Genomic DNA, 57671 nt, shown 5'->3' with positions numbered 1-57671 from the left:
CTCGTTGTCATGCCATACTTCTACAGAGTGACAGTGACCAAGTTTAGCTAACTCAATGTAAGACGCTTGCATTTCCTCGTTGAGCCAAGTTTCCTCTGCAGGACGTGTTGATGAACATAGTCTAATCACTTCTTCTGTCGCGAAATTGAGCGTTACTTTATAGTTATGTTTACGCTGAAATTTTTTGAGACTTTTAGACGGTTTAAACGCTAAGGGATCAAAAACAGCGCGTGGGGAAGGGCTCCACCATAGAATCGGTTCTCCAGGACCATACCAAGGGAAAATGCCTTGATAGTAACCATTGAGGATTCTCATGGGATCTAAGTCACCGCCAAAAGCAAGCAAACCATTGGGATCGCTGAGTGCTTTATACGGAGAGGGAAAGTTGAACGTATCATCGAGTTCAGTTAAATAAATAGCCATAAGAAGTCGTTACCAACATTGGAGTCAGAGGAGTTTATGATGACCTGGTTAAGAAATATCGTAAAAGTATGGCTTGGGATCATACTGTTTTTACCACTTGTCGCCAACGCAGCCTATGAAAGAAATGTTGCCAAGCCGGTAAATGAAGTGGTGTATGGGAAGATTGACTCTGTCCGTTATATTACTCAGCAAGAGGTCGTTCAATCGAAAAATAATGGTTGGAAAACGCTACTTGGTGCCACAATAGGCGGTTTAGTCGGCAATCAATTTGGTGGTGGTACTGGACGAGAAGTTGCGACGGCAGTTGGTGCACTTGCAGGTGCAGCGGTTGCACAAAATCAAAGTAATTACCAATACACGGTTGAATATAAGTTAGTTGAGCTACTCATCAAAGTGAAGGGCGACAAGCTGATTAATGTTATCCAAGATGTTGATAAAAATATGCTATTTAGTCGAGGGGATGAAGTTCGTATCTTATATTTTGATGATGGAGTCAGGGTTGATATCGCTTATTAATCCTACGTTATTTTAACCTAAGGTAGCCTAACCAGGCATGCACAGTAGGGCTGGCTTATCGTCAAATAAAGTCGAAATAGCTTGCTGTTTCGTCGCGCCTCTTTCGCTCTTATTTACATCGCTGGCAATGCCTTTAATTCTGCATCTTTAGGCTACTTGAGTATATTCATAAATTAGCGCCGATTTGCTCTGGTTTTGTCGTGTTTTTTTGGGTAGTCTGAATTCACGAAGAATTGTTTAGCTCTCATAAAAAATCGTATGTTGAGGGCACAAAGGATTATCAACTTTTAATGGAAAGCCTAACGTTACAACCTATCAATAAAATTCAAGGGGAAGTGAATCTTCCTGGCTCTAAAAGCGTTTCTAATCGAGCTCTTTTACTTGCTGCTCTTGCTAAAGGCAGAACTCGCCTTACTAACCTCCTCGACAGTGATGATATCCGTCATATGCTGAATGCGCTGACTAAACTCGGCGTTCAATACCAACTTTCCGAAGATAAAACAGAATGTCTCGTTGAAGGCCTTGGGCGTCCGTTTTCTGTCTCAGAACCGGTAGAGTTATTTCTCGGTAATGCTGGCACTGCGATGCGACCATTAGCTGCGGCTCTTTGTCTTGGAGAAGGGGAGTATGTACTGACGGGCGAACCTCGTATGAAAGAGCGTCCAATTGGTCACCTTGTCACGGCACTGAAAGATGCTGGTGCGAACGTTGAGTACATGGAAAACGAGAACTTTCCGCCTCTCAAAATAGTCGGTACTGGCCTAAAAGCAGGTACAGTTTCTATCGATGGATCCATTTCAAGTCAGTTCTTGACCGCTTTCTTAATGTCTGCGCCATTGGCTGAAGGTGAAATTCGCATCAACATCGAAGGCGAGTTGGTTTCTAAGCCTTATATCGATATCACCCTGCATATCATGAAGCAGTTTGGGGTCGATGTGATCAACAACGACTATCAAGAGTTTGTGATTCCTGCCGGTCAGCAATACATCGCTCCAGGTGATTTCTTGGTTGAAGGTGACGCGTCTTCTGCTTCTTACTTCTTGGCGGCGGCAGCCATCAAAGGCGGAGAAGTTAAAGTCACGGGTATCGGTAAAAACAGCATTCAAGGTGATATTCAATTTGCTGATGCGCTTGAAAAAATGGGTGCAGAAATTGAATGGGGTGATGACTACGTAATTTCACGTGTTGGTCAATTGAAAGGCATCGATATGGATTACAACCATATCCCTGATGCTGCAATGACCATCGCGACAACAGCGCTATTTGCCGAAGGCACTACTGCTATTCGTAACGTTTATAACTGGCGTGTAAAAGAAACAGACCGTTTGTCAGCTATGGCGACGGAATTACGTAAAGTGGGTGCGGAAGTGGAAGAAGGGGAAGACTACATCATTGTCAAACCTGTCTCTCAGTTAAAGCATGCTGCGATTGATACTTACGATGATCATCGAATGGCGATGTGTTTTTCGCTGGTGGCACTTAGTGATACGCCTGTGACGATTAACGATCCAAAGTGTACGTCGAAAACGTTCCCTGACTACTTCGACAAACTTAAGGCTTTAAGCTGCTAAATATTCTGACCTGAAACAGGAAAGCCAGAGTGAATAACACTCTGGCTTTTTTGTTTTCCGCTACTATTTAACCAGCGTAAATTCCTTGGAAAGGTGATGCGCTAAGTATTTGAACATATTGAATACTGCAGTCGTATTTGAAGTTGGTAAACCTTTGTCATCAAGGAAGTATTCACCTTTAAAAACTAAAACACCTTCTTTTTCTTCTACGCTTGTTGCTCGCATCCCTTCGATGTAATCATCGTGTTCTTGGATGATTTGGTTAGCGATCAAAAGAAGGTCGAACTCTTCGATAAACGTTCTATCAGACATACTTTTTCTACCATTCATTTCAGTTGAGAACGCTGAGTATACCTACAACTAAAATGGGTTTGCATGATTAATTCAGTCAATCGTTCACTTAGCCTAAACAGATCAATTTTTAGAGTGTAAGTATGATTAGTTGGAGGATATGGAAGAGCCACTGAACGAAACTATTTTGTGATGGGTAACAAAATTTATTGCATTGGATTAGCGGATGCTAAGTTTGCCTGTTTAGATATGCCGCTCAATACCTTTCAGAACCCTGTCTCTTTGAAGTATAAAGACGATGAATTGTCAACCAATCGGATCTGAATTTCAAAAAAGCAGTTGATCTTCTTTTCATCTCGCACAATAGTAAAAAAAGAAGCAATGAAATAGAACATTATGCGGGTGGCCTTTAAAGAGGGTTTCTACCCGCATTATTATGAAGGACGTTAGAGTCAGTTATGGGTAAATCACTCGTTATAGTGGAGTCACCAGCCAAGGCAAAGACGATAAATAAGTATCTTGGTAAAGACTTTATTGTTAAGTCTAGTGTTGGTCATGTGCGTGATCTGCCTACGGCCGGTCAAAGCACTGGTGAGAAAAAAGCCGCAGCCATCTCAACAAAAGGGATGAGTCCGGAAGAGAAAGCGCGCGTTAAAAAAGAGAAAGACCGCAAAGCGTTGATCAAAAAAATGGGGATTAACCCATATCATGACTGGGAAGCGAATTACCAAATCCTTCCAGGCAAAGAAAAAGTTGTCAACGAACTACAAAAACTCGCCAAAGACGCAGATTGCGTTTATCTCGCAACCGACTTGGACCGCGAAGGGGAAGCAATCGCATGGCACCTTCGTGAGATCATCGGTGGCGATGAAGAGCGATACAAACGTGTAGTTTTTAACGAAATTACGAAAAACGCGATCCAACAAGCTTTCCAGACACCTGGAGAGCTGAACATGGATGGTGTTAATGCCCAACAAGCGCGTCGCTTCATGGACCGTGTCGTTGGTTTTATGGTTTCACCTTTACTTTGGAAGAAAGTGGCTCGTGGTTTATCTGCTGGTCGAGTGCAGTCTGTTGCGGTGAAACTATTAGTTGAGCGTGAGCGTGAGATTAACGCGTTTGTACCAGAAGAATTCTGGGATATTCATGCGAATACGAAAACGAAAGACAAAGCGGACTTTAAACTACTTGTTGCTCAGAAAGATGGTTCTGCGTTTAAGCCAGTTAATGAGGCAGAAACCAAAGCAGCGATGTCTGTGCTTGAGAATGCAAGTTACGAAGTATGTAAGCGTGAAGATCGCCCGACGAAGAGCAAGCCTTCAGCACCTTACATCACCTCTACGCTTCAACAGGCAGCGAGTACACGTCTTGGCTACGGCGTGAAAAAGACCATGATGCTAGCTCAGCGCCTCTATGAGGCCGGTTACATCACTTATATGCGTACGGACTCGACTAACCTAAGTGCCGAGGCTGTGGACGCTGTACGTGACTTTATTGGTTCTGAGTTTGGTGATAAGTACTTACCAGCGAAACCGCTGACGTATGGCAGTAAAGAAGGGGCACAGGAAGCGCACGAAGCGATCCGTCCTTCAAATGTGGGTGTTAAAGCGGAAGACCTGCAAGGTGTCGATGCTGATGCGCACAAACTTTACGCTTTGATTTGGAATCAGTTTGTCGCGTGTCAAATGACGCCAGCAGAATACGATTCAACAACCATCAGTGTAAAAGCGGCAGAATACACGCTTAAAGCGAAAGGCCGTATCCTTAAATTTGACGGCTGGACTCGTGTACAACGTCCAATGGGCAAAAACGAGGATACAATCCTTCCTGCGGTACAACTTGGCGATAAGCTAAGCTTAGAGTCACTTGACCCTAAACAGCACTTTACAAAGCCACCTGCGCGCTACACTGAAGCAGCACTGGTTAAAGAGCTGGAGAAACGAGGCATTGGTCGTCCGTCGACTTACGCATCGATCATTTCTACGATTCAAGATCGTGGTTACGTGAAAGTTGATCAGCGCCGTTTCTACGCTGAAAAAATGGGTGAAATTGTTACTGACCGCCTTGATGACAGCTTTAACGATTTGATGAACTACGACTTTACTGCGCGTATGGAACAGAAATTGGACCAAATCGCTGAAGGTGAAGTGAACTGGAAAGCTGTGTTAGACAGCTTCTTTGCTGATTTTACTGGCGATCTTGAAAAAGCGGAGCTGGATGAGTCAGAAGGCGGTATGAAGTTAAACCACATCGTCATGACGGATATCGAGTGTCCGACGTGTAGCCGTCCAATGGGTATCCGTACTGCTTCGACAGGTGTGTTCTTAGGCTGTTCTGGTTACGCGTTACCACCAAAAGAGCGTTGTAAGACAACCATCAACTTGGGTGACGAAGAAGGTATTATTAACGTTTTAGAAGAAGACGTTGAAACGGCCGCGCTTCGTGCTAAAAAGCGTTGTCCGATCTGTGAAACGGCGATGGATGCGTACCTGATTGATGACAAGCGTAAGATGCATGTTTGTGGTAATAACCCGAACTGTGAAGGCTACCTTGTTGAATACGGTGAGTTCAAAGTCAAAGGCTATGATGGTCCAGTTGTTGAATGTGACAAATGTGGCTCTGATATGGTGCTTAAGAACGGTCGCTTTGGTAAATACATGGACTGTACGAGTGAAACGTGTAAGAACACTCGTAAGATTCTGAAGAATGGCGAAGTCGCGCCACCGAAAGAAGATCCTGTTCATTTCCCCGAGTTGCCTTGTGAAAACTCAGATGCGTATTTCGTACTTCGTGATGGTGCTTCAGGTCTATTTATGGCGGCAAGCAACTTCCCGAAATCGCGCGAGACACGTGCTCCTTTGGTTGCTGAACTGGCACGTTTTGAAGAGCGTTTGCCTGAGAAGTTCAAATACCTAGCGACAGCGCCGCAAGAAGATCCTGATGGTCGTCCTGCAGTCGTACGCTTTAGTCGCAAAACAAAAGAGAACTACGTTCGTTCGGAAGAGAACGGCAAACCATCTGGTTGGACGGCGCTCTTTGTTGAAGGTAAGTGGGAAGTCACAGATAAGCGTAAAAAAGCGAAAGCATAAAAATTCACCATTAAAGTAATGTAAAAAGGCAGCGATATCGCTGCCTTTTTTGCGTAGGGGCCGACAGTTTTCTCCTGCGCATTCTTCCTCTAATCGACCTTTCCTCACTTTAACAAGCACCATTGTCGCTAGAAAACACCAGAGTCACGATTTATTAGTAGCGAACGTATTTTTTATGTAAAAAACATTCGTCGTAACTTTCATTTTGCGTTCATATATTTGTTATATATTAAGCTCAAAAAGTCGGTCGTGTAGTGAATCCGTTCGTAAATTGTTTTCATAATGTAATCGTTTGCTTTTGCATGTGTGATCTAGATATCGTCTTGAGTAAGCAAGAACTGTATGGAACACAGAATGGCGTATTAAAAATTGTAATTTAGAACCTGCTTAGATAATTTATTACAAAAATTAGTGCAACTGTGTGCATTTTGCGTCGAAAAATAAGAAAAGAGTGGACGTTGCATACTGGAAGTGCCGTAGCTTTTTTATCGTGTTGTAAGAGTTCAAAGAAACTCCTGATACGGTTACTAAATGTATTCGCTTGACTCCCCGAGTATGACTCATTCAAGCGAGTACCAAATCCAAGCTATAACGATATGGAGAACAACAAATGGCTGGTGTTTTGGGAATGATTCTTGCTGGCGGTGAAGGCTCTCGTTTGAGACCTTTAACAGAATCTCGTAGTAAACCTTCGGTACCGTTTGGTGGTAGCTATCGATTGATCGATTTTGCTCTAAACAATTTTGTAAATGCGGATTTAATGCGCATTTACGTCCTCACCCAATTTAAATCTCAATCTTTGTTCCATCATTTAAAAAAGGGCTGGAACATTAATGGCATCACTGACCGCTTTATCGATCCTATTCCTGCTCAAATGCGCACTGGTAAGCGTTGGTACGAAGGAACGGCAGACGCGATCTATCAAAACCTCCGTTTTATGGAACTAGAGGAACCGGATCAAGTTTGTATTTTTGGTTCTGACCATATCTATAAGATGGATATTAAACAAATGCTGAACTTCCACTCAGAGAAACAGGCTTCTCTCACGGTATCTGCATTGCGTATGCCACTAAAAGAGGCGTCGCAATTTGGTGTTATCGAAGTGGACAGTGAAGGTCGCATGATAGGTTTTGAAGAGAAACCAGCAAACCCGAAGTCGATTCCTGGCGATCCTGATTACGCTTTAGTTTCAATGGGTAACTACGTTTTTGAAGCTCAGGTGTTATTCTCTGAGTTGGTTGAAGATGCGGATAATGAAGCTTCATCACATGATTTTGGGAAGGACATTATTCCTAAGATGTTCCCTCGAGGTGACGTGTTCGTGTATGACTTCAGTACTAACAAAATCAGCGGTGAAAGAGAAGAGGTGTACTGGCGTGACGTGGGAACCATTGATGCGTACTGGGAAGCGCACATGGATCTGCTAGAAAAAGACGCACCGTTTTCACTATATAACCGTAAATGGCCGCTGCATACTTATTATCCTCCACTGCCGCCAGCGACATTTACAGACTCTGATAATGGCCGTGTTCAGATCATCGACAGTTTGGTATGTAATGGCAGTTACGTCAGAGGCTCAAGAATAGAAAAGTCGGTGCTTGGGTTCCGCAGTAATATTGCATCTGCTTGCGATATCAGCGAATGTATCCTTCTTGGTGACGTGAAAATTGGCGAAGGCTGTGTTTTACGTCGTGTGATTGTCGATAAGGATGCCGATATTGCTCCTGGTACTCAGATTGGTGTGAATCTTCAAGAAGATAAAAAACACTTCCACGTGTCTGAGGAGGGCATTGTTGTTATTCCGAAAGGAGCTCGTGTTGGCTACTAACAACTTATCTATTCTGTTTGTAGCTTCTGAGGTCGAAGGTCTCATTAAAAGTGGTGGCTTGGCAGACGTTGCCAAGGCACTACCGGAAGCCCTTCAAAACCTACAGCAAGACGTAAGAATTACCATCCCTGCGTACAGTAGTATTGATAAACTCGCTGACGCAGAAGTTGTATTAGAAACAGAACTAACATCATGGCCGCATACGGAGTATCGAGTTCTGCGGCTCATGCTAGGTCAAAATCCTGTTTATCTGATTGATTGTCAGCCGTATTTCAATCGACCATCGATGTATGCGGAGAACAACCAAGCGTATACCGATAACGGTGAGCGCTTTGCGTTTTTTAGTGCAGCATGCCTCGACATGTTACCCAAGCTCGCCTTTCAACCTAATATCATACACGCGAACGATTGGCACACAGGTCTTGTTCCATTTTTGCTCAAGCACAGGTATAGCAATGATCCGTTTTTTGCTCATACTAAAAGCGTCATTTCAATTCACAATGCGGTCTTTAAAGGCGTATTTAGTTATGAAGACGTGCAGTGCTTGCCAGAGTTTCATTGTCGAAACGTTCCCGATGCTGCGGTGAGTGCAACGCATATTACTATGCTCAAAGCTGGTGTAATGAATGCCGATAAGATAAACGCGGTCAGCCCTACGTACGCAGAGGAACTCAAAACAGAGCTTGGCAGTCATGGAATGGCTTGGGAGTTTCAGCAACGCGCGCAGGACTTAGTTGGTATTTTGAACGGTTGTGATTACAGTGCTTGGAACCCGGAAACGGATACTTACTTGCCAGTTAATTACTGCGCTGACCAACAAAGTATGACGCAAGGCAAGAAAGCGTGTAAACAAGCATTACAACTGCGGCTAAATTTGCCTGAAAAAGATGTAGCCATGTTCGGTATGGTTTGTCGGTTGACCCAGCAAAAAGGTGTGCATTACTTGTTGCCTGCTTTGGCCGATTTTTTGAAGCACGATGTTCAACTAGTTGTCGTTGGGACCGGAGACCCTGTACTAGCCGCTCAGCTAGAAGAGGTTGCTGCACAGTTTTCTAGTAAATTTGTCTTCGTAGAAGCTTATGATAATGAACTTGCGCATATCGTTGAAGCGGGTTCTGATTTCTTTCTGATGCCTTCTGAGTTTGAGCCGTGTGGTTTGAATCAAATCTATAGTATGGCTTACGGTACATTGCCGATAGTACGTGGTGTCGGTGGTCTAAAAGACAGCGTCAACGATTATGATGTGAACCCTTCTGAAGCGACGGGGTTTGTTTTTTTCGAACCGACACCGCAGGCATTGTTGTTAACGATGCTAAGGGCACTGTTGCTCTATGCTCAAAACGAACCTGAAGTGAATAAAGTACAGTTGCACGCGATGCAACAAGATTTTTGTTGGCAAAAGGCCGCAGAAGCTTATTTGCAACTTTACAATTCGGCGTTAAATTGACTTAAAATTGTAACGAAAGGCACCGAATGAGGTGCCTTTATTATCTTGAGTAAGGGGAGTGTGGTAGGATGGCTTTTTACTCAATAGCACGACCTTTTTGATACTTGAATATGACCCAGCCGCTACTTTTTCATAAAACCTATTTGCACCCTACTAGTCATGAGTGGGTTGTATTTGTGCATGGTGCTGGCGGTAGCTCTTCTATCTGGTTCAAGCAAATCAAAGCTTACAAGCAACATTTTAACTTATTGCTGATCGATTTAAGAGGTCATGGAAAGTCAAATCAGTTACTTAAAGAGCTCATTGCCAGCCGTTATACCTTTACGGAAGTTACCCAAGATATTTTGAAAGTATTGGACCATTTAAAGATCCAATCCGCTCATTTTGTCGGTATGTCACTTGGTACCATTATTGTTCGAAACCTTGCTGAATTATCAGCAGAGCGCGTGCGTTCAATGGTACTCGGTGGTGCTGTCACAAGGCTCAATACTCGTTCTCAAATATTGGTTAAATTAGGTAATTTTTGTAAGCACATTCTGCCGTACATGTGGCTCTACAAACTTTTTGCGTACATTGTTATGCCACAGAGAAGCCAGCGAGAGTCTCGCCATCTTTTTATTCGTGAGGCCAAGAAGCTTTGCCAAAAAGAATTTAAACGTTGGTTTATTCTTGCTGCTGATGTAAATCCTTTAATGAAGTATTTTAAAGATCGAGAGTTACCCATTCCCACACTCTATTTAATGGGCGACAGAGATTACATGTTTATTAAGCCTGTTAAAGAAATGGTTGCGGCGCATAAGCTTAGTGTTTTACGAGAGATCCCCAACTGTGGTCATGTCTGTAATGTTGAGCGGCCTGAAGATTTCAATCAACATTCCATCGAATTTATTAAGCAGCAAACGGTTTCTGCTTAGCGCTGAATAAATCGATTGAGTAGGAGTAGGGGAGTTATTAAGGCTCCCCTATTTGATGTCCACATTGCCAACAAGCACCAAACTGCCCCTCGTTTACCTCATGGCACTTCGGGCACTGCCAATCTTGATACTCATTTCCATCGGATTGTTTGCGGTAGGCTTGTACTATTCCTTCTGCTTTTACTTGTTGTTTGGCGTCAAAAAGCCAGACATAAGGATCGGTATCATCACTAAACGGCAGCTCTCCTTTTAAACCGAAAATACCTTCTCCGCGGACTTCACAGTAGACTTGCTCGGTTTTCAATAATTCGCACACGATATGCGCTTCTGCTGGGTTTTTAGCAATGAATATTTTCATTAAACACGTCCACTTACTAATTATGAGTTTTGCTGACTCGGTGTTGGCCTTACTTTATTCATAACCCATTTAGTGATGATTGGAAACAGCCCCAGTAACGCAAAAGAGGCCAATACCGCAGGTGAAATAATGCCTGACAGGCTTTCAATTGTTGCTAACTGAGTACCGGCGTTTAAGTAAACTGCAGTGCCTGGCAACATACCTACTTGGCTAGTAAGGTAAAATCGACCTACAGACATTGGCGTTAAGCCCATCAACAAGTTGATAAGAAAGAAAGGGAATACCGGAATGAGACGCAAGGAAAATAGATAAAATGCACCGTCTTTTTCGACACCTTGGTTAATTGCGATTAACTTATTGCCAAACTTGTTTTGTACCCAGTCACGCAGCAAATATCGGCTGCTTAAAAATGCTAGTGTTGCACCCATAGTACTGGCGAAAGAAACCAGTAATAAGCTCGTCCAAAAACCAAATAGAGCCGCACCAAGTAATGTAACCACAGCTGCCCCAGGAATAGAAAAAGCGGTAATTGCAATGTAGGCAAAAAAGTAAATAGCTGCCGAAAAAACAAAGTTCTGATCGATGTATGTGGTCAGCGCTTCTTGTTGTGCTTTTGCATTTTCCAACGTTAAATACTGACTAAAGTTAACGCCTAAAAAGATAATGATCGCGACCAGGATTAGGCCTAATATCAGTTTCTTATTCATATTTATGATTCCAATTTGGGATATATGTAATAAGACAGAAGGAAAGTCGAAAAAATTTCACAAAAAAACCGCAGATTAGACTGCGGTTTTACAAGATAGTTTTTAAGGCCGACTTTTATTGGAGGCCATTCATCAACTCATCTCGGCGAGCTTGAGGTACAACGCTCCAATGAGTACCGTTAATAGCCCCTTCTAGTGCCCATAACAGTTCAATGTTGACGGTTGCAGAGTGCGTATCTCTTATCGCTTTATAAGCGTTAAGTGCACCTTCCTCTTCCAGTTTTTCTACTGACTCAATGCCTGCTTTTTTCAGCATGCGTTCAGTCGCCAGTCGTAAGTTAGGCAAATCTTTCAAGCGATTAGGCTTTGTAGTTGCTTGCTGTTCTTTTTCAAGCTTTGCCTTTTTCAACGATTGGTTAGCTACTTCGATTAAGCGTTCGCTAGACTCCCATAAATCGTTGGAAATTGCGTAGTACTTAGTAACGACTGGGAAGCCACGTTTCTTATAAACGTAAGGCTTTAGCCCTTGTTTCTCGAAGTCAGATGAAGTTTGTTGGTCTGCTCTTATATGAAGCTGATTATTTACAACTAGTGCAAACATTGTTTCATCAGCGAATAGTCCGAAGCCACCAAACATTGAGCGCGACTTGATATTACCAAGTGCCTCAAATAGCTTCATAGAGTCTTTGAGTATCGGTTTATCCATGTTTTGTTATCTCGGTGTAATTAATATTACGCCACCAAAAGTCAGGTCCGAGAGAGTAGCAAACATGCGCAAAAGCAATGTCATTACAGGGTAAAGTCATCGCTTGCACACTTGCCATCGGTAACCCCGCTACCTTCCATATAGTACTATGGTTCAGGCCGGAGGCTTTGCGTCCCACCCTTTCGAATGGTTTGCCCTGTGCGTGACAGAATGAGCATACTTCGTATATTGAATTAACATCACGTTTTACCCGTAAAAGTGTGATTCTGGTTCAATAAAAAGTGTCGACAAGCGCATATTTGTGCATATTTAAGAATAAGGCGGGATGATCTCGAGGTTGTGAAGGTGTGTGATTTACCTACATATAAAACAGAGACTTAGAGATTCGAGATTTTTTGTCTAACAAACCTAAGTCAGGGGAAAGTTATTTAGAGATAAAAAATAAGCGCCCTTTTAGAGCGCTTATTTGACATCGTTATATTTGGCGAATTTTAGTTCATTTTCTTCACGGTGTTTCGAATTACAAGCTCAGGTTGCATTTCGAAAATTCGCTTTTCGTGTTCTTTATCTTTGATTCGCTCAAGTAGGATCTCGAACGCATTTTTACCCACACGACGTTTAGGTTGGTGGATAGTTGTTAACGGTGGAGAGAAGTATTCCGCAAGCTCGATGTTGTCGTAGCCGATCACTGAAATATCATCAGGAACTTTGATACCGTTTTGTTGTAGGCGGCTCATTAGGCCCAGAGCCATTGTGTCGTTAAAACAGAATACCGCTGTCGGACGTTTGTCCATTGCTGTAATTTTATCTGCGACTAATACGGCCGTATCACATTCAAAGTTACCTTCAAGGATCCAGTCTTCATTTACAGCTAGGTTTGCTTCGCTCATCGCGCGACGGAAACCTGCAATGCGCTCTTGGCAAGCAAGTTTTTCAAAATGACCGCTTAGACAAGCAATATCAGTATGGCCATTGTCGATCAGATGTTTGGTTGCGATGTAGCCACCTTCTTCTGAGTTATCCATGATCTTGTCCGCTTGTGAGCTTTCTGGACCCCAATCCATGACCACTTTAGGAATGTCGGCATGACGGTCAAGCATCTCTTTAAGCTCTTCGGTTAAGTCAGAACACATCACTAGGATGCCATCAACACGTTTTTCAGCCAGCATACGGATGTAATCGCGTTGTTTTTCGTAAATCCCACCGGTATTACACAGAATCAGAGTGTAGCCTTGGCGGTAACAGTAGCTCTCAACCCCGTCAATCACTTCTGAGAAGAATAGGTTGGTTGACTGCGTTACTAACATGCCAATCGTACGAGTTGAGTTGCACTTTAGGCTGCGTGCAACCGCACTTGGCGCGTAATTCAACTCGTCCACGGCTTTCATTACTTTTTCTTGCGTTGCTTCTGCAACGAAACGCGTTTTATTGATAACGTGCGAAACTGTCGTAGTGGAAACGCCGGCTAAGCGAGCAACGTCTTTTATAGTGGCCATAAATGGTGTCCTGTATCGAGCTACTGAAATATGTCGTGTGGATGTACCTGATGCTCTAATGGTTTACACCCAGCAATCTAAGGTTGGCGCTAAGTGTTTCGGCAGCGGTTGGTCCAAGTACGACAAAAGGGTACGTAGCAGCATCGGTCGATGAATTTTATCTTTTTTCTATCTGATGAGAAATTGCCATCAACCTGTTAAAAAACACAAAAACCGCTATATTTCAGCGGTTTACAGATAAATCATATTTAATCGTTTGCGCTCACATTTTAGCCCTATGTGGACTGACTAGCAATGTTTTCAGCAAGAGATTTGTGTATTTGAAGTCACATTTTGACTGCTAAATAACCAAGCGTCTTTGAGCTAAGTTAAGGCAAACGAATAATATACCCAACTTACTTACATTCAGTTATTTCAGGTATACAGGAAGCCCGATAGGCGGGCTCCTTAAAAAATAGGCGGCAATTATTCCCCAAGAAGGTAAGCGCTGTCTAGTTTACAAAATGCAACTAATAGTTTCGCGACGCTCGAGTAGAACCCAAATTCGTCAAATTGTTTACATTTGTCTGCAAACTGAGGTAGCCAAGACATCAACTGTTGCTGGATAAAGTCGTTTTGTTTAACGAAGGCTTCTTCCATGTGTTTTTCTTGCTCAAGTTCGTTTGAGCGGATAATCATGTTGCCGAGAAAGTCGAGTTCAACGGCTAAGTGGTCCGCAGGCTCTTTTAGATTTTCATCTACTTGAACGCCAAATTCTGCCATCAACTTTTCCATTTCCTCGGCTGGCTTGTCATTCAGCAAACCTGATTCACCGATGTACATCGATGCGTAAGGAAGAGCGCCGTATTTTTCTGTCTTCAAAAACAGTTCACAAAAGTCAGCAGCAAGCTCCAATTGAGCGTCTTCACGATCTTGCAATCGGTTTAGTGCATCAACGAGGCTATCAACGGCTGGTTTCAGCGACTCATTTTCACCTAAACCTGCTAGAAAACTGCGAATTTCAACACTGTGGTAGGCTTCCAGCTCTTTCTCTGTTAGCTCTTTTGCGAACAAGCTCGAAAACCACCAGTAAATTTCAGCGCGTTTTTCATTAAAAGCTTTCACTTCTTGCATTTTGGGCTCCTGAATGATGCTTCAAGTTGTGCATCACAAAGTCAATTAGGGATATCCCCTAAGTGTAATCAATTAAAATGAATAGCAGTAACTATAATTATTATGTTTTATGGTCAAAAATTAACGTTTATTAATAGCGATGGGTAAGCTTGTTTTGAATCAATAAAAACGCTAAATCTTGCTTTTTAATGTATCTATGACTAGAAATGTTACTAGTTATGAATAGAATACGTCTTGGATAATAAGAAGACAGAAAAGTGGTGTAAATGAGCTATCACGTATTAGTCGTAGAAGATGATGTTGTAACTCGTAGTAAGCTTGCGGGATATTTCCAAAATGAGGGTTACCAAGTCAGCGAAGCAGAGAGTGGCGCAGAAATGCGTGAGGTCCTGCAAGCGGGTGATGTAGACCTAATAATGCTGGATATCAACCTGCCGGGTGAAGACGGCCTGATGCTTACTCGTGAATTACGTAGCCAATCGGATATTGGTATCATATTAGTAACAGGACGCACGGATAGCATTGATAAAATCGTAGGCCTAGAAATGGGCGCTGACGATTATGTGACAAAACCTTTTGAACTGAGGGAGTTGTTGGTTCGCGTAAAAAACTTGCTGTGGCGTATTTCAGCAGCGCGTAGCGGTAGCGCGAAAGCGAACGAAACCAGTGAAGAACATATTGTACGTTTTGGAGAGTGGACATTCGACATTCAACGTCGTGCGCTGAGCCGTAACGGCGAACCCGTAAAATTGACCAAAGCAGAATACGAACTTTTGGTGGCGTTATCGTCTTACCCTAACCAGGTGTTAAGTCGCGAGCGTATTTTGAATATGATCAGCCACCGAGTTGATGCACCCAATGATCGTACTATTGATGTTCTTATTCGACGTATGCGCGCAAAAATGGAGTTTGATCCAAAGAACCCGCAAATTTTTGTGACGGTGCACGGCGAAGGCTATATGTTTGCTGGTGATTAAACTGAACAAACCTAAGTCTTAAAAAGAAAAAGGAGAGCTTCGGCTCTCCTTTTTTGTGGTTTCAAGATAGTACTACTTTGCTTCAACCATTGGTGTTTGGCCGACAGTATCACGCAATCTTTGCCAAATGCTGCCCAAGTACTCATGCCAATAAAGCTCTGTTTGTTCTAAGTAACGCGCTTTAGGTGAGTATTTATCCCAAGGTTGACTGATTTCGCTAATAGCTAAGAAGTTGGTCGGGGCTGGGATTGGTTTAATGCCTGCTGCGTTGAACTCATACAATGCACGGCTCATGTGACTCGCAGAAGTGACTAACACAATCTCCTTTTGTTGAACGAATGCAGCCGCTTGACGCGCCTCTTCCCACGTATCTTTCGCATCTTCTAATAAAATGATATCGGATTTCGCGACTCCCAACGCAAGGGCAACGTTCGCCATCATTCTCGCATGGCTAATTTCAGAACCGCCAGCATAGCCAGACAAAATTAATTTAGCACCTGGATACATTCTTAAAATACGAATGCCTTCAGTTAAGCGCATTAATGCTGCACGGCTTAACTGCGAGGTGGGTGGAATTTCGTCATCGATAACATGACCATTCCCTAAAACCATCACGTAGTCGATGGTGCCAGAAACTGGCAAAAAGGCTTTATGCTCTCGCTCTAATGGCATAAGCAGCTTGGTTGAAACAGGTTGGAAGGCAACAAGAAAAATGCCAACAAAAGAGAATAGAACAACGAAGCAGCCAGTTTTACGTTTTGTGGTAAAACTAATGAGAGCAAGACCCAACAAGCCTATCAGCAGCAATGCCGGAAGTGGCATAAGCAAGGCTGACACTACTTTTTTCAGCTCAAACATACATAAATAGTCCGAAAAAACATCAATTGATAATAAAAATGAGGGTACCCCTCTTTATTCCTGCTTTCCTTGTGCCAGAATAGCGGCACAATCCGTTATGATAACTCAGCAGAAGTGACAGAAGACCGCAATTTCGACGATATCGCCCACAAATTTGCAAAAAATATTTACGGCTCCGACAAAGGGGAGATCCGCCAAATCATTGTGTGGGAAGATTTTCTACAGATTCTAAGTGAATTAGATGCTGACCAGCAACCCCTAGAGGTGTTGGATGCTGGTGGTGGTTTGGCACAAATGTCGCAAAAGCTTGCTAAGCTCGGACATCGAATCGCTTTATGTGATCTATCTTCGGAAATGCTGCAGTTGGCTAAGCAGGATATTGAAAAAAACGGTTTGCTTGAGCAGTATCGCTTGATTCATTCGCCTGTCCAATCCATTGGTGAGCATATGGGTGAACAGGTGGATCTTGTTATGTTTCACGCCGTCATGGAGTGGTTGGTCGATCCTAAGGCCGCACTTGAAACGGTACTAGAACAAGTAAAACCGGGAGGCATTGCATCAGTGATGTTCTATAACCACCATGGTTTAGTCTATAAAAACGTGGTTTGTGGCAACATTCCTCATATATTAGACGGCATGCCCCACCGAAAAAGATTTAAACTACAGCCGCAAAAAGGCTTAAAACCTGAAGAAGTCTACCAATGGATAGAAGATTCAGGCTTTAGTATTTGTGGCAAATCTGGTCTCCGCTCATTTAGTGATTACATAGGTAATATGCAATACATGGGCGATTACGAGTTTGAAGATGTGTTGGCGCTAGAAAAACAACTTTGTCGACAAGAGCCATACCTCTCATTAGGCCGCTACATTCATGTGTGGGCTAAAAAGAACGATAAACAGGAATAACAATGAGTGAGATGACTCTCAATGCTGCAGAGCAACCAATCGATGAGTTGGTTGGCTGGGTTAAGCAGCACGATTTCTCGTTGAACCTGACCACAGAGCGATTGGCATTCTTAATAGCCATTGCCGTACTGAGTAATGAAAGGTTCGATGAAGAATTGGGTGAAGGTGAATTGCATGATGCGTTTGCCATCGTCACTCGATTATTTGATGAGACTGGCGAAGCATCCGCTTTTCGTGCTAACAACGCCATCAACGAGATGGTAAAGCAGCGCCTTATTAGCCGTTTTGTCAGTGAGATTACTGATGGAGCGAGCATTTACCGCTTGTCGCCTTTAGCGATAGGAATTACCGATTACTACGTGCGTCATCGTGAGTTCTCGAAACTGCGCCTTTCTATTCAACTGTCTATGGTGGCAGATGAAATGGCGAAAGCGATTGAGGCAGCACAAAAAGGTGGCACACCGGGCCACTGGAAGAAAAACGTATACGGAGTTTTAAAATATTCTGTAGGCGAAATCTTCGATCAAATCGATCTTAACCAACGTGTGATGGATGAGCAGCAGCAATCTGTAAAACAACAAATTGCCGATCTGCTAAATAAAGACTGGCGCGAAGCGATCAACAACTGTGAAGCGCTCCTATCAGAAACATCAAGCACGTTGCGTGAACTTCAAGATACGCTGCAAGCCGCCAGTGATGAACTGCAAACTCAGATCCTAGATATTCAAGAAATTGTGTACGGCGATCCTGAGCTAGAGTTCATCGAAGAAGCGTTGTTTGGTCTGCAAATGAAGCTGGATCGAATCACAAGCTGGGGCCAGCAAGCGATCGACCTTTGGATTGGTTACGACCGACATGTGCACAAGTTCATCCGTACTGCAATTGATATGGATAAGAACCGTGCGTTTAGCTCGCGTCTACGTCAATCCGTCAAAGATTACTTCGATGCGCCTTGGTATCTGACTTATGCAGATGCGGAAAGGCTTTCTGACCTTCGTGATGAGGCCCTAGTCCTGCGTGATGACGAGGTAACGGGTCAAGTTCCGATGGAAGTAGAATACGAAGAGTTTCAACAAGTCAATGATGAGTTGTCTGAACGAATTGGTGACATGCTAAAAGCGCATAAAGATCAAGGCACGCCAATCGACTTGAGTGTGGTATTGCGAGATTACCTTGCACAGCATCCTTACACTCATCATTTTGATTTAGCTCGCATTATCGTTGATCAAGCCGTACGTCTGGGGTATTCAGAATCGGATTACCAAGCGATTCAACCGGACTGGAAAGCAATCAACGAATTTGGGGCAAAGGTACAAGCGAATGTCATCGACCGATACTAATGAATACATGTCAGAGAATCTGGCAAAAGCAATCTCTAACCCTCTGTTCCCAGCGCTAGACAGCATGCTACGAGCAGGGCGTCATATCTCAAGTGAAGATCTGGATAACCACGCGTTGTTATCGGACTTCGAACTTGAGCTTTCTTCTTTCTACCAGCGCTACAATACCGAATTGGTGAAAGCGCCAGAAGGTTTCTTCTACCTTCGTCCTCGTTCAACTTCTTTGATTGGCCGCAGTGTGCTTTCTGAGCTGGATATGCTGGTGGGTAAGGTACTGTGTTTCCTTTACCTAAGCCCAGAGCGTCTTGCGCACGAAGGCATCTTCACTAACCAAGAGTTGTACGACGAGCTACTTGCTCTGGCTGATGAAAACAAGCTGATGAAGCTAGTGACGAACCGTGCTACCGGTTCTGACCTTGATAAAGAAAAGCTGTTTGAAAAAGTACGTACGTCACTTCGTCGTCTACGCCGCCTAGGCATGATCATCAACATCGGTGAGACCGGTAAATTCAGCATCAGTGAAGCGGTATTCCGCTTTGGTGCCGATGTACGTATTGGCGATGATATGCGTGAAGCGCAGCTACGTCTGATCCGTGATGGTGAAGCGGTAGTGCACACCAAAGAGCCAAGCCAAGGCAGCCTATTGTCTGAAGAAGATCAAGACGACCAAGCCCAAGAAGAAACAACAGAAGAGGGTGAAGCATGAGCATGATTGAACGCGGTAAATACCAATCGCTGACCATGGTCAACTGGAACGGCTTCTTTGCCCGTACTTTTGACATCGATGGTCTGGTCACCACGCTATCAGGTGGTAACGGTGCAGGTAAATCAACCACAATGGCGGCGTTCATCACCGCATTGATTCCTGACCAAACGCTACTGCACTTCCGTAACACAACCGAAGCGGGCAGCAGCCAATCGTCTCGCGATAAAGGTTTATACGGTAAGCTGCAGCCGGGCGCATGTTATGCGGCGCTAGATGTGGTGAACTCACGTAACCAACGCCTACTGTTTGCAGTAAAACTGCAGCAAGTTGCGGGTCGTGATAAGAAAGTAGACATCAAACCGTTTGTTATCCAAGGTCTTCCTAGCCATGTGAAACCAACGGATATCTTGGTTGAAAGCGTATCTGCGACTCAAGCTCGTGTACGTCAAATCAACGAAGTAAAAGAATCGATCGCGGAATTTGAAGGCGTTCAGTTCAAAGCGTTCTCTTCTATCGTGGATTACCACGCACAAATGTTTGAATTCGGTGTGATTCCGAAGAAACTGCGCAACTCTGGTGACCGCTCTAAATTCTACCGCCTGATCGAAGCATCGCTTTACGGTGGTATTTCAAGTGCGATTACGCGCTCGCTACGTGACTACCTTCTGCCACAAAACGGCGGCGTGAAGAAAGCGTTCCAAGATATGGAATCGGCGCTGCGTGAAAACCGCATGACGCTAGAAGCGATCAAAACTACGCAAGCAGACCGTGACTTGTTCAAACACTTGATTACAGAGTCGACCAACTACGTGGCAGCAGACTATATGCGCCATGCCAACGAGCGTCGTAAAAAACTAGAACAGACACTGTCTTTGCGTTCAGAGTTATTTGGTTCTCGCGAGACCTTGATTGAGCAAAACAACCTGCTTAACCGCGTTCAAGAAGAGCTGGAACTGCTGATCGAGTCAGAATCTTCTTTAGAGCAAGACTACCAAGCGGCTTCGGATCACTTGCAACTGGTGCAAAACGCGCTGCGTCAGCAAGAGAAGATCGAACGCTACCAAGAAGATCTTGAAGAGCTGAGCGAGCGTCTTGAAGAACAAATGATGGTAGTGGAAGAAGCGCAAGAACGCGTGATGATGGCTGAAGAGCAAGCGACCGTTGCAGAAGAAGAGGTGGACAGCCTTAAGACGCAACTTGCTGATTACCAGCAAGCTCTTGACGTTCAGCAAACTCGCGCGCTTCAATACCAACAAGCCGTTCAAGCGCTGGAGAAAGCGAAGCAGCTACTTGGCGATGACAGCCTAACGGCAGAATCCGCACAAGCGTTAGTGGCGGAGCTTAAAAACAAAGAGTCAGAAAATACCAATACGTTGTTGTCTGTGAAACATAAGCTCGATATGTCATCAGCTGCGGCAGAGCAGTTTGATACTGCATTGAAGCTTGTACAGAGCATCGTTGGCCCTGTTGAGCGCAAAGAAGCCTCTGAGCACGCAAAATCGGCAATCGCTAAAGCTCGAGAATCACAGCAAATTGCACAAAACGAACAGCAATGGCGAGCACAACACCGTGATCTCGAACGCAGCCTTAACCAGCAGCGTCAAGCACGTGAACTGGTTGCTGAATACAAAAAGCAATATCACGTCGAGCTAACCGATGAAGTTACGTTTGAACAAGAACGTGAACGTCATGCGATGCAAATCGAATCACTAGAGATAGCTCAAGAGGAAGTTCGTGATCAGCGTGGTGAACAGCGCCGTCTAGAGCAAAACGCGGCGGCAGAAATCAGTAAGTTTGAAGCGATAGCGCCAGCTTGGATTGCGGCGAACGATGCGCTAGAGAAACTGAGAGAGCAGAGCGGGGCAGACCTTGAGGATCGCCATGCGGTAATGAACCACATGCAGGTTGTTCTTGAGCAAGAAAGGGAGCTGTCCTTAGCTAAAGATAAACTTGCTGAGCGTCGCAGTCAGCTTGACACTGAGATTGAACGTCTTGCTTCTCCTGGTGGTTCAAACGACCCTCGCCTGAAAGGTTTGGCTGATACTTTAGGCGGTGTATTACTGTCTGAGATCTACGATGACATCACGATTGATGACGCGCCTTACTTCAGTGCGATGTACGGTCCGGCTCGTCACGCTATCGTTGTTTCTGATCTGTCAGGTATCGAAGAGAAACTGGTAGAGCTAGACGACTGTCCAGAAGACTTGTACATCATTGAAGGTGACATCGATGCCTTTGATGACAGCTCGTTCGATGCAGAAGAGCTAGAAGGCGCGGTTTGTGTTCGCATGAACGACCGCCAAATGCGTTACTCTCGCTTGCCTGAGATCCCATTGTTTGGTCGTGCAGCACGTGAGCAGCGTCTTGAGTTGCTGCGTAACGAACGAGAAGAAGTGGTAGAGAAGCACGCAAAAGCGGCGTTTGACTCTCAGAAAATGCAGCGTTTGTACCAAGCATTTAACCAATTTGTGTCTAACCATATTCAAGTTGCTTTTGACGCCGATCCAGAACAAGCACTCGCAACCATTCGTGATAAGCGTAACCAAATCGCTCGCGTGCTGGCGGATCTGGATGCGAAAGAGCAACAACAACGTTCTCAGCTTCAAACTAGCAAGCAAGCGTTGTCTTCTCTGGACAAGCTAGCGTCACACATGGTGCTTGTTGAAGATGAGTCATTGCAAGCACGTTTTGATGAGCTAGAAGAGAAAATCGCTCAGCTTGCAGAGGCAAAAAACTTCTTAAACAACTATGCAAAAGCCATCACGCAATTAGAGAATATTGCGTCTGCGCTTGATGCTGACCCAGAGCAATTTGATGCACTAGAAGCAGAATACAAAGCGGCAGATGAACAGTTACAAGATCTTAAGAAGCAAATCTTTGCACTCTCGGATCTGGTTGAACGTCGTCACTACTTCGCTTACTCAGACTCGGTTGATCTTCTGAACAAAAGTAGCGAACTGAGTGAGCAGCTAAAAGCGAAGTTGGTTCAAGCTGAACAGACTCGTACTCGTTCTCGTGAAGAGTTGAAGCAAGCACAAGGACAAATGAACCAATACAACCAAGTATTGGCGTCTTTGAAGAGTTCGCATCAAGCGAAGCAAGAAACCGTACAAGAGTTCAAACAAGAGCTGCAAGAGTATGGCGTAAATGCCGATGAAGGCGCGGAAGAGCGTGCAATGCGCCGTCGTGACGAGCTGCAAGAACGCTTACATACTTCACGTAGCCGTAAGAGTGAATACGAGCGCACGATAACGTCGACCGAGCTTGAGATGAAAGGCTTGGCGAAACGTCTGAAGAAAGTGCAGAAAGAATACGCAGAGCTGCGCAAATTTGTCGTTGCAGCGAAAGCGGGTTGGTGTTCAGTACTTCGCTTAGCGCGTGAAAACGATGTTGAGCGTCGTCTACACAAACGTGAACTGGCGTATATGTCGGCAGATGAATTGCGTTCCATGTCGGATAAATCATTGGGTGCGCTGCGTCTTGCTGTTGCAAACAATGATGACTTGCGTGATGCACTCCGTTTGTCTGAAGACAACGCTCGCCCAGAGCGTAAAGTTCTGTTCTACATTGCTGTTTACCAACACCTTCGTGAGCGTATTCGTCAGGACATCATCCGCACCGATGACCCAGTAGAAGCGATCGAAGAGATGGAAGTGGAACTGGCGCGTCTAACGGAAGAGCTAACGCAACGTGAAAACCGCCTAGCGATCAGCTCTGAGTCGGTAGCGAGCATCATCAAGAAGACGATTCAGCGTGAGCAAAACCGTATTCGTATGCTGAACCAAGGCTTGTCGAACATCTCGTTCGGTCAGGTCAAGGGCGTACGTCTAAACGTGAAAATTCGTGAAAGTCACGAAGTGTTACTGAACGGTCTAGCGACACAACAAGAGCAGCATAAAGATCTGTTCGAATCGACTCGCTTTACCTTCTCTGAAGCAATGGCGAAACTGTTCCAACGTGTGAACCCACATATCGATATGGGTCAACGTTCTCCTCAGGTTCTGGGTGAAGAGCTACTGGATTACCGTAACTACCTAGAGCTAAGTGTAGAAGTGAACCGTGGTACAGATGGTTGGCTACAGGCTGAGTCTGGCGCGCTATCAACAGGTGAAGCGATCGGTACTGGTCAGTCAATCCTTCTGATGGTTGTTCAAAGCTGGGAAGAAGAATCTCGTCGTCTACGCAGCAAAGACATTGTGCCTTGTCGTCTGCTCTTCTTGGATGAAGCTGCGCGTCTGGATGCGAAATCGATCGCGACATTGTTCGAATTGTGTGACCGTCTGGATATGCAGCTTCTTATCGCGGCACCAGAAAACATCAGCCCAGAGAAAGGGACTACCTACAAGTTGGTGCGTAAGGTGTTTAAAGACCATGAGCACGTACACGTAGTTGGTCTACGTGGTTTTGGTCAAACGGATAAGCCTAAGACCGAAGCGCAAGAGATGATCGAAGAGTTTGAATCGTAAACTCTGAATCTAGCAAAACGCCCGCAATGAACGCGGGCGTTTTTGTATTTGTTAGTTGGAGGCTTCAAAGCGTATAAAATAAGCCGAGACTGTAGGACGACAGTCTCGGCTTATTAATAGAACTTAGCGGGGAGGCTAAGTTCTATTCCTCTGAAATATCGTCTCTGATATCGATCATTTCAGCAAGCTCTTCAAGTGCTTGGACAGAAAGCTCAGACAAGCGTTGTAAATGCTGGTCTAAGCTCTCTTGTTCTTCAAGCTCTGGTTCATCGTTATCTGTTTCTTTTGTTAGCATTTCTCAACCTCTCAAGTTGAGTAAGGGGAGACCTCATCATACTCAAAAGTTAAAGGAGAAAAGAAACGATCTATGTTGATTCTGTTAGCTCGATCATTGATTCAAGTTATAGGTGAGATGGGTTTGTTTAATAAGATTAGTAGGTAGACGGTTTTGGAAACGGAAATAAAAACGCCAGCAATCCGAACAATTACTGGCGAATGGTATTGCGATTGGCGATTAGAACTGTGGTTTTACCCCAAACTGCTCTGCTGCGTAGGCGACACGTTCAATCGGCTTTGGGTACTCGGCAGGTGTGCCGAGGCTCTCTATGTGTTTCAAACGAGGAAGCAAGCCTGCACCATTAGCGATTTGGATTGCCAAGCCAGGACGAGCGTTGAGCTCTAAAACCATAGGTCCTTCCTCTTTATCCAGCACCATATCCGTACCCATGTATCCCAACCCTGTCATCTCCCACGCACTAGACGCAAGCTCAAGCAAGCGCTCCCAGTGCGGGACTTGGAGGGTAGAAAGGTCTTTGCCTGTATCCGGATGGTGGGTGACTGGATGGTCGAATTGCACCGCTCGGATTGCTTTACCTGTGGCGATATCAATGCCCACGCCCACAGCGCCTTGGTGAAGGTTTGCTTTACCGTCCGACGCCGCCGTAGAACAGCGCATCATTGCCATAACAGGGTAGCCTTTAAATACGATGATTCGAACATCAGGCACACCTTCATAACTGAAGCCATCGAAACAATCATCAAACTTAATCAGGTTCTCAACGACTGCGACGTCGTTTTTACCACCAAGAGAGAAAAGGCCTGCAAGCGCATTACTGATATGACGTTCAACTTCGTCCTTACCAATTGTAGAGCCGGAAGGTTTGGTATAGACCCCATCTTTATGCGAGGTAATAACCAAAATACCCTTACCACCACTACCTTGAGCGGGCTTGATAACAAAACCAGGCCAATCTTGCACCATTCTATGGATTGTCTTTACTTCTGCTTGGTTATGAATAACGCCGATCAGGGCAGGGACTGTCGCCCCTGCTGCCTGCGCAATGATTTTAGTCTTGAGCTTGTCATCAACTAATGGGTACTTAGAACGATCATTGTAACGGCCGATATAACTGTGGTTACGTTTGTTCATCCCCATAATGCCTTTATGGCGAAGCTTAGCTGGCGAAGTAAAACTTTCGAACATCGTTTAGTCCTCCGCTAGTGGTTTGAAACGACGTAACTCAGTTAGACGGTAACCTGTGTAAGTACCTAGCAATAGAATACCGGCCAGAACAATCAACTGTAGACCTATGAAATTAAAGGTTAGGTGCTGAATGTATGAGTTCGTCATTGCTAAGTAAACCAATACTGCGGTGAGCAGTGAGCCCCCACCTTGCAAAGCGACTTCTTTCGCACCTTCTTCTTCCCATAGGATAGACATACGTTCAATTGTCCAAGACAAGATGATCATCGGGAAGAACGTAATTGTTAAGCCTTCCGTTAAGCCCATCTTAAATGCGACTACTGTGAACACCGAAATGATCATAATAACGGTAATAATGACCGCTGATATCCGTGCTACAAGTAGTAAGTTCAACCTCGATAAGTAACTTCGAATAATCAAGCCTGTGCCAACGATCAGTAAGAAACCGACAATACCCGTTAATAGCTGGGTTTGAACAAACGCAACAGCAATCAGTACTGGCATGAAAGTACCGGATGTTTTTAGACCGATAATCACACGCAAGAACACCACGATAAGGGCACCGATAGGGATCAGCATGATAGTCTTAAACATCGCTTGTTCTTCAAGAGGCAAGCTATGAATTGAAATATTCAGCAGCCCATCAGCTTCTATCTTGTTGTTCGTCGCTTGCTGTGGAGTCATTTCTTGCTTGATCATTGAGAAATGAACTTGGCTATTTTTACCACCAACAAGATCAAGCAGGGATACATTCGACTCATCCCAAACTAATAAGTTTGGTTTCACAGCTTTCTGTTCGGAATTTGGTGAGAACAGCACCCAATCTTTACCCGACCAAACCTGAACCATTGGTTGAATGGTTTGGCGTCGACGTCCATCTTCTAGTTCGATAACACCGACTGTTTTACTCTGTATACCTGCGGTAAGCAAAATATTATGTAGTGCATCAGTACGGCTGAAGTCATTCAGTAGTAGCGATGAGTTTTGACTGTCTGGGTCATTAAGCGCTTTGATGAGCTCACGAGTAAAGGTCACATTGTCGGCAGAGCGACTCATCGCACGCTCTACAAGGGCATTTGCCGCCGCGGCTTGTGGCGCTGATAGAGTTGGTGGCGTAATGTCTTCAGTTGGTGGTAGAGGCGTAACTTTAGCCTGAGGGTCCACTAAGAACTGCGCTTTGTAGTAAATGGTTTGAGGACCTTTGGCCTGACGAATTGACCACTCGGCACGACGTCCAGAATCAGAATTAATGTAGGAAACGCCATAACCAGAAGAGGAAGCGGATTCACCGATAAGCGTATAACCACTTTGTGTATGAGGTGCTGCGAGTGAAGCTTTGACTTCATTGCCGTTAGCATTGAACTCAATACGTGCCTCTACATCCCATACCTGACGAGTTTCGCCTGGTGTCCAAGGCACGCCGTAGTTTTCATGTCTGAAAACACTCAAAGCAATGCCCGCAATCACCAATAAGATGATTGAAAGGTAAAACGGTATTTTTGACGTCATAATCTACCTTATTATTTTTTATCTTCGTCCGTTTGGATATAGGTACGACTTACATCGACAAGTGCGATGTCGCGCATAAATTCTCTACCCAGTAAAATAGGATGGTTCATATGCGAGCGATCTGCCAACGTAAATTGCGCTTTTTCATGAATTTTTCCAACGCGCACCCAAAGTTCGACTACAGCGCGACGTTCTAGTTCTTCACTGGTAACTTGGCGAATTTTTACGTAACGAATGACTGGCGCTTCGATCCAAGTATTTTTTTCTTCTTCAGATTTACTGGTATCTGCCAGGTGGAATCGAACCCAGTTTTTGCCGTTTCTTTCGAACTCTTCAATATCAACTGCATTTAAAGATGAGGTTGCGGCACCGGTGTCGACACGTGCATCAAAAGTCTGCTTAATGGAGTCGATAGTGACCTTTTCAATTGAGCCAAGGACAATATCATGAGTTGGTGTTGGTTCCACAGGAGCAGGAGATTGGACAATAATCGGCTCTTTTGGCTTTTTCACTTCTGCCATTGCTTCATCACGAAATGTCAGAAGTTCAACCTGTAGTTTATCGACTTGTTCTTCAAGGCTGTCGATATAGTCCGATTGGTTGCTGAGCTGAAGCTCTAAGTTAGTAATGCGATTATTGACATTCGCTTCTGAAGTTTGAATAGCCGCTAACGTTTCTTGGTGGTACTGTTCGCCTTTGGTTAGTGAGCATCCAGATAGTAAGGCGATGGCAACAATCGGGGTCAATCGTAATAACATTGAAAACCTTGGGATTGGATTAAGTTGTTTATTTTTTAGGAGTTTAGCTCATATCGATAAAGCCTCACAAGTAAGAATGTTTCTCTATTACTTATTGTTTGAGGAATAGTGATGAAAAGCTAAAAATCAAGGACATAAAAGCGCATCCTTATTTAGAGCGTGCTTATGTTTTGATGTAACAAATGGACTCGAAAAACAAACACGCTCAGTACGAGGAAAGAGGGTAATGTCTTAACTCGTAAAATGAGTTAAGACAATGTCAGGAATCTCAGCGAATTATGGTTTGCGAGCGACAAGAACCGCGCGGCGAGGGGCAGGGTAACCTTCTACAGTCTTGCTTGGGTTGTTCGGATCTAGATAGTCTGGTAGAGAGTTATGCGTCATCCAATCTGTGGTACGTTGTTCATCAACTGAAGTGACGTTTTCATCAACGATGCGCACATCTTCAAATCCTACCAACTCTAACCACACTTTCAGCGCTTTTGCTGAAGGGAAGAAATAGACATTACGCATTTGTGCGTAACGAGACGTTGGAACCAACACTGCATTCTCATCACCTTCAATCACGAGTGTTTCTAGTACGAGTTCACCACCAGACACTAATTGATCTTTTAGCTGCACCAAGTGATCCAGTGGAGAGCGACGGTGGTAAAGCACGCCCATGCTGAATACCGTGTCGAACGCTTCTAACTTAGGTAGTTGTTCAATACCCAACGGCAGTAGGTGCGCACGTTGGTCATCGCCCATGAGTTTACGAATTGCTTCGAACTGAATTAGGAACAGGTGAGATGGATCGATACCGACGGTTAAGCGTGCACCTTCACCCAGCATGCGCCACATGTGGTAGCCGTTACCACAACCAACATCGAGTACGCTGCGGTTCTTTAATGGAGAAATATGCGGAAGCACACGGTCCCATTTCCAGTCACTGCGCCACTCAGTATCAATATGAATGCCGTGTACGTGGTATGGCCCTTTGCGCCATGGGTGGAATGTACGAAGTAAGTTCTCTAATTTCTTCAGCTCACCTTCATGGAAAGGAGTGTCGTTGCTGATGGTCACTGAATTCTTGATGTCAATTTGATCCGGTGAGCCTTCTGGAATCTTGTTCAGTGCTTTCAACCAGCGACCAAAGTCACCGTGCTCTGCATTTTGCCAATCCGTTAGCTGTTGTGGTAGCACATTGAGCCAAGGTTGAAGACGTGTGTCTTGGGCAATCAATTGGTAGAAGTTTGCAAAGTTAAACATAGTTAGTTAATCGCTGAGTTGATGGTATTAAAATTATTAAATAACAGCCTAAAGTGGCGTGATTCAGGGCCTTTGTATGCACGGTTTATTTAATTGCGAACATAGAGCCAAAGTTAAAGCATTGGAACCAAACATCGTAGCTAGAAAAGCCAATTTTAGCGAAACGCTCTTTATGCTCTTTCTTTGAATCTGGGCGCATTACGTTTTCTATCGCGCTGCGCTTTTGGCTGATTTCTAGTTCGCTATAACCATTCGCACGTTTAAAATCGTGGTGAAGGTCAATTAAAAGCTCGTTCGACACTTCATCTTCAAAGACGAATTTCTCCGACAAAATCAAAATTCCGCCTGGACGCAGACCTGCATAGATTCGTTTGAGCAGGGCGTAACGATCGTCTGGAGAAAGAAATTGCAGAGTAAAGTTCAGCACGACAACCGATGCGTTTTCAATATCGATATTACGGATATCCGCTTCAACCACATCTACAGGAGTATCGCTTCGGTACGCGTTTACATGTAATTTGCAACGCTCAACCATTGCAGGTGAATTGTCGACCGCAATGATCTTACAGCCTTCTTGTTTGATATGACGACGCATAGACAGCGTAGCAGCGCCCAAAGAGCAACCTAGGTCGTAGATGTTTGAGTGAGGTTTTACAAAACGTTCTGCCAGCATACCAATTGCAGAAATAATGTTGCTGTAACCCGGCACCGATCGTTGAATCATGTCAGGAAATACTTCCGCTACGCGTTCATCGAACGTGAAATCCCCAATTTTATCGATTGGAGCCGAAAAAATAGTATCTGGATTGCTCTTAGGGTTCATAACCAAGTCTCTGCATACAAGCCGCCTGAAAACGTCAGGCACCAAAAAAGGCGCGTATTTTATGGGAATTTCACGCCTCTGTCATGTGTTGCGTTAGAACATCTGCAACTGCGAGTTGCCATCGTTAGCCGGGAAAGAGGCTAAGTCAGGAAGTGTTATACGCTTTTGTATGTCTTTATACAGATTGGCTGCCAACTCCGGCGCAATTATATTGTCCGCAGTATGGATCATGACATACGGCTGTTTACCTTCTGCAATCCATTGCGGCAACTTGCTGAGCCATGGTGTAAAAAACTCGTAATTTTGCTGTTCTTCTGGATGACCAATAAAGCGAATCAAAGGGTGTGAAGCGGTAGCAATGGCGTGGACTGGTACTCTTGGTTTTTTCATTTGCGCATCAATGATCGCTTCATTGTTTGGCTTAGCGGCAAAGACAGGGCGGCTATCCATAATAATGCGGTCAATGTTATTTTCTACTAACCATTGGTTAAGCGCTCGCTCTTCTTCACCTTTGGAGAAAAATGCCATATGACGAACCTCAACACCAAGAGGGAAGTTAGGTGGAAAGCTCGCACAGAACTTTTTCAATCGATCAAGGTACTCAGGACCAAAAGCGGCTGGCAATTGAATTGTCCATTGCCCCACACGGTCATGCAACGGCTCCATGATTTTCATGAAGTCTCTCAGTTGTTCGCTGCAACCTCTTAGCATTTGCTCATGAGTGATGGCTTTAGGAAGTTTGAAAGTAAAGCGAAAATCATCGTGGGTTGCTGCTCTCCAGTTTTGCACCGTGTTGAGCGTCGGCGTGGCATAAAATGTCGTGTTGCCTTCTACGGTATGGAACACCTGTGCATACTTTTCTAAACGTTCAGCGGGCTTTGTCCCGCTGCCGTAAAAGCTTTGTTGCCATTGATTGTGCGACCACATCGTCAATCCAAGTCGAAGAGGTAAGTTATCCATTATTCTTTACTGCTTGCTACTCGTGTGAATACTTTACGAGAGTTTTGCTGAAATAGGTAATTTCACGCTATAATCTCCACCAATTTTTTCGCTTTGGTGCGCTTTTGAACACTTGTTGTACTAAAAAGCACCAGTGAATGATAAAACACACGTAATTGTATGTTGAGTAGTCGATTTTCGTGGACATTCAGCGTATAACTGAATCTTTACTCTGCTTGGCAATGAGGCTGACAGAGCGTAGTTAACAACATTTGAGAGATTGGGAATTTCATTATGCGTACCCATTACTGTGGTCACCTGAACAAGTCCCTTGCAGGACAAACTGTAGAACTTTGCGGCTGGGTTAACCGTCGTCGTGATTTAGGCGGTCTTATTTTTATTGATATGCGAGATCGCGAAGGTATCGTTCAGGTAGTTGTTGATCCAGATATGGCGGATGCGTATGAAGTGGCTAACACACTTCGTAATGAATTCTGTATCAAACTAACGGGTGAAGTACGCGTTCGTCCAGAAAGCCAAGCAAACAAAGACATGGCAACAGGTGAAGTTGAGATCCTTGCGACAGGTCTTGAAATCATCAACCGCAGTGACGTTTTGCCTCTAGACTTCAACCAAAAGAACTCTGAAGAGCAACGTCTGAAGTACCGTTACTTAGACCTTCGTCGTCCAGAAATGAGTGACCGCATCAAGCTACGTGCTAAAGCATCTAGCTTTGTTCGTCGTTTCCTAGATGACAACGGCTTCCTAGATATCGAAACACCAGTACTAACGAAAGCGACACCAGAAGGCGCGCGTGACTACCTAGTACCTAGCCGTGTTCACAAAGGCAGCTTCTACGCGCTTCCTCAGTCTCCACAGCTATTCAAACAGCTTCTAATGATGTCTGGTTTTGACCGTTACTACCAAATCGTTAAGTGTTTCCGTGATGAAGACTTGCGTGCTGACCGTCAGCCAGAATTCACTCAGATCGATATCGAAACGTCATTCATGACGGCTGACCAAGTACGTGAAGTGACGGAAAACATGGTTCGCGATATGTGGCAAGAGCTACTAAACGTAGACCTAGGTCAGTTCCCAGTAATGCCATTCAGCGAAGCGATTCGCCGTTTCGGTTCTGACAAGCCAGACCTACGTAACCCACTAGAGCTAGTAGACGTTGCTGACCTAGTGAAAGACGTTGAGTTCAAAGTATTCTCTGGCCCAGCAAACGATGAGAAAGGTCGCGTTGCCGTTATTCGCGTTCCAGGTGGTGCATCTTTGACTCGTAAGCAAATTGATGGCTACGGTGAATTCGTTGGTATCTACGGTGCGAAAGGTCTAGCTTGGATGAAGGTTAACGATCGTGCAGCAGGCATGGAAGGTATCCAATCTCCAGTAGCTAAGTTCCTAAACGAAGATGTGATCAACGCTATCCTAGATCGCACTCAAGCGGAATCTGGTGACATCATCCTATTTGGCGCTGATAAAGCGGGTATCGTTGCAGAAGCAATGGGCGCGCTACGTTTGAAACTAGGTAAAGATCTAGAGCTAACTGACGAATCTGCATGGGCTCCACTATGGGTTGTTGACTTCCCAATGTTCGAAGAAGATGACGAAGGCAACCTACACGCGATGCACCACCCATTCACGTCACCTCTAGGTGTGACTGCGGAAGAGCTAAAAGCGAACCCAGCTGCGGCAAACTCTAACGCTTACGATATGGTTCTAAATGGTTACGAAGTTGGCGGCGGTTCTGTTCGTATCCACAACGCAGATATGCAAGAAGCCGTATTTGATATTCTAGGCATCACACCTGAAGAGCAACAGCTTAAGTTCGGCTTCCTGCTTGATGCACTAAAATTCGGTACGCCTCCACACGCTGGTCTTGCATTCGGTCTTGACCGTCTAGTGATGCTGCTATGTGGTACCGAGAACATCCGTGATGTTATTGCATTCCCGAAAACAACAGCAGCGGCGTGTCTACTAACAGACGCACCAAGCATTGCGAACCCAGCAGCGCTAGAAGAGCTAGCAATCGCAGTGACTGCAGCGAAAGAAAAAGACGCAGAATAAGCGCACAACATTTGAAGAAAACTCCCGCAACTGCGGGAGTTTTTGTTTAAATAAACCTAAGAAACTTCCAAAGCAATTTCCCAAGCAACGCTTTTTAGCTCATGTTTGCTATTAAGCGTCAAAATACATTAAAAGGTGAATTATGGCAGGTCATAGTAAATGGGCGAATATTCGTCACCGTAAAGCAGCGCAAGATGCGAAGCGCGGCAAAATCTTTACCAAATTAATCCGTGAAATCGTTGTTGCTGCAAAAGAGGGAGGCGGTGAGCCAGAAAATAACCCACGTTTGCGAGCTGCAATTGATAAAGCGTTGTCTAACAACATGACGCGTGACACTGTCAACCGCGCTGTCAGCCGAGGTGCTGGTGGTGAAGGCGATGACAATATGGAAACCGTAATCTATGAAGGTTATGGTCCGGGTGGCACTGCGGTCATGGTCGAATGTATGACGGATAACCGAAATCGCACAGTATCTGGCGTACGCCATGCGTTCTCGAAGTCAGGAGGCAATCTGGGTACGGATGGTAGTGTAAACTATCTTTTCGACAAGAAAGGCGTGATCTCATACGCCCCAGGTTTAGATGAAGATGCGGTGATGGAAGTGGCGTTAGAAAGTGGCGCTGATGACATCGAAACATCAGAAGATGGCTCGATTGATGTTTACACCGCGCCAAGCGATTTTGGACTCGTAAAAGATGCCCTTGATGCTGCAGGTTTTGAGGCGGAAAACGCCGAAGTGTCGCTTATCCCTTCAACGAAAGCAGAACTGGATGTGGACACTGCGCCAAAACTACTTCGTTTGATTGACGCTTTAGAAGATCTGGACGATGTTCAGGAGGTTTATCACAACGGTGACATCTCTGACGACGTTGCAGCCTCTCTAGAGTAAACTCAATGTGCAGTGAGCGGTATTCGCTCCGAAGTTAGAAAGTAATAATAAGAAATTGAGGCCGTATTCGGCCTCCTTTTTAGGAACATTCATGTCAATTATTTTGGGCATTGACCCAGGTTCACGCATTACCGGTTATGGGGTCATTCGTCAAAATGGACGCCATTTGCAATACCTTGGTAGTGGCTGTATTCGTACTTCAGAAAAAGAACTTCCGGGCCGTCTTAAGCAGATTTACGCTGGCGTCACGGAAATCATTACTCAGTTTCAACCGGACGTATTTGCGATTGAACAAGTGTTTATGGCTAAAAATGCGGATTCAGCATTAAAGCTTGGCCAGGCTCGTGGCAGCGCAATTGTTGCTGCTGTAAATGCAGAGTTGCCGGTATACGAATACGCCGCGCGTCTTATTAAGCAAGCAGTAGTCGGTACTGGTGGCGCGGACAAAGCGCAAGTTCAGCATATGGTTCAGCAGATGCTTAAACTGCCCGCCAAGCCTCAAGCGGATGCAGCCGATGCTTTAGGTGTGGCGATTTGTCATGCCAATACGAACAAAACCCTCGTTGCCTTAGCGGGCAAAGCAACCAGTGCCAGAAAAGGGCGCTACCGATAAAATTAACTGGATGTCTATCCAGTTCTTTATTATCCTGTCGCAAATTCATTTCCAAAGAGTATTTATAGTGATTGGACGTCTTCGTGGCACACTGATTGAAAAACAACCACCTGAAGTATTAATTGAAGTTAATGGCATTGGTTATGAAGTCCAGATGCCAATGAGCTGTTTTTACGAGCTGCCAAATGTTGGCGAAGAAGCCATTATTTATACTCACTTTGTCGTCCGTGAAGATGCGCAATTGCTATACGGTTTCAACACAGTAAAAGAACGGGCACTTTTCCGTGAAGTGATCAAAGCCAATGGCGTTGGTCCTAAACTCGGTCTTGGTATTCTCTCTGGTATGACAGCAACGCAATTTGTTACTTGTGTGGAACATGAAGACGTTTCTACGCTGGTTAAGCTTCCAGGCGTTGGCAAGAAAACCGCAGAGCGATTGGTTGTTGAAATGAAAGACCGCTTGAAAGGGTGGGGCGCTGGCGATCTATTTACACCATTTACGGATGCTGCTCCTGCGGATTCTGGTTCGACATCCAACAACGCGGAAGAAGAGGCAATTAGCGCGCTTCTAGCTTTGGGTTACAAGCCGACTCAAGCGTCGAAAGTGGTGTCTCAAATTGCTAAACCGGACATGAGCAGTGAGCAAATGATCCGTGAAGCTCTAAAATCAATGGTGTAACGCTGGTTTCACAGTGAGCATTTGTTCAAGATAACTCATTCTCTAAGGTTAATGCCAATCGCTTAACGATATTTTTGTGTCATTCCAGCGAGCCTTGGCGAGACTAGGAATCTAATAGCAGCGCGCTGAGCGGTTAATGAAACAATTTTGACCATAAAGTGCTCGGATAGAAGATCCTGTATCACGCTCCTTCGTCGCTGTACAGGATGACGAGATACAGAAATATGCCACTTGCTGTTAAACGAGCGGCATTATTCTCTCAGGTAACCATTTTTCAAGGTAAAAAGATGATTGAAGCCGATCGTTTAATCGCTCCAGAAAACCCTGCCTTTCGTGATGAAGATGTCATTGACCGTGCTATTCGACCAAAGAAGTTGGCGGATTACCAAGGTCAGGACCACGTTCGTGACCAAATGGAGATTTTCATCAAAGCCGCTCAGTTACGTAGTGAAGCTCTTGATCACCTGTTAATTTTTGGCCCTCCGGGGTTGGGTAAAACCACGCTAGCAAATATTGTCGCCAACGAGATGGAAGTAAACATCCGTACTACTTCAGGGCCAGTTCTTGAAAAAGCAGGCGATTTAGCCGCGTTACTAACCAACCTAGAAGAAAATGACGTTCTATTTATTGACGAAATTCACCGCTTAAGCCCGATGGTTGAAGAGGTTCTGTATCCGGCGATGGAAGATTATCAACTGGATATTATGATCGGTGAAGGTCCGGCCGCTCGTTCTATTAAGATCGATTTGCCACCGTTTACTTTGATTGGTGCAACGACCCGAGCTGGCTCTTTAACGTCACCATTACGCGATCGTTTTGGTATTACTCAGCGTCTTGAGTTTTATAAGATAAAAGACCTACAAGATATTGTGCAGCGCAGCGCGGATTGTTTAGGTTTGTCAATGGAACCTGAAGGCGCCTTGGAAGTGGCAAGACGTGCACGTGGCACACCACGTATTGCTAACCGTCTACTACGTCGTGTTCGCGATTATGCGGAAGTGAAAGGAAATGGTCACATTTGTGCAGAGGTTGCCGACAAAGCGCTGAATATGCTTGATGTGGATGCCGAAGGTTTCGATTATATGGACCGCAAACTGCTACTCGCAATTATGGAGAAATTTGGTGGTGGTCCGGTCGGACTCGATAACATGGCGGCAGCGATTGGTGAAGAAAAGGATACTATCGAAGACGTTCTTGAGCCTTATCTTATTCAGCAAGGTTATTTGCAACGCACTCCGCGTGGAAGAATCGCGACAGATCGTGCGTATTTGCATTTCGGAATTGAAAAATAAGATTCCCTCGCTGGGCCTTTGCTGCCCAGCGCTTCATTAAAGTTGACCAAACTCACATTTTTTGAATTTCTTCTCATACCAGTTTAGTAAGTAAAAAGCATTGATTGTTAACTCTATGTTTGCTCGCAACTGGTTAATTTCTCTCCTGATTACTCTCTCTTAACATCCGTATCTAATACTGGTTGATCTGGATCAATGTGATGGATTTTTGTGCAAATTCCGCGCATAAACATTGATGTATATCAAAGCGCATTCCGGCTATAAACCTTTTGAAACAATCTGTTTTTACAAGTAATATTAGCCCTAGCTATATTAGCTGATGCTTAACAATTAACTAACCAATGAAGCACATTTTTGCAACAATGAGTTGTGATAATTCAACATTATTCAAGTGTAAATAACACTTGAATATGGATTGCAATATGTAGAGAGTGTCATTCAGCCGACACATAGGAGTTACCATGATTGACGTAGTTGATCTATCGCGGTTGCAGTTTGCACTGACAGCGATGTATCACTTCCTATTCGTACCATTGACCCTTGGTATGGCCTTCCTTCTGGCCATTATGGAATCGATGTACGTAATGACGAACAAGCAAATCTACAAGGACATGACCAAGTTCTGGGGTAAGCTATTCGGTATTAACTTTGCACTTGGTGTGGCGACAGGCCTTACCATGGAATTCCAGTTTGGTACGAACTGGTCTTACTACTCCCACTATGTAGGTGACATCTTCGGTGCGCCGCTAGCGATCGAAGCCCTTGTCGCATTCTTCCTGGAGTCAACTTTTGTTGGTCTATTCTTCTTCGGGTGGGATCGTCTATCTAAACGTCAACACTTAGCGGTTACTTGGCTTGTGGCGCTGGGCTCTAACTTCTCTGCACTTTGGATTCTTATCGCAAACGGCTGGATGCAAAACCCAGTAGGCGCGGACTTCAACTTCGAAACCATGCGAATGGAAATGGTAAGCTTCTCTGAAGTTGTACTAAACCCAGTTGCTCAGGTTAAGTTCGTGCATACGGTTGCTTCTGGTTACACTTGTGGCGCAATGTTTATTCTAGGCATCAGTTCATACTACCTATTAAAAGGTCGTGACATTGCGTTTGCTCGTCGTTCGTTTGCTATCGCAGCTTCTTTCGGTATTGCGGCTATCTTATCTACCATCGTTCTTGGCGATGAATCTGGCTACGAGCTTGGTGAAGTTCAAAAAGTGAAGCTTGCTGCAATTGAAGCAGAATGGCACACAGAGCCAGCTCCAGCAGCGTTTACGTTATTTGGTGTTCCTAACCAAGAAACCATGCACACCGATTACGCAATCAAGATCCCTTACGTAATGGGTATCATCGCGACACGTTCTTTTGATGAGCAAGTAACAGGTCTTCGTGACCTACGTGATGAGCACGTCGATCGTATTCGTGACGGTATGTACGCTTATGAACTTCTTGAGAAGCTTCGTGCGGGTGATAAATCAGAAGAAAATATGACTGCGTTTGATGAAGTGAAGGGTGACCTAGGTTACGGTCTACTTCTAAAACGCTACACAGACAATGTTGTTGATGCGACAGAAGAGCAAATCCAAGCTGCTGCAGATGACTCAATCCCAACAGTATGGCCGCTATTCTGGTCATTCCGTATCATGGTTGCTTGTGGTTTCATCATGCTATTCGTTTTCGGTGCGGCATTTATTCAAACGTGTCGTCAGAAGATCGAACAGAAACAATGGATTCTTAAAGCTGCACTATTCAGCATCCCACTACCGTGGATTGCGATTGAAGCGGGTTGGTTCGTCGCTGAGTACGGTCGTCAGCCATGGGCTGTTGGTGAAATTTTACCAGTGCACGTTGCAGCTTCTGCATTAACTGCTGGCGAAATCTGGACTTCACTATTCGCAATTCTGGCGCTATACACGGTATTCCTGGTTGCAGAAGTTTACCTAATGTTGAAATTCGCTCGTAAAGGCCCAAGTAGCCTGAAAACGGGTCGCTACCACTTCGAGCAAAATGCTGACTCTGTTGAAGACAAAGTTAGTCGCCAAGTAGAAGCGTAAGGTAAGGAGATAACAAGATGTTTGATTACGAAATCTTGCGACTCATCTGGTGGGTACTAATCGGTGTTCTACTAGTTGGTTTTGCAGTAACAGACGGTTTCGATATGGGTGTAGGCGCGCTTGTACCTATTATCGGTAAAAACGACACACAACGTCGCGTCATGATTAACTCAATTGCCCCTCACTGGGATGGTAACCAAGTTTGGCTTATCACTGCTGGTGGTGCACTGTTCGCAGCTTGGCCTTTGGTTTACGCAACGTCATTTTCAGGCTTCTACTTAGCGATGATTTTGACACTAGCAGCGCTATGGCTTCGTCCTCTGGGCCTAGACTACCGCTCTAAAATTGAAGATCCAAAATGGCGCAATACCTGGGATATCTGTATCTCAATCAGTGGTTTTGTTCCACCAATCATCTTTGGTGTAGCGTTTGGCAACCTACTACAGGGTGTACCATTCCAATTGAGTGAGTTCTTGATGCCAACATACCATGGCTCATTCTTTGGTCTTCTAAACCCATTTGCACTGCTGTGTGGCCTAGTTAGCTTGTTCATGATTTTGATGCAAGGTTCGACTTGGCTACAAATGAAAACAACGGGCGAAGTGCATGTGCGTGCTCGCAACGTTGCTCAGTTGGCAGGTTTACTGACGGTTGCAGCGTTTGTAGCGGCTGGTTTCTGGATCCAAAATATCGATGGTTACGTCATTGTTGGCGGTATCGACACTAATGCAGCTTCTAACCCTCTAAACAAAGAGGTAATCCGTGAAGCTGGTGCGTGGATGAAGAATTTTGAAAACTACCCACTACTATGGGCTGCTCCTGTACTAGGTGTTGCAATGCCGCTTCTTGCCGTATTGGCATCTCGTCTTGAAAAATGTGCGATTTCGTTCATTACTTCAAGTCTGGGTGTTGCTGGCGTTATCTTTACTGCAGGTTTTGCGATGTTCCCATTCATCATGCCTTCAGACTTAATGCCAAGCCACAGCTTAACAATGTGGGATGCAACGTCATCTGAACTGACTCTGAACCTAATGACAGGCGTTGCGTTTGTTATGGTACCAATCATCCTTGGTTACACGTCTTGGACTTACTACAAGATGTTTGGTCGCCTTGATGATCAGTACATTGAAGACAACAAAAACTCACTTTACTAAGGAGCATTTACTATGTGGTATTTCGCATGGATTCTAGGTGTACTACTTGCTTGTGCATTCGGTATCATCAACGCTCTTTGGTTAGAGCACTCAGAAATGATGGACAAAGACAGTGAGTAATCTCGCTGATAAGGTAGCGCAACTTCACGCTCCGATGGATAAGACTCTGTTAAGAGTCTTATCTCTCATCCTTGGCTTTACGCATGTAGGATTGGTGATGTGGGACCCTGAAGCTTACCATCAAGCAATTGGTGGTTTTAACTCAATCATCGCACCAGCACTGATTTGGTCTGTATGCTCAAGCATGGTTTACGGTGTGGGCTTCAAACCGAGAAACTGGTACTGGCAAGTTTTGTTTAGTCCCTATTTTTCGTTAGCTATCTTAATTTATTTAACGGCACTTTATTTCTTTTAGGCTGAAATACGCTGTAATAAAGTCGGTTACTAAATCATCGAATAAAAGCTAGGTATTTCGCCTAGCTTTTATTTTTTCTACAAATTTCAAAAATATTCCCTTAGCTCGGTACCAATTGCTGTCGCTTCAGTTATAGTAATTACTTTAAAGAATTGAATATATTGGGACTCCCTTGCAAGGCACATCAAATCTCTTTCGCTGGCCGATCACCGTGTACTATGAAGACACCGATGCGGGCGGCGTTGTATATCATTCTAATTATCTAAAATTCTTTGAGCGCGCGCGGACAGAAATGTTACGTGCTAAAGGCATTTCTCAACATGTGTTACTGGAACAAAATATCGGCTTTGTTGTCCGACACATGGATATTGATTTCAACCAAGGTGCAAGGCTGGACGAGCATTTGACAGTATTAACCCGAGTGTCAGAAATAAAACGTGCTTCCCTGCAATTCTGTCAAGAGTTGGTCAATGATCAAGGCAAGATATTGTGCAAGGCCTCTGTTAAGGTAGCATGTATCGATAATAAGAAAATGAAACCAATAGCTATTCCAACCTTTATAAATTCGGAGCTAACAAATAGTGACTGCTGATATTTCCATTTTAGATCTCTTTCTTCAGGCCAGTCTGTTGGTAAAGCTTGTGATGCTGACGTTGCTTGGCATGTCAATTGTGTCATGGGCAATGATCATCAAGCGCAGCAAAGTGCTTTCTCAAGCGTCAAAGAATGCAGAGCAGTTTGAAGACAAATTCTGGTCGGGTACTGATCTTTCTCAGCTTTACCAAAAAGTAAAAGCGCGTAAAGACGAAATTGAAGGCACAGAAGAAATTTTTTACGCAGGTTTCACGGAGTTTGCTCGTCTACGTAAGAGCAACGCAAACTCACCAGCGTACATCATGGAAGGCACTGGCCGCGCAATGCGCGTTGCTGTCTCTCGTGAGGTTGATGAACTAGAAACAAGCTTACCGTTCTTAGCGACAGTCGGTTCTATCAGTCCTTACATCGGCCTATTTGGTACCGTTTGGGGGATCATGCACGCTTTTATTGCGTTGGGAGAAGTAAAACAAGCCACGTTGTCTATGGTTGCACCGGGTATCGCCGAGGCATTGATCGCGACAGCGATGGGTCTATTTGCGGCTATTCCGGCTGTAATGGCCTACAACCGCCTAAGCAATAAAGTGAGCAAACTAGAGCACACTTACGCAACATTTTCTGAAGAATTCCACAGCATCCTTCATCGTCAAGCGATGGCTGGCCGAGACAGCGCGGATAAGGAATAAAGCATGGCGGGTTATCAACCTAAAAAGCGAAAAATGACAGCGGAGATCAACGTTGTTCCGTACATTGACGTAATGCTCGTACTGTTGATCATTTTTATGGCGACCGCTCCATTTGTGACTCAAGGCGTCGATGTTGATCTTCCGAAAACATCGACCGCTGAATCTATGCAAGACCTTGCTGGAGAAACTGACAGTAGTTTTATCATCATCGAAATTGATAGCGAGGGTAATTTAGGCCTAAGCGTAAACGATGAAGAAGTTCAGCGAGGTTTGTCGTTGCAAGATGTTATTGTGCGAGTGAAAGCGGAGCGAGAGGTTAAGCCAGATTCACCAGTTGCGGTAGGTGGCGACGCGGCAACACCATATGCCGATGTTGTTCTATTACTGGATGAACTAAGTCGAGCTGGTATCCCTAAGGTAGGTCTAATGACCGATATCAGGGAATAGACATCAATTATCTATGAAAGATCACAAGAAGAAGCCCAACCAATACGCCAAACCGATAGCAATATCGGTTGGTTTGCATGCAATTCTCGTTGCAGCCCTGCTTTGGGGGACGGACTTCAACATGTCTAAACCAGAGCCTACAGGGCAAATGGTTCAAGCTGTTGTCATCGATCCAAAACTTGTGCAGCAACAAGCGAAAGAAATTCGCCAGCAACGCGAAAAGGCAGCGAAAAAAGAACAAGAGCGTCTTGATAAACTAAGACGCGAAGCAGAGCAGCTAGAAAAAAACCGCAAAGCTGAAGAAGAGCAAATTCGTAAGTTGAAAGAGCAGCAAGCGAAAGATGCTCAAGCGGCACGAGAAGCAGAAGCTGCACGTAAGAAAAAAGAGCAAGAGCGCAAGCAGGAAGAAGAACGTGTTCGCAAAGAAAAAGAGCGAGCTGCTAAGCTAGAGAAAGAGCGTAAGGCAAAAGAAGAAGCCGTGCGTAAAGCTGAGCAGGAGCGTTTAGCAAAAGAAGCGGCTATAGCAAAAGCTGAGCAGGAACGTTTAGCTCGTGAAAAAGCAGCAAAAGAAGCGGAAGAAAAAGCACGTCGTGAGCGTGAAGCTGCTGAAAAAGCTGAACAAGAGCGCATCGCAAAAGAGAAAGCTGTAAAAGAAGCGGCAGAGCGAGAGCGCAAAGCGAGAGAAGCTGCAGAACGTGCGGAGCGCGAGCGTAAAGCGCAAGAAGCCGCGCTAGATGATATTTTTGCGGGCCTTGAGAGTGAGTCAGAACAGAATCAGCAAGCTAAAAATCAACATGTGCAATCTGAAGTCGACCGCTACGGTGCAATTTACAAACAATTGATAGAGAGTCGTATCATTAAGGACGATTATCTTGTGGGAAAGTCGTGTAGGCTTAATGTGAAGCTAGTTCCTACTGGGACTGATGGTATTGTAAGTAATGTTACTGTGTTAAACGGTGACTCTCGTCTTTGTAGTGCAGCTAAAAGTGCAGTTGCCCAAGTTGGTAACTTTCCGATGCCGAAAGACCGAGATGTTATTGATAAAGTTAGAGATATCAACTTAACCGTTGAGTACTAGAATAAGGAATAAGACGTGATTAGACGCCTTTTACTAGGAATGTTTGTACTGTTTAGCAGTATGACAAATGTGGCGAATGCCGCATTAGAGTTGGTCATTACCGATGGTATTGATTCAGCACGACCAATTGCTGTTGTTCCGTTTAAGTGGGAGGGCAATCAAGCGCTTCCAACGGATATTTCTGCTGTTATTGCCTCGGATTTGCAACGCAGTGGTAAGTTCAGCCCCGTTCCAACGAGCAAGATGCCACAAACTCCGTTCAGCGAATCAGAAGTCAATTTTGACGCCTGGACGAATTTAGGTGTAGATGCTCTGCTGACTGGCTCAATCAAACAAAATGCTCAAGGTGATTACGTTATCAACTACCAACTTGTTGATATTGTGCGTGGCCAGCTAACGGGCGGGAAAAGTAAAGCGCTTGGTAGCGATGGCGAATTAGTACTGTCAAAAGATCATGTGCTGTTCAATAAGGTCGCGACCGTTCAAGGCCCTCGCATGCGTGAGTACGCTCACCGCATCTCTGATTTGGTGTATGAGCAGTTAACGGGTGACCGTGGTGCCTTCATGACCCGTATTGCATACGTGGTGGTGAATGATAAAGACCGTTTCCCTTACCAACTTCGTGTGGCTGATTACGATGGTTACAACGAGCGCTTGGTTTTACGTTCTAAGCAACCATTAATGTCACCAGCGTGGTCGCCAGATGGTAAAAAGCTTGCGTATGTTAGCTTCCAAAATGGTCAAGCAGAAATCTTTATCATGAACATCTACACCGGTGAGCGTGAGAAGATCACTTCATACCCACGTCATAATGGTGCGCCAAGATTTTCGCCTGACGGCAATAAGTTAGCGATTGTTCTCTCTAAGACAGGCTCGCTTCATGTTTACACGTTCGATCTTAACACTCGCAAGCTGACGCAAATTACGCGTGGCAGATCAAATAATACTGAACCGTTCTGGCATCCAGATGGAAAATCGTTGATTTTCACATCGGATAGGGGTGGTAAACCACAGATTTATCAAGTAAATTTGGGCAGCGGTTCTATTGACCGTTTGACTTGGCAAGGCAGCCAAAATTTGGGTGGCCAGATTACTCCTGATGGGCGATTCCTAGTAATGGTGAACCGCAGCAACGCAGGATTTAACTTGGCGAAACAAGATTTGGAAACTGGTGCTCTTCAAGTCTTAACTAAGACCTTGCTTGATGAGTCTCCTAGTATTGCCCCAAACGGTGGCATGGTTGTGTATAGCTCGATTTACAACAAGAAAAACGTACTATCGATGGTGTCAATTGATGGTCGATTCAAAGCTAGATTACCGGCAACAAATGGGCGTGTTAGAGCGCCTGCATGGTCACCGTTTTTGTAGTAATAAGTTTGATTAATAAAGGAAAATAAGATGCAACTGAACAAGGTTCTAAAAGGGCTACTAATCGCGCTTCCTGTAATGGCTGTTACAGCGTGTAGTTCAAGCGACGACGCTGCTTCTAACACTGGTGCAGCAACAAACAACAATGGCGCAGTTGAAACAACAGTAGCTACGCCAATTGATCAAAGCGGTCAGCTAACAGAGCAAGAGCTAAAAGAGCAAGCGCTACGCGAAACTCAAACAATCTACTTTGCTTTTGATAACTCAACAATTGCAGCAGATTACGAAGAGATGCTTGCAGCTCACGCTTCTTACCTAAGCAAGAACCCAGCACTTAACGTAACTATCGAAGGTCACGCTGATGAGCGCGGTACACCTGAGTACAACATTGCTCTAGGTGAGCGTCGTGCACAAGCAGTAGCGAACTACCTGCAAGCACTAGGTGTTCAAGCTGATCAAATCTCAATCGTTAGCTACGGTGAAGAGAAGCCACTTCTTCTAGGTCAATCAGATGAAGTTTACGCTAAGAACCGTCGCGCGGTTCTAGTATACTAATTCGAGGTAATCCTCATGTTCAGTAACACTAAGCGCGCTGTTGCGCTTACGTTACTGGCAAGTGCAGCGAACTTTGCGTTCGCTGCACCAGCTCCAGTATCCGATCTCAACAGCACATCATCCGTCTCTAAGAGCCGTTCATCTGAAACGGAAGTAGAGCGTCTAGAGCGCTTGCTACAAAACCGCAATCGCGTTCAGCTCCAAATGCAACAGCAAATTGACCAAATGTCACAAGAGATCAGTGAGTTACGTGGTCAATTAGAGCGAAATAGCTACGAAATGAAGCAAATGTTGCAACGTCAACGAGAGTTGTTTGTCGAGCTAGATCGTGTGCGTGGAGAAATCAAATCCGCGCCTGCGCAAGATGCGAAACCGGCTAAAACAGGTGGTCAGTACACACCAAATGTTGATGAGCAAACGGCATACCAAAATGCAGTCGACCTCATTCTCAAGAAACGTGACTACACTGGCGCAATTGCAGCGTTCCAGCAGTTCCAGAAAGATTATCCTGACTCCACATACTCAGCGAATTCTCACTATTGGCTAGGCCAATTGTACTTCGCTAAGAAGCAGGACAAAGATGCTGTAAAGAGCTTTGCTGCGGTGGTGTCTTATAAAGACTCCAATAAGCGAGCCGATGCTTTGCTCAAGTTAGGTGAAATCGCTGAGCGTAATAACAATGCAGCTCAAGCGAAAAAGTACTACCAACAAGTGGTTGATGAATACCCAGGTAGTGCATCTGCAAAACTTGCCAGCTCTAAGCTGTAAGACGTTATGTTTTAAAAAGGAAGCTTCGGCTTCCTTTTTCTTTTCCGTTTCTTTATCGGTGGTGATCGAATAAATCGAGAGGAATGGCATCGAGCCTTTTATCCCCATCTTGCAACGGATCCTTTCAATCAGAAATGCTACCTGTAACAAAGATATACGGCTAGATAGCTAGAAATCCCCGCGACAAGTTGGTTTTTGAAAATTAACGAGGTTACAATACTCGGATTAAAGGAAGTTGCGTAGAGCAAGAGCAATGAGCCATATATTAGATAAAATCGACACTGTTTACCCATTCCCACCGAAACCAGTTCCATTGAGCGAAGAAGAAAAAGCATCTTACATTGAGCGCATTAAAAAGCTGCTAAAAGAAAAGGATGCGGTACTTATCGCACACTACTACACCGATCCTGAGATTCAAGCCCTAGCGGAAGAAACGGGTGGTTTTGTTGGTGACTCGTTGGAAATGGCGAAGTTTGGTAATCGTCATCCTGCAAGCACACTGATCATAGGCGGTGTTCGCTTTATGGGCGAGTCGGCCAAAATCCTAACACCAGAAAAGCGAATTCTAATGCCAACGTTGGAAGCGGAATGTTCGCTCGATCTTGGCTGTCCAGCGGATAAGTTCAGTGAGTTCTGTGATGCTCACCCTGATCACACGGTTGTGGTTTATGCAAATACGTCTGCCGCTGTTAAAGCCCGTGCCGACTGGGTCGTTACATCAAGCATTGCGCTTGAAATCGTAGAACACTTAGACGCTGAAGATAAGCCAATTATTTGGGGACCGGACCGTCACCTAGGATCGTACATCGCTAATAAAACTGGCGCAGACATGCTGCTATGGCAAGGTGAGTGTGTGGTTCATGATGAGTTTTCTGCTGATGCGCTACGCAAAATGAAGAGCGTGTATCCAGATGCGGCTATTTTGGTTCACCCTGAATCACCAGCAAGTGTGGTTGAACTTGCCGATGCTGTTGGCTCGACGAGTCAGTTGATCAAAGCAGCGAAAGCGCTTCCTCATAAACAAATGATCGTTGCGACAGACAAAGGCATTTTCTTTAAAATGCAGCAACTTGTGCCAGAGAAAGAACTTATCGAAGCGCCAACCGCAGGTGCTGGCGCAACATGCCGTAGCTGCGCACACTGCCCTTGGATGGCAATGAACGGTTTGAAAGCGATAGAGAAAGCGCTTAGTGAAGGCGGTGAAGAACACGAGATCTTTGTTGATGAAGAATTGCGTGTTAAATCGCTCATTCCGTTAAATCGTATGTTGGACTTTGCTGAGCAGCTAAATATGCAAGTGAAAGGTAATGCTTAAAAAGTAGGCGTAACTGAAAGTAAATCTCAAAAACCAGCCGAATATGGCTGGTTTTTTTGTGTCTTACTATCAATGAGTTACTATTGATGCAATCAATGAATATCGAGGTTATAAATTTATGGCGGTGTGGTTAGTAGTTAAAAAGTGGCTTAGTTCACACCTTTTTAAATTGAGCAACCGAAGTCTTCTCATCTTTAGTGGCTTATATGTGAGCCTTTCTTGGGGGCTGCTCATTCTCGCTGGTGAAACCGCATTAACAGACAGCTTCTCTAACTTTATCTATTACCTTATGGTTACGGCGAGTACGGTTGGCTATGGCGATCATTCTCCAGTGACAGATTTGGGTAAATGGGTTGTTGTACTGTTTGTGATCCCAGGCGGCTTGAGCCTATTCGCTGCATTATTGGGACGTGTGGCTGGAGCAGCGATGGATTACTGGCGAGCGGGTATTTTAGGAAAACGGAGAGTAAGAGTGGAAAACCATATTGTATTGTTGGGTTGGAATGGATCGAGAACGATGCACCTTATTCGCATGTTACAACATGAAGAAGAGGGGAAGCGTCCGATTGTTTTGTGCAGCCGTTCAGAAATAGAAAACCCGTTACCAGGCGAGATCAGTTTTATCAAAGTGACCAGCTACACGGATTCACAAGAGATGAAAAACGCCAATATTGCTGAAGCCGCTTGCGTTATTGTTGATAACCTCTCGGACGATATTACGCTGTCAGCCGCGCTGTACTGCGCTTCTGTGAATCCTTCCGCACATTTGGTCGCTTACTTTAAAGATGAGGCGTTAGGCCGTCTTTTAAGTCAACACTGTCCTAAAGCGGAATGCATACCTGCTGTTGGCGCAGAAATGTTGGCAAAAGCGGCGGTAGATCCAGGCTCAAGTGCACTTCACCAAGAGCTATTAGCTTCAACACGGGGTATGACTCAATACTCGGTCATTTATCCTGAAAGGCTGCCAGTAACTACTGTTGAGAGTCTCTTCGTTTTTCTCAAAAGACGTCATCATGCCACGCTAATTGCTTTTGACATTGGCCATGGTATCCAACTCAACCCAGATTTAGATGCAGAAGTACCGCCGAGTACCAAGCTGTTTTACATTGCAGATGAACGTATTGAAGATTTTGCATGGAAAGAAATGAACAAGGAACAATAATGCACATGATTGCTGACCTGTTAGCAGGTTTTCCCAATTTTTTACTCTATTTTTCTGTTTCTATTATTTTCGTTTTGGCGTTTAAGTTCATCTACGTCAAGCTTACGCCTTACGATGAATGGCACCTGATCAAAGAAAAGCAAAATACAGCGGCAGCGATTGCACTAAGTGGCGCATTTCTTGGTTATTGTATTGCGATTTCGGGGGCTGCAAAAAACTCAGTCAACATTGTCGATTTTATGGTGTGGGGCGTTGTTGCAATGCTGGCGCAGATCATTGCATTTGCGATTGTACGTTTTGTTTTACTTCCAAAAGTGACTGAGCGTATCGAAAAAGATGAGCTGCCTGCAGGTATTGTATTAGCGGCTGTTTCTATATCGGTCGGTGTATTAAATGCCGCTTGTATGACGTACTAGGAGTATCGATGAAGCGGAGTTCTAACGTTAAACGTTCTTCCATGGACAAAAGTTTAAAGCTTGGGAAAATTATTCCCTTTGCTGCTTTTGGCGGTATTTTCTTCTTTGCGACACAAGAATCGAAAACCGAGGGCTACATTTTTTCTGACGCTGATGAATGCAAATCAAACTCGCCAGAGTTCAGTGAGCAGTGTGACATTGCTTATCAAGAAGCTTTGGCTCGCGCCGAACGAAATGCCCCTCGCTACAACAATGAGTTCGAATGTGAAAATGATTTTTACGAAGATGATTGTTACTACAGTTCCAGTTCCCGAGCTTATGTGCCTCACTTTGGGGGCTTCTTTTACAGTCGCGCACTGAGCGGTTTGAAAGGTTACAACAAGAGCTATTACTCTGAACCAATGTATCGCTATAAATCCAAATTCTATAATGGTGCCGGACAATTTTTTGGTTCCTATCGTAATCAGCCGACGAAGGTGGCGACCAGTAACCTAAATAAACGTGGTGGCGGAACTATTGGTAGAGCAATGTCTCGAGGCGGGTTTGGTAAAGCGGTATCGGTCAGCCGAGGCGGTTAATAAGCACTATGTTTCGACGAGAAATACAAGAACGAGAAAACTGGCGTGAGTTAGCACGCCAGTTTGGTTTTGGCTTCCATTCCATGTATGACCAACCGTATTGGGATGAGAGTGCTTACTATCAATTCACGCTTGAGCAAATAGAGAACGATATTGAAGCGCCCACTGAAGAGCTGCATCAGATGTGCTTGGCTATTGTGGATGAAGTAGTTCGGAGTGAGAGGTTGCTGACGCAATGTGCGATCCCTGAATTTATGTGGGAGCAGGTTGCTTCTTCGTGGCACCGAAATGAACCCTCACTCTATTCGCGTCTGGATTTTGCATACAACGGAACTTCGCCAGCTAAGTTACTGGAGAACAATGCGGATACGCCGACCAGCCTGTTTGAAACGGGTTTTTGGCAGTGGGTGTGGTTAGAGGATGTTGTAAATAAAGGTCTAATTCACCAGAGCGCGGATCAATTCAACATTCTTCAAGACTTTTTGATTGAGCGTTTTTCCGAGATAGCCAAATATCAACCCGGGCAAACCCTTCACTTTAGCTGCTGCAAGTACACTGAAGAAGATAAAGGGACTGTCCAGTATTTAGAAGACTGCGCGCGCGAAGCTGGGTTAGCGACGGCGTTTGTTTATGTCGAAGATATTGGTGCGACGAAAGATGGTCTGTTTGTGGATGCAGGTGACAGAGCGATTCGTTGGATGTTCAAGCTTTATCCGTGGGAGTTTATGTTTGAAGAGGAATATGCGAAATACCTAGCGACCGCGAAAGTGAATTGGTTAGAACCCATGTGGAAGTCGATTCTATCCAACAAAGCACTTTTACCGTTATTGTGGGAGCGCTTTGCGAATCATCCTAATCTTTTACCTGCCTATTTTGCTAACGATTCAAAAGCGAACACTTTGAAAGATTTTGTAATCAAACCACTATTCTCTCGAGAAGGCGCGAATATTGAGATCGTCAAAGGTGGGAAACGCATACTCAAAACAGCAGGGCCTTATGAATCTAAATTCAATATCGTCCAGCAGTATCATCCGTTACCCAAGTTTGGGCAAAGCCATACATTAATTGGCAGCTGGTTAGTCAACGATAGAGCCGCTGGGATTTCGATTCGGGAAGACACTAGCTTAGTCACGCAAGATATGGCGCGATATATTCCACATGTGATTTTAACATGATCAAAAAAGCTCTCCATCCAGAGAGCTTTTGTCTATTCAGCGGTTCAATCTTGATGGTCGACAGCGTTGTGTCTTATTGTTCTTCAGCTAATGCAACACCGCGCTGAGTAAGACCACATAGCATCACTGGCATGGCATTGAAGATCTCTTCAAACTGTTCTAAGCCTTCCATGCCTTGTTCTGCCAACGTTTCAATGGTCGTTTCTGGATCGTAAAGCATCGTAAGAGAAAGCAAAACACCGCCGAGCAGAGCATTATCTTCGCTGTCCTCTGGCATTAGCGTTTCCCAGTCATCACGAGCAAGTTGCCAACCTTGTAATACACCTTCACAGAAATCACGGGTCTGGCTTGTTACGATATCTTGTTCATCTAACGCGCATCCTTCAGGCCACTGCCAAGATCCTTCTAGGAGAGCAGGACGAGTTTGGTTCCACATTTGCACAATCTCATCAATGTATTGCTCTAGTTGCTCACCGTCAGTAAATGGCGCTGTTTCTTCACCACCCCATAAGAATGGCAACCACTCTTGAGGCATTAATACGTTTGGCGCTGCAGCCATCGCTGTTACAAAGCCTTGAGTTTTTGCTAGGTTTAGTAGTTTACCGTCAAGTTCTGGGAGAGAAAGGATGTCTTGTAGTTTCAAAATAGAATACCATTTGTTAATGGGCTGGTTGATTGCGCTCATCTTACCAATCAATTTGTGATAAATCGATATTAGGGAATGATTCACAGACATCTATGGAAATTCGCTCATCACTTAGAAAAAAAAGCATTCTCGCCCTGACACTGTACCTAGGTTTCTTTATCGCAACGATTGGTTCTGTTGCCTATTTGGTTGTCGAGCCTCCGGTTAGGCAAAAGCTAGAGCAAAACCTAGAGTTACGCACCCAACTCCTTGCTCTAGAGATTAAAGAGCCTCTCCTTAGCTCTACCGGTGTATTGAGTAGCCTTGCAGGACTCGCCCAGGGGACTGAAAATATTCAATCTATCAACACAACAATTCCGCATATTCTCCAATTGAGTGATGAGATGCTCGTCAGTGGTGGCGTATGGCCTAAACCAGAACTCAAAGCTGAACAATGGCGATATAAAAGCCTATTCTTCAATAAAAACAGTGATGGCGGTATTGACCAAATTCTCTCCTACAATAATCCTGAATCTGGCGGTTATGACAATGAACCATGGTATAAGGCAGCAGCTGACGCGCCAGTTGGTTCTGTGAGTTGGTCTACGGTTTATATCGACACTTTTACTCAGGTTCAGATGATTACGGCGTCTTCCCCATATTATCAAAACGGTCAATTCGCTGGCGTTGTAACGGTAGACTTATCACTTGATGCACTTTTTCAGTTTATTCGAGAGCACACGAACCTGCATTCTTTAGGTGTGGTGGTTCGCGATGCTGAATCGAACGTGATTATTGAGCACAACTTCCAACTAACAGACGAAATTTATGTCAGTGAGCTTGATTTTGGAGAGTTCGATTGGCGCATGGAAGTTGTCAACGCGAAAGCTAAAGTAGCCGATCAAGTGTTTGAACAAGTCATGAGTGTTGAGGGGAGGATCATTCCATTCTTACTCTTGTGTGTACTGGTCGGGTATTACTTGCTGAATCGTTACATTGTCGAACCGATTGTCCGTATTGCCGCTAAGATTGATGACTCGAAAACTGGCGGGATCATAGACATTGATTACGATAGCGAAGATGAAATTGGACAGCTCATCGAGAAGTTCAATGAAAAAACCATCTATCTAGAGCAAGAGAGAATAAAAGCCCAGGCTTCGACGAACGCTAAAACGGCATTTTTAGCCACATTATCCCATGAGATTCGTACGCCAATGAACGGTGTATTAGGAACCGCTCAGATATTGTTAAAAACGCCACTCACCGATGATCAACGTAAGCACCTGAGAACACTTTATGACTCAGGTGATCATATGATGACGTTACTTAATGAGATTTTAGATTACTCAAAAATTGAGCAAGGACATGTTGAATTCGAAAATACGCCTTTCCCAATTGAGTCGATCATCGGCAGCATAAAAAGTGTTTATCAAACACTATGTGCAGAAAAAGGCCTTCGTTTTAGAGTCGTGTCTCATTTACCAACAGGGCGCTGGTACAACAATGACAAAGCCCGTCTGCGCCAAGTATTGTTTAACCTACTAAACAACGCTGTCAAGTTCACCGACCGAGGCATCGTAGAGGTAGAGCTGACCGAGAAATCGAGCAAGGCAGATACCAAGCTTATTCTCGCGGTGAAAGATACGGGTATCGGTATTTCTCAAGAAGCGCAAAAACGCATTTTCCGTCCTTTTGAACAAGCGGAGTCCTCGACGACGAGGCGGTTTGGTGGGACAGGGCTTGGTTTAGCGATAGTAAAAGAAATTGCCGAGCATATGGGAGGGCATGTGATTGTGCAGAGTCAAGAGAATGTCGGGACAACCTTTACCGTCGAGATCGCGCTTACGCCTTGTGAGCCTGGGAAAGTGGAAGCAGTCAATGCACATAAGCTGAATTGCAAAGGTTTGAAAGCGCTCATTGTCGAAGACAACCGAACAAATGCGATCATTATGGAAACTTTCCTAAGAGCCAAAGGCTTTGAGTGCACAAGTGTTGAAAATGGTCAGCTTGCCGTCGATGAGGTGGCCGTTCAGTCATTTGATTTGATCTTAATGGACAATCATATGCCTGTTCTTGATGGTGTTGGGGCGATATCAGCCATTCGAGCGATGAGTTCGCCTGTAAAGTCGGTACTGATCTTTGGCTGCACAGCGGATGTATTCAAAGAAACACAAGAGCGCATGATAAATGTAGGAGCCGACCACATAATTGCGAAACCAATTGTGGAGTCTGAATTAAATGATGCGTTGTATCTCCATGCAGCACGGTTATACCAATACCAGTCGGACTTTGGTGATAATACAACGGATATCCTTGATGCGGAAAAGTGGCTACTAAACTTCTATGTTGCTCTAGATAATGGTCATCTCAACGAAGCGTTAGAGGCTATTTCAGCGATTATTGCTCAAGTCACCCCTGATGCTAATAAAGACGTTTCTTTAGTTGCCGAGCGAATAAGGCGTAACTTAAAGCGTCAGCAGTCTCCAAACCAAGATGATATCGACACCTTAACGCTCTTGCTCGCATCATCATAGCTTAATCCATATAGCGCGATTCAATGCAATCATGAATTGTCTTTACTCTTCATACCTAACCTTTAGCTGAATCGTCTATTTTTTCCTTACTTTCAATTAGCTTAGCGCTGCTGTTAGATTCTGTCATAAGAGAAACGGTGCGGCTCTCAGTTGCGCTCACATCGGGAATACTCTGAATTTTTACAACTCAGTAGCATAAGTTATTAGAATGATCGTTTATTCCCCGAACTTTATCCTAACCCTCCATCCAAACAATCACTTATCCCACTTTTTGTGTAAGTTAAATCCGTATTTTTCTACCATTTTTACGTCATTTTAGGCGTTTTTAGTTGTTGGTGGTGAAAAAAACTACTTTCATTTTAAAAAATGGTTATAAATTTACAACTTGATTTCAAATACAGTGCCATACGCTGCTTTTTATGTGATTTAATTGCCTTATTAACTGGCAATGTATTTGTTTGACGGTTGATAGTTTTATTTTGTTTATTGTGGGTGGTATTTAATTTTAGGGGTTGGTTAATGAAGTCTCGCGGACCATTTTGTATTCGTCACGCCGCAGCGGATACCTTTGCTATGGTTGTTTTTTGCTTTATCACAGGGATGATTGTCGAGATTTTGATTTCAGGGATGACGTTTGAGCAATCTTTAGCATCACGTACACTATCTATTCCAGTGAATATTGCTATTGCTTGGCCGTATGGCGTTTTTCGTGATTGGGTGCTACGTCAGGGCAACAATGTATCGCCGTCTTCATTTATGAAAAACGTATCTGATCTGGTCGCTTATGTGCTTTTTCAGTCTCCAGTTTATGCAGGAATTTTATTCGCAGTTGGTGCGTCTACAGACCAAATAGTGACCGCGGTGACAAGTAACGCCATTATTTCTTGCGGTATGGGTGTGTTGTATGGGTACTTCTTGGACATGTGCCGCCGTTGGTTCCGTGTTCCCGGCTATTCTCAAGGCATCTAAATGACCCAGTTTTGCTCAATTTAGTTACTTAGTGAGCAATCGAGTGGAAAAGGACGCTTTTTTTTATGTTTAGCCTTGACCATCAGGCACATAATCATTAAATTAGCGCCTCGTTAGCCAATGATGCTAACCAAAAATTGATTCGGTGAGTTGTCCGAGTGGCTGAAGGAGCACGCCTGGAAAGTGTGTATACGGCAACGTATCGAGAGTTCGAATCTCTCACTCACCGCCACATTTGAGCCCTAGCAGAAATGCTGGGGCTTTTTCGTATTACGCGACAAGTTCAATCCCAGAGCTGTATATCGTATTGATTCTCAATTACTCATTGAGTCGGCAAGCCCTTCAAAAAGCCTCCTTTTTATTCATCTTTTGTTACACATTTTCCGTGCAGGTAGTGCGTTTTTATTCGCATGTTGTGATGAGCGTTCCTTATTAAATTTTCCACAAAATCAATTAATTGTTGAAATTAGAACGCTTGTCAAAAAGTCATCAGATAGCATGTTTAATAGAGTCTTTTACCTAATGGGATACTCTATTTGTTTGATATAATTTCTGGCAGTTTGTATACCATAATTAAAGAGAGTCTATTCATGTTCCAGAACTTAACGATCAAGCAGAAGATAGTGATTCCGCTGTCACTGATTATTGGATTGTTTATTGTGAGCTCTGTATTAAACGTTATGACAAGTTGGAAACAATCTGAGTTGAGTGAAACACTTAACGAACAGATAGTGCCGAACTTATTAACGATTGAGGATGCTTACCGCGATCTTTACCAAGCGACATCTGCAATCCAAGGTGTTGCTCTTTCTGATACTCAAACCGATATTGACCACCACATCGGTGAATACAAAGACAACGCATACAAAGCGCTGCCACGTATGGAGAAAATGATTGAGCTATCGCAAGCTGGCGTGATGTCTTCTTCACACGGTAATGAAGTGAGAAAGCTTGTCTCCCTAGGTGAAAAATGGTTGGCGAGTTATGAAGCGATGTTGCGTTTACCTCAATCACAATGGCTTGGTTACTACAACGAACACAAACACACCTTTGAAAATCAGTTTATCGAGGTAAGAGCGCAACTTAATGTTGTGAAAGATGCGATAGAAGAAAAACAAAGCCTATTGAAAGATGAAATCTCAGCAGCCGCAACAAGAGCTCAGGTAATTCTTGAAGCGGGCATTGTGATTGTTATTCTGGCCGCTATTGCGATGGCGTTTTTGTTGTTGCAAACCGTCGTGAAGCCTATCAACGATATCAAAAATGCGATGACAGAAATTGCTTCTGGTGAAGGTGATTTAAGCCAGCGAATCGATGTGAAAACACAAGACGAAATTGGCAATTTAGCGAACGCGTTTAATCAGTTTGTGTCTAAAATCCAAGCGACAGTTTCTCAAGTAATTGAAAGTTCGAATACCTTGCGTAATGAGATGGAAAATCTTAGCTCGTTGACCACGACCATCGCGAACTCGACCGTTTCACAGCAAAAAGACAGCGAGGCGGTAGCAGCGGCAGTGCATGAGATGCAAGTCACCAGCAGAAATGTCAGCGATAGCGCCAACGAAGCTGCGGTTGCAAGCCAGACTGCGAATGATGAACTTACCAATACCAATGTTATTTTGGATCAAACCGTTAGCTCAATTCGTAGCCTCGCAAGTGAAATCGAAAGTGCAAGCCACGTCATTAACACATTGGATCATGATGTGAGTAACATTGCTTCTGTATTGGATGTCATTCGTGGTATCGCAGAGCAAACGAACTTATTGGCGCTTAACGCAGCGATTGAAGCGGCTCGTGCAGGAGAGCAAGGGCGAGGCTTTGCTGTTGTAGCCGATGAGGTTCGCTCGTTAGCCAGTCGTACACAACAGAGCACGGGTGAAATCCAAACCATGATTGAAAAGCTACAATCTGGTGCGGGACAAGCCGTAGAAGTGATGCGCGGTAGCCAAAATAGCAGTGATGAAACAATTCAATCGGCAGGGAGAGCGAGTCAATCCCTTTCTGAAATCTTAAACGCGATTTCACGTATGAACGAGATGAACACACACATTGCAACGGCTGCAAGCCAGCAAAGTACGGTAAGTGACGAAGTAAATAGCAACGTACAAGGCATTGCAGATAGCAGTACATCTATTGTGGAAATCGTCAACCAAGCGCAAGCATCTTTAGCCATGTTATCAGAGCAAACCCAGCGCTTAGATCATCAGGTTAGTCAGTTCAAAGTATAAGCTGGAGAACTGCAGTCTCACTGACGAAATAACCCGCTTCTGAGCGGGTTATTTTTTAGATAAGGGTCGAACCTGACTTGTGAAGGCTCGACTATATTTACATCCCTCTTTTACTTAACTTTGTATACCAGAGGTGCAAATAATCCTAGACAGCGGTGACAAACTCTGTACAGCGTGATGATGCTTTTATCATCACTTTTGCTGCTTTTTAACCATTGAAATTGCTCACAGGAAAGTGTGATTTCCAACCCAAAATCTTCAAATTTGAGAACTTCATTACACCTTTACCATAAACGTTTTTCGTAAGCGTATAGAACTGTAAATTTTGTTGTATGTACAACACTGGGTAATTATCATCCTAATTAATTTGTTCTGGATATACATCCGTTAGTCATCATTAAGTCATTCTAGAAGTTTTTAGCAAGGAATCTTGAAGGCTTGTAGGTAAAAGAGAGAAAAATTCATGAGACGTAAAACCACGCTATCTCTGCTGATTGCGTCGAGCCTTTTTGTGGTTGGATGTCAACCTAGCGAAGAAGGATCGAGTAAAGGTAGTGGTCCTGCGCCCGCAACCGAAGTTGAAGTGTTAATGGTGGAGCCAACACGCCAAGCGTTAACTGTTGAGTTGCCAGGTCGTAGCCGTGCATTCAAAGAAGCGGAAGTTCGTCCGCAAGTTACAGGTATTATTTCAGAGCGAAATTTTGTTGAAGGCGGCCTTGTTGAACAAGGACAGTCCCTATATCAAATTGATGATTCATCATTTCAAGCGGATTTGCTGAGCGCTGAAGCGGAATTAATCCGAGCTCAAGCAGCGGCAGAATCGACCCATGCCACAGTGAAGCGTTACAGAACCTTGATCACCAAAAAGTCCATCAGCCAACAAGATTTGGATGAAGCAGAAGCAGCATACAAGGAAGCGCAAGCACAGGTCCTAGTCGCAAAAGCGAAGATCAATACGGCAAAAATCAATTTAGATTACACGCAAGTGAAAGCTCCGATTAGCGGTGTGATCGGTAAATCGAGTGTGACGGCGGGTGCGTTGGTTACGGCTAACCAAGCAGCCAAATTAGCGACCATTCAGCAGCTTGATCCTATCAACGTTGATATTGTGCAATCATCCGCGCAACTGCTGCGTTTAAAAGCGGCTCTTTCCCAAGGTCATATGCAAGAAGATGACTCTGCGCAAGTTACATTGATGCTTGAAGATGGCAGCACGTACGAACATAAAGGCACGATGAAATTTACCGAGGTCAATGTGAACGAAAGTACGGGTAGCGTGACGCTTCGTGCTGAATTCCCAAACCCTGACGGTTTGTTACTACCAGGAATGTTTGTTCGTGCGACGGTTATTACTGGTGTTGACCCTGACGCGATTCTGATACCACAAAATACCGTTTCTCGTGATGCGACAGGCAAAGCAACAGTGATGATGGTGAATGGTGAGAACGAAGTGGAAGCGAGACCAGTGAAGACAGCCGAAGCGATCAATAATCAATGGCGCATTATTGATGGTTTGAAAGCGGGCGATAAAGTCATTA

General features: G+C 44.5%; 52 protein-coding genes, 1 tRNA gene and 1 riboswitch (2 of these 54 cut by a window edge). Of the genes, 37 read left to right on the top strand and 16 right to left on the bottom strand.

The features are described 5' to 3' along the window. Window positions 1–423, bottom strand: the 5' portion of a protein-coding gene (gene aat / locus CBX98_RS02830) for a leucyl/phenylalanyl-tRNA--protein transferase (RefSeq protein ID WP_048626183.1). Its footprint begins 285 nt before the window's first position; only the first 423 of its 708 coding nucleotides appear in the window; it begins with the start codon at window positions 421–423; the stop codon falls past the left edge of the window. Window positions 424–462: 39 nt separating this feature from the next. Between aat and CBX98_RS02825 the strand changes: the two genes are divergently transcribed. Together CBX98_RS02825 and aroA are read left to right on the top strand one after the other, a co-directional pair. Beyond that, a complete protein-coding gene (locus CBX98_RS02825) occupies window positions 463–939 on the top strand; it encodes a glycine zipper 2TM domain-containing protein (protein WP_085343563.1) in 477 nt (158 codons plus the stop codon). A gap of 290 nt (window positions 940–1229) precedes the next feature. Further along, window positions 1230–2510: a 3-phosphoshikimate 1-carboxyvinyltransferase gene (gene aroA, locus CBX98_RS02820; RefSeq protein WP_046874732.1), complete on the top strand. Its 1281-nt coding sequence runs from the start codon at window positions 1230–1232 to the stop codon at window positions 2508–2510. 63 nt (window positions 2511–2573) lie between these two features. On the opposite strand, the gene CBX98_RS02815 is transcribed toward aroA, so the two are convergent. Continuing rightward, complete coding sequence (locus tag CBX98_RS02815; protein WP_005387884.1) at window positions 2574–2822, bottom strand: YciN family protein; 249 nt, start codon at window positions 2820–2822, stop codon at window positions 2574–2576. Between the two features lie 437 nt (window positions 2823–3259). On the opposite strand from CBX98_RS02815, the gene topA reads away from it, so the two are divergent. The 4 genes from topA (at window position 3260) to CBX98_RS02795 (ending at window position 10079) form a co-directional block, all read left to right on the top strand. Continuing rightward, on the top strand, window positions 3260–5890 hold the full coding sequence (gene topA, locus CBX98_RS02810) for a type I DNA topoisomerase (RefSeq protein ID WP_109168522.1): 2631 nt from the start codon (window positions 3260–3262) through the stop codon (window positions 5888–5890). Window positions 5891–6500: 610 nt separating this feature from the next. Continuing rightward, window positions 6501–7718 carry a glucose-1-phosphate adenylyltransferase gene (gene glgC, locus CBX98_RS02805; protein ID WP_048626184.1) on the top strand — a complete coding sequence of 406 codons (1218 nt, stop codon included), beginning with the start codon at window positions 6501–6503 and terminating at the stop codon, window positions 7716–7718. After that, the gene (glgA, locus tag CBX98_RS02800) at window positions 7708–9165 is read left to right on the top strand and encodes a glycogen synthase GlgA (protein WP_109168521.1); all 1458 of its coding nucleotides are present in this window, start codon (window positions 7708–7710) and stop codon (window positions 9163–9165) included. Before glgC ends, glgA begins: the two co-directional genes overlap by 11 nt. A 110-nt stretch (window positions 9166–9275) precedes the next feature. After that, on the top strand, window positions 9276–10079 hold the full coding sequence (locus CBX98_RS02795) for an alpha/beta hydrolase (RefSeq protein WP_006742124.1): 804 nt from the start codon (window positions 9276–9278) through the stop codon (window positions 10077–10079). A 37-nt stretch (window positions 10080–10116) separates the two neighbouring features. On the opposite strand, the gene CBX98_RS02790 is transcribed toward CBX98_RS02795, so the two are convergent. From CBX98_RS02790 to torD, 5 genes are all read right to left on the bottom strand, one after another. Beyond that, entirely contained in the window at window positions 10117–10437 is a 321-nt protein-coding gene (locus CBX98_RS02790; protein ID WP_005390719.1) for a hypothetical protein, read from the bottom strand. Window positions 10438–10457: 20 nt separating this feature from the next. Next, entirely contained in the window at window positions 10458–11144 is a 687-nt protein-coding gene (locus tag CBX98_RS02785; protein WP_046874737.1) for a TVP38/TMEM64 family protein, read from the bottom strand. 115 nt (window positions 11145–11259) lie between these two features. Next, window positions 11260–11850 (bottom strand): TfoX/Sxy family DNA transformation protein, encoded by a 591-nt coding sequence (locus CBX98_RS02780; RefSeq protein WP_005390721.1) that lies wholly within the window; start codon window positions 11848–11850, stop codon window positions 11260–11262. A gap of 116 nt (window positions 11851–11966) precedes the next feature. Then, a riboswitch (cyclic di-GMP riboswitch) is annotated at window positions 11967–12056 on the bottom strand. A 285-nt stretch (window positions 12057–12341) separates the two neighbouring features. Then, entirely contained in the window at window positions 12342–13346 is a 1005-nt protein-coding gene (gene purR, locus CBX98_RS02775; RefSeq protein WP_053807169.1) for an HTH-type transcriptional repressor PurR, read from the bottom strand. 465 nt (window positions 13347–13811) lie between these two features. Beyond that, window positions 13812–14459, bottom strand: coding sequence for a molecular chaperone TorD (gene torD / locus CBX98_RS02770; RefSeq protein WP_006742122.1), 648 nt, complete (start codon window positions 14457–14459; stop codon window positions 13812–13814). A gap of 266 nt (window positions 14460–14725) precedes the next feature. Between torD and torR the strand changes: the two genes are divergently transcribed. Next, complete coding sequence (gene torR / locus CBX98_RS02765) at window positions 14726–15436, top strand: two-component system response regulator TorR (RefSeq protein WP_005390726.1); 711 nt, start codon at window positions 14726–14728, stop codon at window positions 15434–15436. A 72-nt stretch (window positions 15437–15508) separates the two neighbouring features. Here torR and elyC read toward each other — a convergent pair whose 3' ends face one another. Continuing rightward, window positions 15509–16294 carry an envelope biogenesis factor ElyC gene (gene elyC, locus CBX98_RS02760; RefSeq protein ID WP_006742121.1) on the bottom strand — a complete coding sequence of 262 codons (786 nt, stop codon included), beginning with the start codon at window positions 16292–16294 and terminating at the stop codon, window positions 15509–15511. Window positions 16295–16408: 114 nt separating this feature from the next. Between elyC and cmoM the strand changes: the two genes are divergently transcribed. The 4 genes from cmoM to mukB are packed head-to-tail and all read left to right on the top strand — an operon-like array spanning window position 16409 to window position 23712. Then, the gene (gene cmoM, locus CBX98_RS02755; protein WP_109168642.1) at window positions 16409–17200 is read left to right on the top strand and encodes a tRNA uridine 5-oxyacetic acid(34) methyltransferase CmoM; all 792 of its coding nucleotides are present in this window, start codon (window positions 16409–16411) and stop codon (window positions 17198–17200) included. A 2-nt stretch (window positions 17201–17202) separates the two neighbouring features. Further along, window positions 17203–18540, top strand: a complete 1338-nt coding sequence (gene mukF, locus CBX98_RS02750; protein ID WP_048626187.1) for a chromosome partition protein MukF — start codon at window positions 17203–17205, stop codon at window positions 18538–18540. Beyond that, window positions 18521–19246, top strand: coding sequence for a chromosome partition protein MukE (gene mukE / locus CBX98_RS02745; protein ID WP_005378379.1), 726 nt, complete (start codon window positions 18521–18523; stop codon window positions 19244–19246). Before mukF ends, mukE begins: the two co-directional genes overlap by 20 nt. A 2-nt stretch (window positions 19247–19248) precedes the next feature. Beyond that, the gene (gene mukB / locus CBX98_RS02740) at window positions 19249–23712 is read left to right on the top strand and encodes a chromosome partition protein MukB (protein WP_109168641.1); all 4464 of its coding nucleotides are present in this window, start codon (window positions 19249–19251) and stop codon (window positions 23710–23712) included. Window positions 23713–23854: 142 nt separating this feature from the next. On the opposite strand, the gene CBX98_RS02735 is transcribed toward mukB, so the two are convergent. The 7 genes from CBX98_RS02735 to CBX98_RS02700 form a co-directional block, all read right to left on the bottom strand. Continuing rightward, a complete protein-coding gene (locus tag CBX98_RS02735; protein ID WP_005390736.1) occupies window positions 23855–24007 on the bottom strand; it encodes a hypothetical protein in 153 nt (50 codons plus the stop codon). Between the two features lie 219 nt (window positions 24008–24226). Then, complete coding sequence (locus tag CBX98_RS02730; protein WP_006742116.1) at window positions 24227–25195, bottom strand: alpha-L-glutamate ligase-like protein; 969 nt, start codon at window positions 25193–25195, stop codon at window positions 24227–24229. Between the two features lie 3 nt (window positions 25196–25198). After that, entirely contained in the window at window positions 25199–26704 is a 1506-nt protein-coding gene (locus CBX98_RS02725) for an inactive transglutaminase family protein (protein ID WP_005390741.1), read from the bottom strand. 11 nt (window positions 26705–26715) lie between these two features. Beyond that, window positions 26716–27462, bottom strand: a complete 747-nt coding sequence (locus CBX98_RS02720) for an ATP-dependent zinc protease (RefSeq protein WP_012841986.1) — start codon at window positions 27460–27462, stop codon at window positions 26716–26718. Window positions 27463–27738: 276 nt separating this feature from the next. Next, window positions 27739–28710 carry a tRNA 5-methoxyuridine(34)/uridine 5-oxyacetic acid(34) synthase CmoB gene (gene cmoB, locus CBX98_RS02710; RefSeq protein ID WP_109168520.1) on the bottom strand — a complete coding sequence of 324 codons (972 nt, stop codon included), beginning with the start codon at window positions 28708–28710 and terminating at the stop codon, window positions 27739–27741. Between the two features lie 85 nt (window positions 28711–28795). Further along, a complete protein-coding gene (gene cmoA / locus CBX98_RS02705) occupies window positions 28796–29533 on the bottom strand; it encodes a carboxy-S-adenosyl-L-methionine synthase CmoA (protein ID WP_109168519.1) in 738 nt (245 codons plus the stop codon). Window positions 29534–29626: 93 nt separating this feature from the next. Next, window positions 29627–30493 carry a DUF72 domain-containing protein gene (locus tag CBX98_RS02700; protein WP_172605911.1) on the bottom strand — a complete coding sequence of 289 codons (867 nt, stop codon included), beginning with the start codon at window positions 30491–30493 and terminating at the stop codon, window positions 29627–29629. A 273-nt stretch (window positions 30494–30766) separates the two neighbouring features. Between CBX98_RS02700 and aspS the strand changes: the two genes are divergently transcribed. From aspS to CBX98_RS02595, 21 genes are all read left to right on the top strand, one after another. Then, window positions 30767–32545: an aspartate--tRNA ligase gene (gene aspS / locus CBX98_RS02695; protein ID WP_046874741.1), complete on the top strand. Its 1779-nt coding sequence runs from the start codon at window positions 30767–30769 to the stop codon at window positions 32543–32545. 142 nt (window positions 32546–32687) lie between these two features. Beyond that, the gene (locus CBX98_RS02690; protein WP_005390747.1) at window positions 32688–33434 is read left to right on the top strand and encodes a YebC/PmpR family DNA-binding transcriptional regulator; all 747 of its coding nucleotides are present in this window, start codon (window positions 32688–32690) and stop codon (window positions 33432–33434) included. Window positions 33435–33525: 91 nt separating this feature from the next. Beyond that, window positions 33526–34047, top strand: a complete 522-nt coding sequence (ruvC, locus tag CBX98_RS02685) for a crossover junction endodeoxyribonuclease RuvC (protein WP_012841980.1) — start codon at window positions 33526–33528, stop codon at window positions 34045–34047. Between the two features lie 67 nt (window positions 34048–34114). Beyond that, complete coding sequence (gene ruvA, locus CBX98_RS02680; RefSeq protein ID WP_005390750.1) at window positions 34115–34726, top strand: Holliday junction branch migration protein RuvA; 612 nt, start codon at window positions 34115–34117, stop codon at window positions 34724–34726. Window positions 34727–35013: 287 nt separating this feature from the next. Then, on the top strand, window positions 35014–36018 hold the full coding sequence (ruvB, locus tag CBX98_RS02675; RefSeq protein ID WP_031780162.1) for a Holliday junction branch migration DNA helicase RuvB: 1005 nt from the start codon (window positions 35014–35016) through the stop codon (window positions 36016–36018). Between the two features lie 461 nt (window positions 36019–36479). After that, on the top strand, window positions 36480–38066 hold the full coding sequence (cydA, locus tag CBX98_RS02670) for a cytochrome ubiquinol oxidase subunit I (RefSeq protein ID WP_012841977.1): 1587 nt from the start codon (window positions 36480–36482) through the stop codon (window positions 38064–38066). Between the two features lie 17 nt (window positions 38067–38083). Beyond that, window positions 38084–39220, top strand: coding sequence for a cytochrome d ubiquinol oxidase subunit II (gene cydB, locus CBX98_RS02665; RefSeq protein ID WP_006742909.1), 1137 nt, complete (start codon window positions 38084–38086; stop codon window positions 39218–39220). A 12-nt stretch (window positions 39221–39232) separates the two neighbouring features. Beyond that, window positions 39233–39340, top strand: a complete 108-nt coding sequence (cydX, locus tag CBX98_RS02660) for a cytochrome bd-I oxidase subunit CydX (protein ID WP_000270284.1) — start codon at window positions 39233–39235, stop codon at window positions 39338–39340. Beyond that, complete coding sequence (ybgE, locus tag CBX98_RS02655) at window positions 39333–39635, top strand: cyd operon protein YbgE (protein ID WP_109168517.1); 303 nt, start codon at window positions 39333–39335, stop codon at window positions 39633–39635. Before cydX ends, ybgE begins: the two co-directional genes overlap by 8 nt. Window positions 39636–39807: 172 nt before the next feature. Next, the gene (gene ybgC / locus CBX98_RS02650) at window positions 39808–40227 is read left to right on the top strand and encodes a tol-pal system-associated acyl-CoA thioesterase (RefSeq protein ID WP_012841975.1); all 420 of its coding nucleotides are present in this window, start codon (window positions 39808–39810) and stop codon (window positions 40225–40227) included. Continuing rightward, window positions 40217–40915, top strand: coding sequence for a protein TolQ (gene tolQ / locus CBX98_RS02645; protein WP_005378301.1), 699 nt, complete (start codon window positions 40217–40219; stop codon window positions 40913–40915). Before ybgC ends, tolQ begins: the two co-directional genes overlap by 11 nt. Before the next feature lie 3 nt (window positions 40916–40918). Then, the gene (locus CBX98_RS02640; RefSeq protein ID WP_005378298.1) at window positions 40919–41362 is read left to right on the top strand and encodes an ExbD/TolR family protein; all 444 of its coding nucleotides are present in this window, start codon (window positions 40919–40921) and stop codon (window positions 41360–41362) included. Between the two features lie 13 nt (window positions 41363–41375). After that, the gene (tolA, locus tag CBX98_RS02635; protein ID WP_109168516.1) at window positions 41376–42440 is read left to right on the top strand and encodes a cell envelope integrity protein TolA; all 1065 of its coding nucleotides are present in this window, start codon (window positions 41376–41378) and stop codon (window positions 42438–42440) included. 15 nt (window positions 42441–42455) lie between these two features. Beyond that, window positions 42456–43808: a Tol-Pal system beta propeller repeat protein TolB gene (gene tolB, locus CBX98_RS02630; protein WP_109168515.1), complete on the top strand. Its 1353-nt coding sequence runs from the start codon at window positions 42456–42458 to the stop codon at window positions 43806–43808. 30 nt (window positions 43809–43838) lie between these two features. Continuing rightward, a complete protein-coding gene (gene pal / locus CBX98_RS02625; RefSeq protein ID WP_005378293.1) occupies window positions 43839–44363 on the top strand; it encodes a peptidoglycan-associated lipoprotein Pal in 525 nt (174 codons plus the stop codon). Window positions 44364–44378: 15 nt separating this feature from the next. Further along, window positions 44379–45131: a tol-pal system protein YbgF gene (gene ybgF, locus CBX98_RS02620; RefSeq protein ID WP_047008561.1), complete on the top strand. Its 753-nt coding sequence runs from the start codon at window positions 44379–44381 to the stop codon at window positions 45129–45131. A gap of 253 nt (window positions 45132–45384) precedes the next feature. After that, window positions 45385–46446, top strand: coding sequence for a quinolinate synthase NadA (gene nadA / locus CBX98_RS02615; protein WP_005390762.1), 1062 nt, complete (start codon window positions 45385–45387; stop codon window positions 46444–46446). 118 nt (window positions 46447–46564) lie between these two features. Further along, window positions 46565–47608: a potassium channel family protein gene (locus CBX98_RS02610; RefSeq protein ID WP_104974285.1), complete on the top strand. Its 1044-nt coding sequence runs from the start codon at window positions 46565–46567 to the stop codon at window positions 47606–47608. After that, window positions 47608–48024, top strand: coding sequence for a DUF350 domain-containing protein (locus tag CBX98_RS02605; protein WP_005390766.1), 417 nt, complete (start codon window positions 47608–47610; stop codon window positions 48022–48024). The genes CBX98_RS02610 and CBX98_RS02605 overlap by 1 nt, the downstream gene beginning before the upstream one ends. A gap of 8 nt (window positions 48025–48032) precedes the next feature. Beyond that, window positions 48033–48602, top strand: a complete 570-nt coding sequence (locus tag CBX98_RS02600; RefSeq protein ID WP_005390768.1) for a DUF1190 domain-containing protein — start codon at window positions 48033–48035, stop codon at window positions 48600–48602. 8 nt (window positions 48603–48610) lie between these two features. Next, the gene (locus CBX98_RS02595) at window positions 48611–49777 is read left to right on the top strand and encodes a glutathionylspermidine synthase family protein (protein WP_109168514.1); all 1167 of its coding nucleotides are present in this window, start codon (window positions 48611–48613) and stop codon (window positions 49775–49777) included. 73 nt (window positions 49778–49850) lie between these two features. On the opposite strand, the gene CBX98_RS02590 is transcribed toward CBX98_RS02595, so the two are convergent. After that, entirely contained in the window at window positions 49851–50462 is a 612-nt protein-coding gene (locus CBX98_RS02590; RefSeq protein WP_005390772.1) for a YecA family protein, read from the bottom strand. A 53-nt stretch (window positions 50463–50515) separates the two neighbouring features. On the opposite strand from CBX98_RS02590, the gene CBX98_RS02585 reads away from it, so the two are divergent. The 5 genes from CBX98_RS02585 to CBX98_RS02565 all read left to right on the top strand — a co-directional run. Then, complete coding sequence (locus tag CBX98_RS02585) at window positions 50516–52936, top strand: hybrid sensor histidine kinase/response regulator (RefSeq protein ID WP_109168513.1); 2421 nt, start codon at window positions 50516–50518, stop codon at window positions 52934–52936. Between the two features lie 519 nt (window positions 52937–53455). After that, the gene (locus CBX98_RS02580; protein ID WP_109168512.1) at window positions 53456–53905 is read left to right on the top strand and encodes an L-alanine exporter AlaE; all 450 of its coding nucleotides are present in this window, start codon (window positions 53456–53458) and stop codon (window positions 53903–53905) included. A gap of 144 nt (window positions 53906–54049) precedes the next feature. Further along, window positions 54050–54137: transfer RNA gene (locus CBX98_RS02575), tRNA-Ser, on the top strand. A 358-nt stretch (window positions 54138–54495) separates the two neighbouring features. Further along, a complete protein-coding gene (locus CBX98_RS02570) occupies window positions 54496–56133 on the top strand; it encodes a methyl-accepting chemotaxis protein (RefSeq protein WP_054867757.1) in 1638 nt (545 codons plus the stop codon). Window positions 56134–56596: 463 nt separating this feature from the next. Then, window positions 56597–57671: the 5' portion of an efflux RND transporter periplasmic adaptor subunit gene (locus tag CBX98_RS02565; RefSeq protein WP_109168511.1), read on the top strand. Its footprint extends 65 nt past the window's final position; the window shows 1075 of its 1140 coding nt (coding positions 1–1075); the start codon lies at window positions 56597–56599; its stop codon lies off the right edge, out of view.

The sequence above is a fragment of the Vibrio sp. T9 genome, from assembly GCF_003123985.1.
In the GTDB taxonomy this organism is placed as follows: domain Bacteria; phylum Pseudomonadota; class Gammaproteobacteria; order Enterobacterales; family Vibrionaceae; genus Vibrio; species Vibrio diabolicus.
The sequence above is the reverse complement of the archived record's forward strand: the minus strand, read 5'-3'. Positions and strand labels throughout refer to the sequence as shown.

Coding starts and splice junctions, on each gene's coding strand:
- CBX98_RS02825 (WP_085343563.1), top strand. CDS start 463: ATGACCTGGTTAAGAAATATCGTAAAAGTATGGCTTGGGATCATACTG.
- aroA (WP_046874732.1), top strand. CDS start 1,230: ATGGAAAGCCTAACGTTACAACCTATCAATAAAATTCAAGGGGAAGTG.
- CBX98_RS02815 (WP_005387884.1), bottom strand. CDS start 2,822: ATGTCTGATAGAACGTTTATCGAAGAGTTCGACCTTCTTTTGATCGCT.
- topA (WP_109168522.1), top strand. CDS start 3,260: ATGGGTAAATCACTCGTTATAGTGGAGTCACCAGCCAAGGCAAAGACG.
- glgC (WP_048626184.1), top strand. CDS start 6,501: ATGGCTGGTGTTTTGGGAATGATTCTTGCTGGCGGTGAAGGCTCTCGT.
- CBX98_RS02795 (WP_006742124.1), top strand. CDS start 9,276: ATGACCCAGCCGCTACTTTTTCATAAAACCTATTTGCACCCTACTAGT.
- CBX98_RS02790 (WP_005390719.1), bottom strand. CDS start 10,437: ATGAAAATATTCATTGCTAAAAACCCAGCAGAAGCGCATATCGTGTGC.
- CBX98_RS02785 (WP_046874737.1), bottom strand. CDS start 11,144: ATGAATAAGAAACTGATATTAGGCCTAATCCTGGTCGCGATCATTATC.
- CBX98_RS02780 (WP_005390721.1), bottom strand. CDS start 11,850: ATGGATAAACCGATACTCAAAGACTCTATGAAGCTATTTGAGGCACTT.
- purR (WP_053807169.1), bottom strand. CDS start 13,346: ATGGCCACTATAAAAGACGTTGCTCGCTTAGCCGGCGTTTCCACTACG.
- torD (WP_006742122.1), bottom strand. CDS start 14,459: ATGCAAGAAGTGAAAGCTTTTAATGAAAAACGCGCTGAAATTTACTGG.
- torR (WP_005390726.1), top strand. CDS start 14,726: ATGAGCTATCACGTATTAGTCGTAGAAGATGATGTTGTAACTCGTAGT.
- elyC (WP_006742121.1), bottom strand. CDS start 16,294: ATGTTTGAGCTGAAAAAAGTAGTGTCAGCCTTGCTTATGCCACTTCCG.
- mukF (WP_048626187.1), top strand. CDS start 17,203: ATGAGTGAGATGACTCTCAATGCTGCAGAGCAACCAATCGATGAGTTG.
- mukE (WP_005378379.1), top strand. CDS start 18,521: ATGTCATCGACCGATACTAATGAATACATGTCAGAGAATCTGGCAAAA.
- mukB (WP_109168641.1), top strand. CDS start 19,249: ATGATTGAACGCGGTAAATACCAATCGCTGACCATGGTCAACTGGAAC.
- CBX98_RS02735 (WP_005390736.1), bottom strand. CDS start 24,007: ATGCTAACAAAAGAAACAGATAACGATGAACCAGAGCTTGAAGAACAA.
- CBX98_RS02730 (WP_006742116.1), bottom strand. CDS start 25,195: ATGTTCGAAAGTTTTACTTCGCCAGCTAAGCTTCGCCATAAAGGCATT.
- CBX98_RS02725 (WP_005390741.1), bottom strand. CDS start 26,704: ATGACGTCAAAAATACCGTTTTACCTTTCAATCATCTTATTGGTGATT.
- CBX98_RS02720 (WP_012841986.1), bottom strand. CDS start 27,462: ATGTTATTACGATTGACCCCGATTGTTGCCATCGCCTTACTATCTGGA.
- cmoB (WP_109168520.1), bottom strand. CDS start 28,710: ATGTTTAACTTTGCAAACTTCTACCAATTGATTGCCCAAGACACACGT.
- cmoA (WP_109168519.1), bottom strand. CDS start 29,533: ATGAACCCTAAGAGCAATCCAGATACTATTTTTTCGGCTCCAATCGAT.
- CBX98_RS02700 (WP_172605911.1), bottom strand. CDS start 30,493: ATGGATAACTTACCTCTTCGACTTGGATTGACGATGTGGTCGCACAAT.
- aspS (WP_046874741.1), top strand. CDS start 30,767: ATGCGTACCCATTACTGTGGTCACCTGAACAAGTCCCTTGCAGGACAA.
- CBX98_RS02690 (WP_005390747.1), top strand. CDS start 32,688: ATGGCAGGTCATAGTAAATGGGCGAATATTCGTCACCGTAAAGCAGCG.
- ruvC (WP_012841980.1), top strand. CDS start 33,526: ATGTCAATTATTTTGGGCATTGACCCAGGTTCACGCATTACCGGTTAT.
- ruvB (WP_031780162.1), top strand. CDS start 35,014: ATGATTGAAGCCGATCGTTTAATCGCTCCAGAAAACCCTGCCTTTCGT.
- cydA (WP_012841977.1), top strand. CDS start 36,480: ATGATTGACGTAGTTGATCTATCGCGGTTGCAGTTTGCACTGACAGCG.
- cydB (WP_006742909.1), top strand. CDS start 38,084: ATGTTTGATTACGAAATCTTGCGACTCATCTGGTGGGTACTAATCGGT.
- cydX (WP_000270284.1), top strand. CDS start 39,233: ATGTGGTATTTCGCATGGATTCTAGGTGTACTACTTGCTTGTGCATTC.
- CBX98_RS02640 (WP_005378298.1), top strand. CDS start 40,919: ATGGCGGGTTATCAACCTAAAAAGCGAAAAATGACAGCGGAGATCAAC.
- tolA (WP_109168516.1), top strand. CDS start 41,376: ATGAAAGATCACAAGAAGAAGCCCAACCAATACGCCAAACCGATAGCA.
- pal (WP_005378293.1), top strand. CDS start 43,839: ATGCAACTGAACAAGGTTCTAAAAGGGCTACTAATCGCGCTTCCTGTA.
- ybgF (WP_047008561.1), top strand. CDS start 44,379: ATGTTCAGTAACACTAAGCGCGCTGTTGCGCTTACGTTACTGGCAAGT.
- nadA (WP_005390762.1), top strand. CDS start 45,385: ATGAGCCATATATTAGATAAAATCGACACTGTTTACCCATTCCCACCG.
- CBX98_RS02610 (WP_104974285.1), top strand. CDS start 46,565: ATGGCGGTGTGGTTAGTAGTTAAAAAGTGGCTTAGTTCACACCTTTTT.
- CBX98_RS02605 (WP_005390766.1), top strand. CDS start 47,608: ATGCACATGATTGCTGACCTGTTAGCAGGTTTTCCCAATTTTTTACTC.
- CBX98_RS02600 (WP_005390768.1), top strand. CDS start 48,033: ATGAAGCGGAGTTCTAACGTTAAACGTTCTTCCATGGACAAAAGTTTA.
- CBX98_RS02595 (WP_109168514.1), top strand. CDS start 48,611: ATGTTTCGACGAGAAATACAAGAACGAGAAAACTGGCGTGAGTTAGCA.
- CBX98_RS02590 (WP_005390772.1), bottom strand. CDS start 50,462: ATGAGCGCAATCAACCAGCCCATTAACAAATGGTATTCTATTTTGAAA.
- CBX98_RS02585 (WP_109168513.1), top strand. CDS start 50,516: ATGGAAATTCGCTCATCACTTAGAAAAAAAAGCATTCTCGCCCTGACA.
- CBX98_RS02580 (WP_109168512.1), top strand. CDS start 53,456: ATGAAGTCTCGCGGACCATTTTGTATTCGTCACGCCGCAGCGGATACC.
- CBX98_RS02570 (WP_054867757.1), top strand. CDS start 54,496: ATGTTCCAGAACTTAACGATCAAGCAGAAGATAGTGATTCCGCTGTCA.